This window comes from Butyrivibrio sp. ob235, from assembly GCF_900109475.1.
In the GTDB taxonomy this organism is placed as follows: domain Bacteria; phylum Bacillota; class Clostridia; order Lachnospirales; family Lachnospiraceae; genus Butyrivibrio.
In genome coordinates this window covers 403,700-461,370 of the sequence record NZ_FOBE01000001.1, presented here as the reverse complement: position 1 = coordinate 461,370, position 57,671 = coordinate 403,700, and the positions used below count along the sequence as shown (strand labels likewise).

General features: G+C 41.1%; 50 protein-coding genes and 1 tRNA gene (2 of these 51 running past the window's edge). 49 read left to right on the top strand and 2 right to left on the bottom strand.

Features of this window, described 5'->3' with window-relative positions; translation table 11 throughout:
• The 21 genes from rpsB to BMW61_RS01850 form a co-directional block, all read left to right on the top strand.
• Positions 1-170 carry the end of a 30S ribosomal protein S2 gene (gene rpsB / locus BMW61_RS01950; RefSeq protein WP_022760137.1) on the top strand. 577 nt of this gene lie to the left of the window's left edge, so the window shows 170 of its 747 coding nt (coding positions 578-747); its start codon lies beyond the left edge, outside the window; it ends in the stop codon at positions 168-170.
• A gap of 58 nt (positions 171-228) precedes the next feature.
• The gene (gene tsf, locus BMW61_RS01945) at positions 229-1,179 is read left to right on the top strand and encodes a translation elongation factor Ts (protein ID WP_091819533.1); all 951 of its coding nucleotides are present in this window, start codon (positions 229-231) and stop codon (positions 1,177-1,179) included.
• A gap of 102 nt (positions 1,180-1,281) precedes the next feature.
• Entirely contained in the window at positions 1,282-2,034 is a 753-nt protein-coding gene (locus BMW61_RS01940; protein ID WP_049946024.1) for a septum site-determining protein MinC, read from the top strand.
• Positions 2,035-2,053: 19 nt separating this feature from the next.
• A complete protein-coding gene (gene minD / locus BMW61_RS01935; protein WP_022760134.1) occupies positions 2,054-2,842 on the top strand; it encodes a septum site-determining protein MinD in 789 nt (262 codons plus the stop codon).
• Between the two features lie 14 nt (positions 2,843-2,856).
• Entirely contained in the window at positions 2,857-3,144 is a 288-nt protein-coding gene (gene minE, locus BMW61_RS01930) for a cell division topological specificity factor MinE (RefSeq protein ID WP_022760133.1), read from the top strand.
• 158 nt (positions 3,145-3,302) lie between these two features.
• Positions 3,303-3,740, top strand: a complete 438-nt coding sequence (locus BMW61_RS01925; RefSeq protein WP_026497409.1) for a MarR family winged helix-turn-helix transcriptional regulator — start codon at positions 3,303-3,305, stop codon at positions 3,738-3,740.
• A 142-nt stretch (positions 3,741-3,882) separates the two neighbouring features.
• The gene (locus BMW61_RS01920) at positions 3,883-5,820 is read left to right on the top strand and encodes an NADH-quinone oxidoreductase subunit 5 family protein (protein WP_022760131.1); all 1,938 of its coding nucleotides are present in this window, start codon (positions 3,883-3,885) and stop codon (positions 5,818-5,820) included.
• On the top strand, positions 5,820-6,686 hold the full coding sequence (locus BMW61_RS01915; protein ID WP_022760130.1) for a respiratory chain complex I subunit 1 family protein: 867 nt from the start codon (positions 5,820-5,822) through the stop codon (positions 6,684-6,686). The genes BMW61_RS01920 and BMW61_RS01915 overlap by 1 nt, the downstream gene beginning before the upstream one ends.
• An 11-nt stretch (positions 6,687-6,697) precedes the next feature.
• On the top strand, positions 6,698-7,387 hold the full coding sequence (locus tag BMW61_RS22775; protein ID WP_044958366.1) for an NADH-quinone oxidoreductase subunit B family protein: 690 nt from the start codon (positions 6,698-6,700) through the stop codon (positions 7,385-7,387).
• A complete protein-coding gene (locus tag BMW61_RS01905; protein ID WP_026497412.1) occupies positions 7,387-7,719 on the top strand; it encodes an NADH-quinone oxidoreductase subunit C in 333 nt (110 codons plus the stop codon). Before BMW61_RS22775 ends, BMW61_RS01905 begins: the two co-directional genes overlap by 1 nt.
• A 51-nt stretch (positions 7,720-7,770) precedes the next feature.
• Positions 7,771-8,856 carry a hydrogenase large subunit gene (locus tag BMW61_RS01900; protein ID WP_022760127.1) on the top strand — a complete coding sequence of 362 codons (1,086 nt, stop codon included), beginning with the start codon at positions 7,771-7,773 and terminating at the stop codon, positions 8,854-8,856.
• Between the two features lie 28 nt (positions 8,857-8,884).
• Positions 8,885-9,397 (top strand): 4Fe-4S dicluster domain-containing protein, encoded by a 513-nt coding sequence (locus BMW61_RS01895; RefSeq protein ID WP_242876577.1) that lies wholly within the window; start codon positions 8,885-8,887, stop codon positions 9,395-9,397.
• 2 nt (positions 9,398-9,399) lie between these two features.
• Positions 9,400-11,730 carry a carbamoyltransferase HypF gene (gene hypF, locus BMW61_RS01890; protein ID WP_091819531.1) on the top strand — a complete coding sequence of 777 codons (2,331 nt, stop codon included), beginning with the start codon at positions 9,400-9,402 and terminating at the stop codon, positions 11,728-11,730.
• Positions 11,731-11,757: 27 nt separating this feature from the next.
• The gene (locus BMW61_RS01885) at positions 11,758-11,976 is read left to right on the top strand and encodes a HypC/HybG/HupF family hydrogenase formation chaperone (protein ID WP_022760124.1); all 219 of its coding nucleotides are present in this window, start codon (positions 11,758-11,760) and stop codon (positions 11,974-11,976) included.
• Between the two features lie 3 nt (positions 11,977-11,979).
• Positions 11,980-13,026 carry a hydrogenase formation protein HypD gene (gene hypD / locus BMW61_RS01880; RefSeq protein ID WP_091819530.1) on the top strand — a complete coding sequence of 349 codons (1,047 nt, stop codon included), beginning with the start codon at positions 11,980-11,982 and terminating at the stop codon, positions 13,024-13,026.
• Between the two features lie 13 nt (positions 13,027-13,039).
• Positions 13,040-14,035, top strand: coding sequence for a hydrogenase expression/formation protein HypE (hypE, locus tag BMW61_RS01875; RefSeq protein ID WP_022760122.1), 996 nt, complete (start codon positions 13,040-13,042; stop codon positions 14,033-14,035).
• A gap of 102 nt (positions 14,036-14,137) precedes the next feature.
• Positions 14,138-14,974 carry an adaptor protein MecA gene (locus BMW61_RS01870; RefSeq protein WP_091819529.1) on the top strand — a complete coding sequence of 279 codons (837 nt, stop codon included), beginning with the start codon at positions 14,138-14,140 and terminating at the stop codon, positions 14,972-14,974.
• Between the two features lie 120 nt (positions 14,975-15,094).
• Positions 15,095-15,808, top strand: coding sequence for a pseudouridine synthase (locus BMW61_RS01865; protein WP_091819527.1), 714 nt, complete (start codon positions 15,095-15,097; stop codon positions 15,806-15,808).
• Positions 15,809-15,848: 40 nt separating this feature from the next.
• Positions 15,849-17,873: an NAD-dependent DNA ligase LigA gene (gene ligA / locus BMW61_RS01860; protein WP_091819526.1), complete on the top strand. Its 2,025-nt coding sequence runs from the start codon at positions 15,849-15,851 to the stop codon at positions 17,871-17,873.
• Between the two features lie 32 nt (positions 17,874-17,905).
• Complete coding sequence (gene metA, locus BMW61_RS01855) at positions 17,906-18,874, top strand: homoserine O-acetyltransferase MetA (protein WP_091819525.1); 969 nt, start codon at positions 17,906-17,908, stop codon at positions 18,872-18,874.
• A 134-nt stretch (positions 18,875-19,008) separates the two neighbouring features.
• Positions 19,009-19,485: a hypothetical protein gene (locus BMW61_RS01850; RefSeq protein WP_022760117.1), complete on the top strand. Its 477-nt coding sequence runs from the start codon at positions 19,009-19,011 to the stop codon at positions 19,483-19,485.
• Positions 19,486-19,538: 53 nt separating this feature from the next.
• On the opposite strand, the gene BMW61_RS01845 is transcribed toward BMW61_RS01850, so the two are convergent.
• Positions 19,539-23,810: a 2-hydroxyacyl-CoA dehydratase gene (locus BMW61_RS01845; RefSeq protein ID WP_091819523.1), complete on the bottom strand. Its 4,272-nt coding sequence runs from the start codon at positions 23,808-23,810 to the stop codon at positions 19,539-19,541.
• Between the two features lie 242 nt (positions 23,811-24,052).
• On the opposite strand from BMW61_RS01845, the gene BMW61_RS01840 reads away from it, so the two are divergent.
• The 12 genes from BMW61_RS01840 (at position 24,053) to BMW61_RS01785 (ending at position 38,595) form a co-directional block, all read left to right on the top strand.
• Positions 24,053-24,940, top strand: coding sequence for a hypothetical protein (locus tag BMW61_RS01840; RefSeq protein ID WP_091819522.1), 888 nt, complete (start codon positions 24,053-24,055; stop codon positions 24,938-24,940).
• A gap of 12 nt (positions 24,941-24,952) precedes the next feature.
• Positions 24,953-25,717 (top strand): RNA polymerase sigma factor region1.1 domain-containing protein, encoded by a 765-nt coding sequence (locus BMW61_RS01835; protein WP_022760114.1) that lies wholly within the window; start codon positions 24,953-24,955, stop codon positions 25,715-25,717.
• A gap of 90 nt (positions 25,718-25,807) precedes the next feature.
• The gene (locus tag BMW61_RS01830) at positions 25,808-26,218 is read left to right on the top strand and encodes a hypothetical protein (protein ID WP_022760113.1); all 411 of its coding nucleotides are present in this window, start codon (positions 25,808-25,810) and stop codon (positions 26,216-26,218) included.
• Between the two features lie 201 nt (positions 26,219-26,419).
• On the top strand, positions 26,420-27,490 hold the full coding sequence (gene recA / locus BMW61_RS01825) for a recombinase RecA (RefSeq protein WP_022760112.1): 1,071 nt from the start codon (positions 26,420-26,422) through the stop codon (positions 27,488-27,490).
• A 5-nt stretch (positions 27,491-27,495) separates the two neighbouring features.
• Positions 27,496-28,119, top strand: coding sequence for a regulatory protein RecX (locus BMW61_RS01820; RefSeq protein WP_091819521.1), 624 nt, complete (start codon positions 27,496-27,498; stop codon positions 28,117-28,119).
• A 102-nt stretch (positions 28,120-28,221) separates the two neighbouring features.
• Complete coding sequence (gene rny, locus BMW61_RS01815; RefSeq protein WP_022760110.1) at positions 28,222-29,781, top strand: ribonuclease Y; 1,560 nt, start codon at positions 28,222-28,224, stop codon at positions 29,779-29,781.
• 128 nt (positions 29,782-29,909) lie between these two features.
• A complete protein-coding gene (locus BMW61_RS01810; protein ID WP_022760109.1) occupies positions 29,910-30,290 on the top strand; it encodes a metal-dependent transcriptional regulator in 381 nt (126 codons plus the stop codon).
• Positions 30,274-31,782 carry an RsmF rRNA methyltransferase first C-terminal domain-containing protein gene (locus BMW61_RS01805; protein WP_091819520.1) on the top strand — a complete coding sequence of 503 codons (1,509 nt, stop codon included), beginning with the start codon at positions 30,274-30,276 and terminating at the stop codon, positions 31,780-31,782. The genes BMW61_RS01810 and BMW61_RS01805 overlap by 17 nt, the downstream gene beginning before the upstream one ends.
• The gene (locus BMW61_RS01800) at positions 31,779-33,515 is read left to right on the top strand and encodes an ABC transporter ATP-binding protein (RefSeq protein ID WP_091819518.1); all 1,737 of its coding nucleotides are present in this window, start codon (positions 31,779-31,781) and stop codon (positions 33,513-33,515) included. Before BMW61_RS01805 ends, BMW61_RS01800 begins: the two co-directional genes overlap by 4 nt.
• Positions 33,508-35,235, top strand: a complete 1,728-nt coding sequence (locus tag BMW61_RS01795) for an ABC transporter ATP-binding protein (RefSeq protein ID WP_091819517.1) — start codon at positions 33,508-33,510, stop codon at positions 35,233-35,235. The genes BMW61_RS01800 and BMW61_RS01795 overlap by 8 nt, the downstream gene beginning before the upstream one ends.
• 98 nt (positions 35,236-35,333) lie before the next feature.
• Positions 35,334-36,983: a putative manganese-dependent inorganic diphosphatase gene (locus tag BMW61_RS01790; RefSeq protein ID WP_091819516.1), complete on the top strand. Its 1,650-nt coding sequence runs from the start codon at positions 35,334-35,336 to the stop codon at positions 36,981-36,983.
• An 82-nt stretch (positions 36,984-37,065) separates the two neighbouring features.
• Positions 37,066-38,595, top strand: coding sequence for an Ig-like domain-containing protein (locus BMW61_RS01785; protein ID WP_091819514.1), 1,530 nt, complete (start codon positions 37,066-37,068; stop codon positions 38,593-38,595).
• Positions 38,596-38,694: 99 nt separating this feature from the next.
• Here BMW61_RS01785 and BMW61_RS01780 read toward each other — a convergent pair whose 3' ends face one another.
• Entirely contained in the window at positions 38,695-38,895 is a 201-nt protein-coding gene (locus BMW61_RS01780) for a hypothetical protein (RefSeq protein WP_022760103.1), read from the bottom strand.
• A gap of 242 nt (positions 38,896-39,137) precedes the next feature.
• On the opposite strand from BMW61_RS01780, the gene BMW61_RS01775 reads away from it, so the two are divergent.
• The 16 genes from BMW61_RS01775 to BMW61_RS01700 all read left to right on the top strand — a co-directional run.
• The gene (locus tag BMW61_RS01775) at positions 39,138-39,911 is read left to right on the top strand and encodes an alpha/beta hydrolase family protein (protein ID WP_022760102.1); all 774 of its coding nucleotides are present in this window, start codon (positions 39,138-39,140) and stop codon (positions 39,909-39,911) included.
• Positions 39,908-40,186, top strand: coding sequence for a hypothetical protein (locus BMW61_RS01770; protein ID WP_022760101.1), 279 nt, complete (start codon positions 39,908-39,910; stop codon positions 40,184-40,186). The genes BMW61_RS01775 and BMW61_RS01770 overlap by 4 nt, the downstream gene beginning before the upstream one ends.
• A gap of 87 nt (positions 40,187-40,273) precedes the next feature.
• Positions 40,274-40,356 (top strand) — tRNA-Leu (locus BMW61_RS01765).
• 231 nt (positions 40,357-40,587) lie between these two features.
• A complete protein-coding gene (locus BMW61_RS01760) occupies positions 40,588-43,080 on the top strand; it encodes a glycoside hydrolase family 2 protein (RefSeq protein WP_091819513.1) in 2,493 nt (830 codons plus the stop codon).
• The gene (locus BMW61_RS01755) at positions 43,073-44,557 is read left to right on the top strand and encodes a DUF6937 domain-containing protein (protein ID WP_091819511.1); all 1,485 of its coding nucleotides are present in this window, start codon (positions 43,073-43,075) and stop codon (positions 44,555-44,557) included. The genes BMW61_RS01760 and BMW61_RS01755 overlap by 8 nt, the downstream gene beginning before the upstream one ends.
• 24 nt (positions 44,558-44,581) lie before the next feature.
• Positions 44,582-46,009 (top strand): glycoside-pentoside-hexuronide (GPH):cation symporter, encoded by a 1,428-nt coding sequence (locus BMW61_RS01750; RefSeq protein ID WP_091819510.1) that lies wholly within the window; start codon positions 44,582-44,584, stop codon positions 46,007-46,009.
• A gap of 248 nt (positions 46,010-46,257) precedes the next feature.
• Complete coding sequence (locus BMW61_RS01745; RefSeq protein WP_022760097.1) at positions 46,258-46,584, top strand: zf-HC2 domain-containing protein; 327 nt, start codon at positions 46,258-46,260, stop codon at positions 46,582-46,584.
• A 61-nt stretch (positions 46,585-46,645) separates the two neighbouring features.
• Entirely contained in the window at positions 46,646-49,375 is a 2,730-nt protein-coding gene (gene polA, locus BMW61_RS01740; protein ID WP_091819508.1) for a DNA polymerase I, read from the top strand.
• 1 nt (position 49,376) lies between these two features.
• A complete protein-coding gene (gene coaE, locus BMW61_RS01735) occupies positions 49,377-49,970 on the top strand; it encodes a dephospho-CoA kinase (RefSeq protein WP_022760095.1) in 594 nt (197 codons plus the stop codon).
• On the top strand, positions 49,970-52,138 hold the full coding sequence (locus tag BMW61_RS01730; RefSeq protein WP_242876574.1) for a cell division protein FtsA: 2,169 nt from the start codon (positions 49,970-49,972) through the stop codon (positions 52,136-52,138). Before coaE ends, BMW61_RS01730 begins: the two co-directional genes overlap by 1 nt.
• Positions 52,139-52,212: 74 nt before the next feature.
• Complete coding sequence (locus BMW61_RS01725; RefSeq protein WP_091819507.1) at positions 52,213-53,010, top strand: MBL fold metallo-hydrolase; 798 nt, start codon at positions 52,213-52,215, stop codon at positions 53,008-53,010.
• A 24-nt stretch (positions 53,011-53,034) separates the two neighbouring features.
• Complete coding sequence (locus BMW61_RS01720; protein ID WP_022760092.1) at positions 53,035-53,307, top strand: ACT domain-containing protein; 273 nt, start codon at positions 53,035-53,037, stop codon at positions 53,305-53,307.
• 12 nt (positions 53,308-53,319) lie between these two features.
• The gene (locus BMW61_RS01715; protein WP_026497437.1) at positions 53,320-54,684 is read left to right on the top strand and encodes a PFL family protein; all 1,365 of its coding nucleotides are present in this window, start codon (positions 53,320-53,322) and stop codon (positions 54,682-54,684) included.
• 3 nt (positions 54,685-54,687) lie between these two features.
• A complete protein-coding gene (locus BMW61_RS01710) occupies positions 54,688-55,722 on the top strand; it encodes a carbohydrate ABC transporter permease (protein WP_022760090.1) in 1,035 nt (344 codons plus the stop codon).
• 1 nt (position 55,723) lies between these two features.
• Positions 55,724-56,677 carry a carbohydrate ABC transporter permease gene (locus BMW61_RS01705; protein WP_022760089.1) on the top strand — a complete coding sequence of 318 codons (954 nt, stop codon included), beginning with the start codon at positions 55,724-55,726 and terminating at the stop codon, positions 56,675-56,677.
• A gap of 86 nt (positions 56,678-56,763) precedes the next feature.
• A protein-coding gene (locus BMW61_RS01700; protein ID WP_091819505.1) for an HlyD family efflux transporter periplasmic adaptor subunit crosses the window boundary here: on the top strand, positions 56,764-57,671 show its 5' portion. Its footprint extends 760 nt past the window's final position; 908 of the gene's 1,668 nt are visible here — the first part of the coding sequence; its start codon is at positions 56,764-56,766; its stop codon lies beyond the right edge, outside the window.

Here is a 57,671-nt window from a genome sequence, read left to right as displayed (position 1 = left end):
CTGATGAGCTTGATTTCATCATTCCCGGAAATGATGATGCTATCCGTGCAGTAAAGCTTCTTGTTGGTAAGATGGCTGACGCTGTTATCGAGGCTAACCAGGGTGCAGAGAACCTTACATCTGAGGAGCAGGTTGCAGACGAAGAGGCTGCAGAGGCTACTGAGGAGTAATCCTTATTCAGAATATTATTTGAAAAATATAATTTAAATATCGTGGAGGATAATACACATGGCTATCACAGCAGCAATGGTTAAAGAGTTACGTGAGTCTACCGGCGCAGGTATGATGGAGTGCAAGAAGGCTCTTACTGAGACAAACGGAGACATGGACGCAGCAGTTGAGTTCCTTAGAAAGAACGGTCAGGCTAAGGCTGAGAAGAAGGCTAGCAGAATCGCAGCTGAGGGCCTTACAAGAATCGCAGTTAAGGATGATAAGACTGCAGCAGTTGTAGAGGTTAATTCAGAGACAGATTTCGTTGCTAAGAACGAGCAGTTCCAGACTTTTGTTGAGGCAGTTGCAAAGCAGGCTGTTGAGTCTGATGCTAAGGATATGGATAGCTTCATGGCTGAGAAGTGGAATGTTGATACTTCTAAGACAGTTAAGGAAGCACTTATCGATATCACAGCAGTTATCTCTGAGAAGCTCAGCATTCGTCGTTTCGAGAAGGTTACTGCAGAGAACGGTATTGTAGTACCTTATGTTCACGGTGGCGGAAGAATTTCTGTTCTTGTTGAGGCAGATACAGATGTTGTTAACGATAACATCAAGGATGCTATCAAGAACATTGCAATGCAGATTGCAGCACTTTATCCTAAGTATGTTGATATGAACGATGTTTCTGAAGAGTTCAGAAACCATGAGAAGGAGATTCTTCTTGCTCAGGCTACTAAGGAGAATGAAGAACTTCCTGAAGGAAAGAGAAAGCCTCAGCAGATCATCGAGAAGATGCTCGAGGGCCGTCTCCAGAAAGAGCTTAAGGAGATCTGCCTTAACCAGCAGGTTTACGTAAAGGCTGAAGATGGTAAGCAGACTGTTGCTCAGTATGTTGCTCAGGTTGCTAAGGAGAATGGCGCAAACCTTTCTATCAAGCGTTTTGTTCGTTTTGAGACCGGTGAAGGCATCGAGAAGAGAGAAGAGAACTTCGCAGAAGAGGTTGCTAAGCAGGCAGGAATGCAGTAATATTCCTATCAAGTATTAGATTTGATTGCCCTTGCCGTTATATAACGGCAGGGGCGTTTTTATTGAATAATATCGAAAAAGTTTGTTTGGGAGGAGTTATAGATGGGGGCAGTTAATCTTAAAGGTACGGGAAAAGGAATTATCCTTGAACTGGATCCCAAGGAGTCATTTGAGATTCTTGTTAAAGAGATTGCTGACAAGTTCCGTGAATCAAAATCCTTTCTGGGAAAAGCCTCTATGGGGATGATAATAAGAGGCAGGACTCTTTGTGACAAAGAAGAGAATGAAATTCTTGATACTATTTCCAATAATTGCGATATAGATGTGTGCTGTGTTATCAGAGATGATCCGGACACCGACAGAATTTTTGCAAGCTATGTAAAACAACCTGTAATTGTACAACAGGAAGAGGATAGTAAACCGGATGAAGAACAGTTAGGGATTGATCCGGATATTATAAAAAAACAGGCAGATATACATACGGGTAATCTGAGATCCGGCCAGGACCTTTCTTTTGTCAAAAGTGTAGTAATTCTGGGGGATGTTAAACCCGGAGCATCAGTAAGTTCGGAGGGCAATATTTTTGTTATGGGGGCTCTTAGAGGCAGTGCACATGCAGGAAGCACAGGCGATGAGAGTGCTTTTATAATGGCGTTGGAGCTTGATCCACTGCAGGTCAGAATTGCCGATAAGATTGCTATTTCTCCGGATTCAGATGAGGGCCCCAGGCTGAAAATGAAAAGTTTTATGAAAGGTCAGACTGACAAAAAAACCGAGGTGGCATATATTTTAAACGGACATATTGTAAAAGATGTTTACGGCGCAGCATTTTTGAGAGATAATCGTTTTATATAAATTTTCTATGGAGGGTTGTATGGGAGAAGTAATAGTCGTAACTTCCGGCAAAGGCGGTGTTGGAAAAACAACAACTACTGCAAATATTGGTACAGCGCTTGCAAAGCTTAACAAGAAGGTTGTGCTGATTGATACCGATATTGGGCTAAGAAACCTTGACGTTGTCATGGGTCTTGAAAATCGAATCGTGTATAATCTTGTCGATGTTGTTGAGGGGAGTTGTAAGGTGAAGCAGGCGATGATAAGAGATAAGAGATTTGATACTCTATTTCTTTTGCCGGCGGCACAAACCAAGGATAAGACCAGCGTGACACCTGATCAGATGAAGATGCTTTGTGAGGAACTGAAGCAGGAATTTGATTATGTTATTATGGATTGTCCTGCCGGTATAGAGCAGGGCTTTAAGAATGCTATAGCAGGTGCAGAAAGAGCTATTGTTGTTACTACTCCTGAGGTTTCTGCTGTACGAGATGCAGATAGAATAATTGGTCTTCTGGAAGCTAATGAGATAGGACAGACTCAGCTTGTTGTCAATAGAATAAGACCGGAGATGGTTAGAAGAGGCGATATGATGAGCGCCGATGACGTTGTGGATATTCTTGCTATTGATCTTCTTGGTGTCGTACCGGACGATGAGAATATAGTTATTGCAACCAATAACGGAGAACCGCTTGCAGGTGACAGTACACTTGCGGGACAGGCATATATGAATATATGCCGAAGGATACTTGGTGATTCTGTTCCGTTCCTTGATCTTGATGAGAGAAAGGGATTGTTCGCAGCTATAGCCAGCGTTTTCCATAGGTGATAGGGGGATATGTCATGAATCTGACAGATGTTTTTAAGAAAAAAACTTCCGGTCAGGCAGCCAGGGATCGCCTTAAACTTGTTCTGGTTTCTGACAGGCAGAACTGTTCACCTGAAATAATGGATCGAATTAAAAATGATATAATCGAAGTGCTTTCAAAATATGTTGAAGTGGATAAAGAAGGCCTTGATATTAAGTTTACACAGATGGATACAGAAGGGACAGGCGATGAAAAGAAATGTGTTCCTGCCCTATATGCGAATATACCGATTAAGAATATTAAGCATCAGGTGAAAGAATAAAAATATGAGGATGCGGTCAGCATCCTTTTATTTTGGAATCAATCATTTAAATTTTGATTATATTTTTATTAAAAATATTGATTTTGACTGACAATGTGCTATTATAAGATAGCAGTATAATTGCTCGCAATTTAATTTGTTGTTATTTGGAGGGAAAAATGAGTAAAGAAAACTTTGATCAATTAAAGCTTGAGAATCAGCTTTGTTTTCCGCTTTATGCTTGTTCTAAGGAGATAATAAGAGCTTATAAGCCTTATCTGGATGAACTGGATCTGACATATACTCAGTACATCACGATGATGGTACTGTGGGATAAAAAGGAGATGAATGTAAAGAGCCTTGGGGAATGCTTATACCTTGACTCCGGTACTCTTACGCCTGTTTTGAAGAAACTTGAGAGTAAAGGATATATAAAAAGGACCAGATCCAAGACAGATGAGCGTAATCTTCTAGTATCTATTACACCTGAAGGAGAGTCGATAAAGAATCAGGCTAAAGATATCCCTGGAAAAATAGGAAACTGCGTAAAGCTTTCCGAAAATGATGCTAAAGAACTTTACAGATTGCTATATTTGATCATTTCGAAAGTTCGCTAAAATTTTTATAAATTATTTGTTTTTTTTATAACAATTTTTTATGAAAAACTTAGTGTTTTGTGGTAGTATATTTAAGGCAACTTTTGCGGTCTTTTGCAAGGGATTTGCATAATATTATTATCCTGAAAGGGGTGGAGAATCTTTGACTATTTCAATTCTAAAAGCAGTAAGTTTCCTGATTCTTTTTCCATTTGTAATTGCAGTTCTTATGTTCTGCATTAAGAATTCATCACTACTGCGCAATTTTGTTGCAATTGTAGGAGGATTCAGTGTTATGGCTACCGCTATAATGGTAGGCATAAGGGTTCTTTCCATGAAGGGAACTACTCGCAATACATATCTGACTGCGACTGCTCCACATGATCATATTATCATGGGAGGAGAGCTTCTTCTCATGGCAATAGTTGTTTTCCTGAGTATAAAGTATAAGAAGTATTATGCTATACTTTTGTCCATGGTGGGTACAATTCCGGTACTTGCGATGGATTTATCAGGTTATGCGGTAGAGGGAGCGCCTCACTTAAGAGTGGATTTCCTCTCAGCAGTTATGATACTTATTGTTGGTATTGTGGGTATCCTGATCTGTATCTACGCAGTTGGTTATATGAAGGACTATCATAACCACCATACTGAGGTAGAGGACAGATCCAATTATTTCCTGGCACTTTTGTTTGTTTTCGTAGGTGCCATGTTCGGGCTCATTGTGTCCGATAATCTCGGATGGATCTATTTCTTCTGGGAAATCACAAGTGTTTGTTCATTCCTTCTCATCGGCTATACAAGAACCGAGGAAGCTGTAAACAACAGCTTCAGAGCACTTTGGATGAACCTTCTTGGCGGATGCGGATTTGGAGCGGCTCTTCTTGTCTGCAATCTTGTTCTTGGTATTTCAAACTTAAGTCAGCTTACAGCACTTGTTCCGAGACAGAATATGTTTGTAATGGTGCCTGTAACACTTATTGCATTTGCTGCTCTTACAAAGAGTGCACAGTTCCCGTTCTCAAGATGGCTCCTTGGAGCGATGGTTGCGCCTACTCCCAGTAGTGCACTTCTTCACTCAGCTACCATGGTTAAGATTGGTGTATATATGCTCATCAGACTTTCACCCATGCTTAACGGAACCTTCACAGGTGTAATGATCACTGTTATCGGTGGATTCACATTCTTTGCAGCATCACTTCTTGCTATCACAGTAAGTGATGGTAAAAAGGTACTTGCTTATTCAACAATTTCAAACCTCGGACTTATCACAGCCTGTGCTGGTACAGGTACTACAGAGGGTGTATGGGCAGCTACAATGCTTATTCTTTTCCACGCTGTATCAAAGTCACTTCTGTTCCAGACAGTCGGTGATATCGAGAACTGCATGCACAGCCGTGACATTGAGGATATGCATGGTCTTATTATCAAGCTTCCTAAGCTTGCATTCATAATGATCATCGGAATTTGCGGAATGTTTATGGCTCCTTTCGGAATGCTAGTTTCAAAGTGGGCTGCTCTTAAATCATTCGTTGATTCAAACTCTGTATGGCTTGTTCTTTTCCTTGTATTTGGTTCAGGTTCAACATTGTTCTATTGGGCTAAGTGGCTTGGAAAGATTTGTACTGTTATTCATCAGTCTTATGAGCTCGAGGATATTACTCCCAAGAGTGAGATGATTTCACTTGTACCGCTTACTATGATGATCATTATCATGTGCTTCGCTTTCCCGAAGATGTCTGACATCATGGTTCAGCCCGTACTTAATGAGGCATTCCACAAAAATATTCCAAATGTTATCGGTGGTTCCGATGTCATCATAATGATGATCATGGTAGCCATGATATTTGCTATTCCTATAGGAAGCAGAATACTTGCCATTGGTAAGAAGAGTAAGATGACTATGTCCTATGTTGCCGGTGTTAATGCCGGTGATGACCGTAATTATATTGACTCTTTCGGAAAGGCAAGACCTCTGTATATGTCAAACTGGTATATGACAGAATACTTCGGAGAGGATAAGCTTCTTGTTCCCAGTATTGTGATTTCTGCAATAATCGTAATCGTAATGCTGATTATAGTTTGCGGAGGTGCTTTCTGATGATTATGACAGTGATTAAGGTTGTTCTTTATATTTTACTCGCACCCATCCTGGGTGGACTCATGGAAGGTGTTGACCGTGTCGTATCAGCCAGAATGCAGAGAAGACAGGGGCCTCCGCTTTTCCAGCCGTTTTATGATGTTTATAAGCTTCTTGCAAAGCAGACCACTGTTGTTAACAGTATTCAGGTTCTCTTTGTGATTGCTTATACAATATTTACTATTTTTACAGGTGCACTTTTCTTTGGTGGCGGTGATATGCTGCTGGTATTCTTCGCTCTGTCAATGTCAGAGGTTATGATGGTTCTTGCTGCATATTCAACAAACGGTCCTTACAGTGCGCTTGGAGCAAACCGTGAGCTTTTGCAGATGATGTGTTATGAGCCCATGATTCTTTTGGTTGCCATTGGTTTTTATGAAGCAAACGGAAGCTTTATGGTAAATGATCTTATTCATGCTGCAAACCCTGCAATCATTAAGATTCCCGGAATGCTCATCGGATTTTTGTTTATACTTACAATCAAGTTTAGAAAATCTCCTTTTGACATGAGTACCTCTCATCACGCACACCAGGAGATGGTTAAGGGTCTTACCTCTGATATTTCAGGTACGAACCTTGCTTTCTATGAGATAGCGGAATGGTATGATGAAGTCCTTATGATGGGTATCGTTGCAATGTTCTTTATTTACAACAATCCTATCAGTATCGTTTGGGCTGTTATTGCATGCATAATATTCTATCTCATGGAGACACTGATAGATAACATATTCCCCCGTGTTAAATACATGGCGATGCTTATTTCCAGCTGGGTAGTAATTCTTGTAACAGCCGGAACAAACTTGCTTATCTTAAGTGTAATTAAGTAAAAGGAGAAACTATGAAAATTTCAAAATCACCCTGGGTGTTACATTATGATGGATCCAGTTGCAACGGATGTGATATTGAGGTTCTTGCAACGATGACTCCACTTTATGACGTTGAAAGATTCGGAATTATAAATACAGGAAATCCCAAGCATGCTGATATTCTGCTTCTTACAGGCGGTATAAATGCTCAGACAGCACCCGTTGTAAGACAGCTTTATAACCAGATGCCGGATCCCAAGGTAGTTATTGCCTGCGGAATTTGTTCCTGTGACGGTGGTATCTTCAAGGAGTGCTATAACATTCTCGGAGGTTCCGATAAGGTAGTTCCTGTTGATGTATATGTTCCCGGATGTGCAGTAAGACCTGAGGCACTTATTGATGGTGTGGTCAAGGCACTTGCAATCCTTGAGGAAAAGAGAGTTAAGGTTAAGGAATCAATGAAGCAGGGTTACTGCACAGTTGATTACAGTAAGATTGCAGTTCGTATGAAGGCTGAGGATTATGATCCGGCTACGCAGTATGATGCAGTTTTGACAGAAGAGGCATTAAGAGAGCAGGCAGAGGCCAAGATGGCACAGACAGCTAAGCCTGCACCTAAGCCGGCAGCGCCCGCTGCTGCAGCTCCTGCGAAGGCAGCTGCACCCGCAGCACCTGCAACTGAAACGGCTGCGCCTAAAAAGGATGAAGGAGGAAACGCCTGATGAATACAGAATTTAAGATTGTTAAGGCGGAGGAAGTCATCGACGAGGCGCAGAAGCTGAAGTTTGATGGTTACCATCTTATGCAGCAGTGTGCGACAAAGACCGCTGAAGGCTATGAACTTGTATACAGCTTTGGCAAGGCACTTGAGGTATTACAGGTCAAGATAATCCTTGAGAATGATCAGCCCATAAACAGTATCAGTCATGTTTTTCCCTGTGCTTTTCTTTATGAAAACGAGATGCATGACCTGTTCGGAATAGATATTCAGATGATCAGTCTTGACTACAAGGGTAATTTCTATAGAACAGCTATAGAAACTCCATTTAAGTAACTTCCTTGTGATTAGTTTGTATTAATAACGTAAATAGAAAGAGGAGATTCTATGTCAACTAGAAGTGTAATTCCTTTCGGACCTCAGCATCCTGTATTGCCGGAGCCCATACATCTTGATCTGGTACTTGAGGATGAGAAGGTTGTCCAGGCTATTCCTTCCATTGGTTTCATCCATCGTGGTCTGGAAAAGCTTGTAGATAAAAAAGATTTTCATGAAATGGTATATGTAGCAGAGCGTATCTGCGGTATCTGCTCACTTGGTCATGGACTTGGCTATTGTGATGCTGTCGAGCACATTATGGACCTTGAAGTGCCTGACAGAGCGAAGTTCCTTAGAACAATGCTTTCAGAGCTTAGCAGAATGCATTCACATATGCTTTGGCTTGGACTTCTTGCAGATGCATTTGGTTTTGAGTCATTATACATGGAGTGCTGGAGAATCCGTGAAGAGATTCTTGATATGTTTGAGATGGCAACCGGTGGTCGAGTTATCTTCTCCATAATGAAGATTGGCGGACTTCGCCGCGACATTCCGGACGATATGCTCAAGGATTTCAGACAGAGACTTGATAGTATTGAAGAAGGCCTTAAGATGGTTAGCAAGCCTTTCTTCGATGATGTTGCTGTTAAGAACAGACTTGTAGGTGTTGGTATCCTTACTCCCGAGAAGGCAGATCTTCTTGGTACAGCAGGTCCTTTCCTTCGTGCAAGTGGTATTGCAAGAGATATCAGATCAACAGGCTATTGCGCATATGATAAGATTGAGTTTGAGCCTATCATCAGCACAGATTGCGATTCTTATGCTCGTACAGAAGTGCGTATCAAAGAGCTCTATCAGTCAATTGATATTATGAGACAGTGTATCGATAAGATGCCTGCAGGTGAGGTTGATTTACAGGTTAAACCTAATCAATTGCCTAACGGTGAGTACATGGCAAGAATTGAGCAGCCAAGAGGTGAAGCTCTTTACTATGTAAAAGCGAACGGTACAAAGTTTATCGATCGTATGAGAGTTAGAACTCCCACATTTGCTAATATTCCTGCACTTGTTGATATTCTGGCAGGATGTGATTTCGCAGATGTTCCGATTCTCGTACTTACCATTGATCCTTGTATCAGTTGTACAGAACGCTAACGCTTATTTAGAAAGAAGGTAGAGAGATTTGAGTCTAATAAATTTTAACGGTACAGTATTAAAAAATCTGTTCTCAAAACCTGCGACTCGTAAATATCCTTTCGAGCCAAAGGTATATCCTGAGCGTACTCGCGGTCATGTACAAAACGACATGGACGTATGCGTACTTTGCGGTCTTTGTTCCATAAAGTGTCCGACACATGCGATAACTGTTGATAAAACTGAGAAGACCTGGTCAATCAGACCTATGAGTTGTATTCAGTGCAGATGCTGTGTTGATAACTGTCCTAAGAAATGTCTTTCTATGGACACTCACTTTACAGAGCCCGGAACCGAAAAGGTTACCAAGACCTTTAAGCAGTCAGAAAAGGCTATTGCAGCTCAGGAAGCACTTATGAAGGCAGCCAAGGAACGTGCGGCAGCCGCAGCGGCAGCAAAGGCAGCTGCAGCAGGAAACGCAGCACCTGCAGCAAATGCAGCATCCGCAGCTAATGCAGCTCCTAAGCCCCAGGCACCTGCAGCAGAGAAAAAGGACGAATAAAAATGAAAGCACTTATCCGTGTTACAGGGGCTGTCCAAGGCGTTGGTTACAGACCGTTTGTAGCAGAGCTTGCAAATAAATATGAGCTCAGAGGAGAAGTGAAGAATCTTGGTGGTATAGTGGAAATAACTGCTGAGGGTGATGGTGATAAGATTAGCTCATTTACAGATGAACTTAAGACTAATTCGCCCTCGGGAAGTATTGTTTTGCGAGTATCACTCGATTATTCTAAATGTAACGAACCGGAAGGTCAAAGTGACCATTCCGGTTTTCGTATTGTAGAGAGCAGCGGAGAATTTGATAAAAATTATTTGCCTGTATTTCCACCGGACATAGGTATATGTCCGACATGTATGAAGGAACTTCTTGATAAAAAAGACAGAAGGTATCGGTATCCGCTCATAAGTTGTGCTTCCTGCGGACCAAGATTCAGTATATTAAAAGAACTTCCCTATGACAGAGAGACGACCACAATGGACGTCTTTTCAATGTGCCCGGTTTGTGAAAAGGAATACAGAAGTGGGAGAAGAAGACATGCCCAGACAATATCCTGTCATGACTGCGGTCCTCAAATCGTTTTCAGGAGCGGAAGTGATGGTGATTTCTTCGAAAAAGAAGATGCTTTGTCACAGGCGATACGGGTTATTAGAGATGGCGGAATTATAGGGATAAAAGGAATAGGCGGATATCAACTTGCCGCAAGTCCATATAATTACGATACGGTAAAAAGACTGCGTCTGCTTAAGGGAAGAGAACAAAAGCCATTTGCAGTTATGTTTGATTCAGTTCGGAAAATAGAGCAGTTCTGTTTTGTTTCGGAACTTGAAAAGAAGTATTTGGAATCTTCGGCAAGACCTATAGTTCTTTTGGATAAAAAAGAGGATCCTTTTGCGGAAAATGTATGTGGAGATTCAAGGCAGATAGGTGGATTTTTACCTTCATCAGGGGTTCACAGATTACTTACTCTTGAACTTTCCGAACTTATCGTGACAAGTGGCAATATTTCTGGGGAACCGATGATAACAGATGATACGGTTTTTGCTGATAAATTCGGGGATAGCATTGACGGGATACTCTATTATAAGCGTGATATTCTGAGACCGCTTGATGATTCAGTTTTACAGATTTATCGAACAGAAGACGACTATGAATGTCCAAGGTTTATAAGGCGCGCCAGAGGATATGTGCCGCTCCCGATGTTTTTGGAAAAGCCGCTTAAGGAAAAAATACTGTATGAGGCTTATGGAGCGGATCTTAAGAATTCCTTTGCTATAGGCTTTGGGGATAGAATTATCCAGAGTCAGTTTTTGGGAGATATGGAAGACTATAGTGTACTAAAGCTTCAAAGATATGAACTGGCGGAATTCGAGAAGTTTTTTAGAACTGACAATTTAAGTACTGAAAAGAAAATTGTCATTTCAGATATGCATCCGGGATATCATTCATCTGCTCTTGCAGATGAGGCTGGTGGGGAACGTCTGAAGATTCAGCATCATCACGCTCATATTGGTTCTGTTATGGCGGAAAATGCACTTACAGAGTGCATTGGTGTAGCATTTGATGGTACAGGCTACGGAACTGATAATACTATTTGGGGCAGCGAATTTCTTATCTGCAGGAGCGGAGATTTTGAGAGGGCAGGACATTTTAAGAGTGTGAAAATTGCAGGTAGTGATGAGGCTATGAAAAATGCGGAAATATCTGCATTTTGCTATCTGTATGATTCAGGTATAGATATACCTGACCATATTCAGAATGAGTCGGAAAAAGGATTACTGAAGGCAGCGCTTCAAAATAATATAAATGTACACAAAAGCTCAGGAATGGGGCGGCTGTTTGATGCTGTAAGCTGTATTCTCGGGGTATGTAATTACAATTCCTATGAGGGTGAGTGTGCTATAAAGCTTCAGAATAAGGCTGAGGATTATTTGAAATCCCGGAAATCCGATGAGATTGTCAAAGACCTTTCGATTTCAGATCTGATCAGGATTAATTATGATAATGAAGAATACATTCCTGATATGCAAAAGCTCCTTGGGTATCTGACTGATAATGCCAATAGAAAGGATATCGGCATGCTCGCTTATGCCTTTCACAATGTGATAGCGCAAATAACTTTAAGAGTATGTCTGAAACTCAGAGAAAGGACAGGACTTAACAGCATATGCCTTTCTGGCGGAGTTTTTACCAATAGGGTTCTTTTGTCATTATGTGAAAGATTACTTGTAAATGATGGTTTTGTGGTATACTATAACCGCGTTTTTCCTACAAATGATCAGGGAATAAGCGCAGGTCAGATATATCTGGCAGACTTAAAGGAAAAATCAAATTAGTATTTATGATATTTGAAAGGAATAATTATGTGCGTAGCAATACCCGGTCGTATTACGCAGCTTAACGGAACAAAGGCAACTGTGGATTTTTCGGGCAACACGGTTGAGGCAGAGGCAGGACTTGTAAAGGTGAAAATCGGAGACAGAGTTCTGGTACATGCAGGCTGCATAATTCAGACAATGAGCGATGAAGAAGCAGATGAGATAGAAGAACTTTTCCGGGAAATAGAGGATATTCAGATTTAATTTATGAATAAATTAGAGCTTATAAAGGAAAAACTAAAAAATTATGACGGCGAAGAGCTCCGTTTTATGGAAGTTTGCGGAACTCACACTGCGGCTATTTCTGAAAATGGTATACCGGGGATGATATCGCCCAAAATCCATCTGATATCAGGTCCCGGATGTCCGGTATGTGTTACTGTCACAGCAGTAATTGACAGGCTTACAGAGCTGGCACTCACTGACAATACTACAGTGCTTACTTTTGGGGATCTTTTAAGGGTAAAAGGCTCAAAGATGAGCCTTGCCGATGCAAGGGCAAACGGTGGCAGCGTCGAGATGCTCTATTCTCCGATGGATGCTGTGAAAATGGCAAAGAATAACCCTGACAGGAATTATGTTTTTGCAGCTATCGGGTTTGAGACTACAACCCCCGTTTACGCTATGGTATTAAAAGAGATTATCTCGCAGGATGTTCATAATTTAAAGCTCCTGACATCCCTTAAGACTATGCCCCAGGTGATAAGATGGGTTTGCAAAAATACTGATAATATAGACGGATTTCTTGCGCCCGGACATGTAAGTGTAATTACAGGTTCGGACCTGTTTAAAGAACTTTCAGAGGAGACAGGGCTTCCGTTTGTTGTTGCAGGTTTTGACGGCAAGGGACTCTTGGCTGCTGTATATGCTCTTTGCGGAATGAAGGGCGAAAGCGGAATAAAGAATGTATATAAGAGTGCTGTCACGGAAAAAGGAAATGAGGAAGCAAGAAAAGCAGTCAGCGAATTTTTTGAACCCTGTGACGCTTCATGGCGCGGAATGGGAATGATTCCCGGATCCGGTATGAGACTGAAAAAGGAATATAGCGAGTATGATGCCGGAAGCTATGGTCTTGATGAGGATCATATGCCGCCGGGATGCAGCTGTGCACGGGTACTGACCGGGGAAATATCTCCCGATGAATGCCCTTTATTTGGTAATAAATGTACGCCCGAGGATGCTCATGGTGCATGCATGGTCTCCACGGAGGGAAGTTGTTACAATTATTATATTTCAGGCAGAAAGAAGAGATAAGGAATAAATATAGATGAAAGTTACAATGGCACATGGAAGCGGCGGTGCTTCAACAACTGAACTGATAGAAAACATATTTGCCAAACATTTTAAGAATGAATATCTTGATCAGATGGAGGATTCCGCAGTTGTTCCCGGAAGCGGGAGACTGGCGGTTACTACAGACAGTTTTGTTGTAACCCCGTATTTCTTCCCGGGCGGAGACATCGGAAGACTATCCGTATGCGGCACCGTTAATGATTTGCTTATGAGCGGTGCTGTTCCCAAGTATCTTACCTGTGGATGTATCCTTGAGGAAGGAATGGATCTGGATGATCTTGATAAGATAATCGAATCCATGGCAGCTACAGCGAAAGAAGCAGGTGTCACCATAATAACAGGCGATACAAAAGTTGTGGAAAAGCGAGGAGATTTTGGCGGAATAATGATAAATACATCAGGCGTCGGTTTTATGCCCGAGGGTGTTTCACTTTCACCTTCAGGACTTAAAGAGGGCGATGTGATCATAGTATCCGGTAATCTCGGTGACCACCATGCAGCAATTCTATCGGGCAGAATGAATATAAAAAATAATATTAAGTCCGATAATGCGCCTCTTTCCGAGATGTGCCGCTCACTTATAGATGAGAATGTAAAAGTACATGCCATGAGAGATGTGACAAGAGGTGGTCTCGGTACTGTTTTACATGAGTTTTCGAAGGCTTCAGATTGTGAGATAAATATATATCAGGATAAGCTTCCTGTAAGCGGAGAAGTAAGGGATTTTTGTAAAATGCTCGGACTTGACCCGGTTTATATGGGAAACGAAGGGAAGATGATCTGCGTGGTTTCAGGTGACGACGCGGATAAGGCACTTTCTATCATAAAGTCATCAAAATATGGTGAAAATGCAACTATTATCGGAGAGGTCAAAAAAGCCGATAATTCAGGTGTAATACTTCATACATCAATCGGAGGAACAAGACTTATCGGACCACTGTATGGTGAGGGACTTCCGAGAATATGCTGATAGAACATAAAGCGTAAATTGCTTTGTAATTTGAATATACTGTGATATAATGCACTATATGTTGTGATTTGAAAGTGGCTTTTGACATATTTGGAGTTTAATATGAAATTTACAAGAGTTAATAAGGACACTGTTAACTGCATAATTACAGAAGATGATATGGACGAGCAGGGACTTCGTCTCGAGGATCTTTTTGATAAGAGCCAGGAGGCTATGGATTTCTTACACGAAGTTATGGAGAAAGCAGCTGCTGAGGTTGATTACAAGCCCCAGGGAGCTTTTACACCCATGCAGATAACCGTCCTTCCGGACCATTCAATATCGCTTACTCTTTCCGAGAATACGGAGGGAGCTTTTGCGGATATGCTTAAGAATTTAACTGAAAAAGCAGGACTGAGATTTCCTAAGAATTTCCTGGAGGAACTCGGTGATGTTCCGGAGGAAGACAGAATTCCCAAATTGAGTGAATATCTTCAGAGTCTTAAGGATTTCACCAATTCAGTTAAGAATATGGTAGAGAAGACTTCATCTGATATGAATGATAAAGAGGATGACAGTATACCGGTAAAGAGAGGATCTGTACGACAGACCAGAATAGAAAACAGAGACGAAAAAAGGGTATCTGAAGAACTTGAGAAGATCGGCTTTAAGACTTTTGTCTTTTCAATTAAGGATTTGAGGACAGCTATTTTACTAAGTAAGCAGATTCCCGATGATGTTGTCATGGGCAGTATATTGTACAGAAATCCTTCCGATAATATGTTTTATATGGTATTTGACCGAAAGGATGAAAATGCAAAAACATTTGCTGCAGTTTTCTCTGTGTGCTACGAGTTCGGCAAATTTGTAACCACGAAGGACAGTATAATCTGTCATATGGATGAGAACTTTGATACTGTTCTTAACGGGGATGCAATAGAGAGACTCCGCAGTTTATAACTTTCGAAGAAGGACCACTGCATTTATAAATGAGTTTTACCAAAAGGGACGACTTCCGATGAAGGACGTTCCTTTTTTATACTATGAAAACCACGAATATATTCTAAGAACAAAGAAAATATGGAAGAGATTAGATTAAATAAATATATTGCCATGTGCGGCGTATGTTCACGGCGGGATGCTGACAAGCTCATAGAGGAAGGAAGAATAACCGTCAATGGTAAGCCGGCTCAGTGCGGGATGAAGGTTAGCGATGAGGATGAGATTCTCTGCGACGGTGTTTTGATATCCCGATTTGGTGATAAAATTGTTATTGCGTATAATAAGCCTGTGGGCGTAGTTTGCACTGAAAAGGATGAACATGCAGAGAGAACAATAATTGAGGATCTCGGTTTTGACAGACGTGTGACCTACGCAGGCCGCCTGGACAAGGATTCTGAGGGGCTTATGATCCTTACGAATGATGGGGATCTTATTCAGGCAATGATGAAATCCCGCAACGGCCACGAGAAGGAATATGTCGTTGAAGTTGATAAATCCATTACGGAAAAGTTCCTAACTGATATGGAAAAAGGAGTTTATCTTAAGGAACTTGATAAAACGACAAGACCCTGTAAGGTGAAAAAAATATCTGAGAGTTGTTTTAGAATAATACTTACTCAGGGGCTGAACAGGCAGATAAGACGAATGTGCGACGCTTTTGGATATTATGTTGTCAGGCTGAAGAGAGTGCGCATACTGAATATTGAGCTGGGTGAGCTTGGGCATTCAGAGCATCGCATGATTGAGGGCGATGAACTCAAAATGCTCTATGAGCTTGCCCGGAAGAATTAGTATGAAAAAGGCAAAATAAGTTGTTTATGGGGAGTTTTTTATGGCAGATAATGATACACAATTAAAATATAAGGAGCTTTCGGAAAAAATCCGCTATCATATGGACCGGTATTACAATCAGGATGCTCCTGAGATTTCTGATTATGAGTATGATCAGTTGATGCTGGAACTTAAAAAAATGGAGAAAGAGCATCCGGAGCTCATAACCAAGGAGTCTCCGAGCCAGATTATCGGAGGCACAGCAAAGAGAGAAGCCGGAGTGAAGGTAACTCACAATGTTCCTATGCTTTCAATTGAAGACGTATTTGACAAGGCAGATGTTACTTCCTGGGTGAATAAAGTTCATGAAAAGCATCCGGATGCGCAGTTTTCTGTAGAACAGAAGATAGACGGTCTTTCGATGACTCTCAGGTATGAGGCGGATACAGATAAGCCCGGTTTTATGAAGCTTGTGATGGCTGAGACCAGAGGGGATGGAAGAATTGGGGAAGATGTTACAATAAATGCTCTTGTGATTCCTGATGTACAGAAGGAAATAAGGTACAGTGCAAGTTATCTGGAGCTTCGCGGTGAAGTATATATGTCACACGAGGACTTTGACAGATTCAATGAACAGCAGGAGAAGCTCGGCAAAAAGCTTGCAGCTAATCCGAGAAATCTAGCGGCGGGAACGCTTAGGCAGCTTGACAGTGCGGTTACAAAGGAACGCGGCCTTCGAATGTTTGTGTTTAATGTTCAGGATGGTCCTGCAGAGCTTTTGGAAAGCCACTGCAAAGCACTTGATACTTTGGAGGAGCTCGGTATTCCTGTTGTACGACACAGACTCTGCAATAGTTCCGAGGATGTTATTGATGCGATAGATGCCATCGGTGACGAGCGATTTGACCTTACTTTTGATCTCGACGGAGCTGTAGTGAAGGTTGATCATACAGCCTGGAGAGACGATTTTCCGGCAGGCAGCAAATACTCAAGCGGACATATTGCATACAAGTACCCGCCTGAAGAAAAAGTTGTTGTAATGGATGAAATCATTGTAGATGTAGGCAGAACTGGTAAGCTTACGTTTACAGGAAGTTTTCATGATAAAGAGACCGGAAAACCCGCAAGACTTTGCGGAACCTCAGTTTCAAGAGCAACACTGCACAACCAGGATTACATCAGGGATATGAAAATAGGTATAGGAGGAGCATATAAACTCTTCAAATCAGGTGAGATCATACCTAAATTAAATGGTTGTGTGGAAGAACCTGCAGAGATATTCAAAGCTCCTGAAATATGTCCTGTATGCGGGCATAAGCTAGTACAGGAAGAGGATACAGCAGACATAAGGTGCGTTAATCCCACATGCCCTGCTCAGGTTACGAGAACTATAGCCTATTTTACATCAAGAGATGCCATGAACATCATGGGACTTGGTGATACGCTCATAGAAGCCCTGACAAAAGACGGATATCTGAAAAGTTATGCCGATATATATGACCTTTACAAGTACCGTGATGAGATGGTTGAAAAGGGAATAATCGGTAAGGAAAAGAATACAGATAAACTCCTATCTGAGATAGAAAAGTCAAAAGAAAATGACCCGGTAATGCTTCTGACAGGACTTGCCATAAGAAATGTCGGGAAAGCTACAGCCAGAGAAATCATGAAACATGTATCGGATCTTACTGATCTTTTCAAAATTACTGTGGATGGATTTTTGTCTATGCCTGATATTGGAGAGACGACGGCAAATGATTTGTACGAGTTCTTCCACAGCAAGGATAATGAAGAATTGATACTCAGGATGAAAGATGCCGGGGTAAATATGGCTGTTAAAATTGATGAGGACGCCTCGGATAAACTAAGCGGTATGACAATTGTTGTTACCGGAACACTGCCCAGTCTTGGGAGAAAAGAAGCAGAAGAGCTTATTACGAAGAACGGTGGAAAAGCTGCCGGAAGTGTTTCGAAGAAGACTACTATGGTTCTTGCGGGTGAAGCTGCGGGCAGTAAACTGACCAAGGCACAGGAACTGGGTATTAAAGTTATAAACGAAGAAGAATTTCTTGAATTAATAAAATAATATACCTTTTATAAGGTGATGGAGGTTATGGTATGCCGATCAAAATTATGAATGATCTCCCGGTACGTGAGATCCTGGAAAAAGAAAATATCTTTGTGGTGGATGAAAATCGCGCCATGCATCAGGATATTCGTTCTTTGAATATTTGTATTCTGAATCTGATGCCATTAAAGGAGGATACAGAGCTTCAGCTCCTTAGATCTTTATCTAATACACCTTTACAGATAGATGTTTCTTTTATGAGAGTTAGCAGTCACAAGTCGCTTAATACATCGCCAAACCATCTTAACAGATTCTATCATACCTTTGATGAGCTTCAGGATAATACCTATGACGGACTTATTATAACAGGAGCTCCGGTTGAGCAGATGGAATTCGAAGAGGTCGATTATTGGGAGGAACTCTGCAGAATTTTCGAGTGGTCAAAAACAAACGTGACTTCTACTTTTCATATCTGCTGGGGGGCACAGGCCGGACTCTATTACCATTACGGAATAAAGAAACGCCCGTTGCAGGAAAAACTTTTTGGTTTATTTGAGCACAGGGTGGAGAACAGAAAAGTTCCGCTTGTAAGGGGATTTGATGATGTATTTCTTATGCCCCATTCAAGACATACGGAATCACCCTCATCAGAGATACATGCATGCAAAGACCTTGTAGTTCTCGCGGAATCAACTGTTGCAGGCGTATTTCTTTGCATGAGCAGAGACGGCAAAAACATTTTTGTTATGGGGCATGCAGAATATGACAGACTGACTCTTCACAACGAATACATTAGAGATTTAAGCAAGGATCTTCCTATACATATTCCTGAAAACTATTATCCGGAAGACAATCCTGATAATACACCAAAGTTAACCTGGCGTTCTCACTGTAATAATCTGTATTCCAATTGGCTTGATTATTATGTATATCAGGCAACTCCATATAGATGGGGCCAGATCCTTGATGACGAGAAAAAAACAAAAGCAACCTCTGCCCTTACGACTGAAACTATCTGAAATGTTTTTTTATAAACATAAAAGTTTTATGAAATATGGGGTACTATGCCCGCAAACGATAAAAAATAAGCTAAAATATAATATATCGATGATGTTTAGCTTGCGGATTTTTATCTGCGGAAAAGGGGTAACCTATGGGTTTAGATCTTGAAGAGGAAGAGAAGGAAGTAAAGACTACAACTAAGACCAGAACCAAGAGAACCAAAGAACTTTTGGAAGAGAATGCCAAGCGGATGGAAGAACTTAAGACTGAGCATGCCAATATGGAGAGAGAAATTGAGGATCTCGATAAAGAAGCAGCAGCTCTCGGAAACAAGGATGCCTTGAATTTAAAGATTACGCATGAGAAATTTGGTAAAGGCACAATTGTTAAACAGGATGGCAAGTATATAGAGGTTGAGTTTTCGGATGTAGTCAAAAAGTTTGTACTTCCGGGGGCAATAGCCGATGGATACCTTAAGATCGATGATGAAAATCTGCTTGATTATTTCAAGAAGAGAAATGATGTTCATAATCGTTCACTTAAAGCGCATCTGGCTTTAAGATCTAATGAGTTTGCTATGGAACGACTTCAGGACGACATTGATAAACTTAATGAAAAGGCAAAGTAAGTAAACAAATACAGCCGGTGCAAATGCACCGGCTGATTTTTATTTCTCATACTTTATGAAATTGCTTTTGCCTCTTCAAGCTTTTCTTCTTCATGAGCCTTGGTGTGAGCCGTAGAGAGCATGAGCTTGATTCTGTTAAGCTGATTTACTTCACTTGCACCCGGGTCATAATCAATTGCTACGATATTACATCCGGGATAGAGTTTTCTCATCTGCTTAATTACGCCCTTACCAACAACATGGTTCGGAAGACAACCAAAAGGCTGTGTGCAGACAATATTGGAGGCACCTTCCTTGATGAGTTCAACCATCTCGCCTGTAAGGAACCAGCCTTCACCTGTCTGGTTACCGATTGAAACAATAGGCTTTGCATATTCAACAAGCTTATAAATGCTTGTAGGAGCATCAAAGTGAATACTCTTTTCAAATGCTTTGGAAGCTCCGCCGCGAAGCTTTTCCAGAGCCCATATACCTGCTTTACAAAAGGCCTTGGTCTTAGCGCTTGTTCCAAACTGATCAGCTTTGTAAACCTGATTGTAGAAGCAGTAGAGCATGAAGTCTAAAAGATCCGGAACAACAGCTTCGGCGCCTTCTGATTCAAGAAGCTCTACAAGGTGATTGTTAGCAGCGGGAGCAAATTTTACAAGAATCTCTCCTACAACACCGACTCTTGGTTTAATGGCATCGGTAATTGGAATCTTATCAAAATCTTCAACTATTTCCCTGCACATACGCTGGAATTTGAAGAAGCTTAGATGCTTTGCAGAAACAAATTCTATACACTTTTTCTTCCACTTATCATGAAGGGCATTAACCGAACCTTCAGTAACTTCGTAGGGACGCATACGGTATACGCATCTCATGAAGATATCACCGAAAACTGCCGCATAAGCAGCTCTTTCAAGCATCTCAAAATTGAGATGGAAGCCCGGGTTCGCCTCAAGCTTACTTAAGTTGGCGGAGATAACGGGGACTTGTTCCATACCGGCTTTTCTCAAAGCCCTTCTTATGAAACCAACATAGTTGGTAGCACGACATCCACCGCCTGTCTGGCTCATGAGCACGGCAGTTCTATCAAGATCATATTTTCCTGAGTGAAGCTCATCCATGATCTGACCGACAACCCAGAGCGAAGGGTAGCAGGCATCATTGTTAACATACTTAAGACCCATATCTATAGCATGCTTATTATCATTCTGCATTACAACAATGTTGTAACCGCATGCGGAAAGAGCCGGCTCAATGATGTCAAAATGTATAGGAGACATCTGAGGAACGAGAATGGTGTAATTTGCTCTCATTTCCTCCGTAAAGAGCTTTCTGTTAATTGCGGTTGAACCTATTGTGCGTTCTTTGTTTTCTTTCTGTGCGCGCACACGTATAGCTGCAAGCAATGAACGAACACGAATTCTTGCGCTGCCAAGATTATTAACTTCATCAATTTTAAGACAGGTATAAATCTTATCTGAACCAGATAATATATCATTTACCTGATCTGTGGTTACTGCGTCCAGACCGCAACCAAAAGAGTTAAGCTGAATAAGATCAAGATCATCTCTTGTGCGTACAAAACTTGCTGCGGCATACAGACGTGAGTGATACATCCACTGGTCTGATACAATAAGGGGGCGTTCAGGTGTCCCGAGGTGAGATACTGAATCCTCTGTAAGAACCGCAACACCGTAGGAACAAATCATATCCGGAATACCATGATTGATCTCGGGATCTACATGATAGGGGCGACCCGCTACAACAATACCGTGGCGATTGTTGTCCTTCATCCAACGAAGAGTCTCTTCGCCTTTCTTTCGGATATCATCCCTTGCCTTTTCCATCTCAGCCCAGCCTTCGCTTGCCGCTGCAATTATCTCATTGGCAGGAAGCTCTGAAAATTCCTTAACAAGAGCATCGGTGGCAGTCTTAAGGCTTGCAAAGGACATGAAAGGATTTCTGAGTTTTACTTTTCCGTCTGTAATTGCCTCTACGTTATTCTTTATATTCTCTGAATAAGAAGTAACAATAGGGCAGTTGTAGTGGTTAGTTGCTCCATCTACCTCATCGCGCTCATAGAACAGACCGGGATAGAAGATAAAATCAACGTTATTTCTGATGAGCCACTCTATGTGACCATGAGAAATCTTCGCCGGATAACACTCAGATTCGCTGGGAATTGATTCAATGCCAAGCTCATAAATCTGGTGAGTGGATCTGGGCGAGAGAACGACGCGATATCCGAGCTTTGTGAAAAATGTAAACCAGAAAGGATAGTTCTCATAATAATTCAGAACTCTGGGAATACCAACTGTTCCGCGCTTAGCCTCAAGTTCATTAAGAGGCTTGTAATCAAATATTCTCTTGTACTTATATTCAAAAAGATTAGGAATGCCGGCAGCATTTTTTACTTTGCCGATACCGCGTTCGCAGCGATTACCTGAAATGTGCTGACGTCCACCCGTAAATTTATTAATTGTAAGACGACAATGATTGGTGCAGCCCTGACAGGTAGTCATGCTTGTTGAATATTCGAGCTTGTTAATCTGATCGATTGTAAGCATGGTTGTCTTAGAGCTGTTCTTTTCATGGAATCGATTTCTGGCGATAAGAGCGGCACCAAAAGCACCCATAATACCCGCAATATCAGGACGGGTAACCTGAGCTCCGGAAATTTTTTCAAAAGCTTTAAGAACAGCATCATTGTAGAAGGTACCACCCTGAACAACTATGTGATCACCGAGTTCCTTTGCATCTGATACCTTTATAACCTTAAAGAGTGCGTTTTTAATAACCGAATAAGCAAGTCCTGCAGAAATGTCAGCAACAGAAGCGCCTTCCTTCTGAGCCTGCTTAACTCGTGAGTTCATGAAAACAGTGCAGCGAGTACCAAGATCAATGGGAGCATCAGCAAACAGAGCGATTTTTGCAAAATCCTGAACACTGTAATTAAGAGATTTTGCAAAAGTCTCTATAAAGCTTCCGCAACCGGAAGAGCATGCTTCATTAAGCTGAACACTGTCGACAGTCTCGTTTTTTATATGAATACACTTCATATCCTGACCGCCGATATCCAGGATACAGTCAACTTCAGGATCAAAGAATGCTGCTGCATTATAATGTGCAATAGTCTCTACTTCGCCATCATCGAGCATAAGTGCGGACTTAAGCAAAGCTTCACCGTAACCGGTGGAGCAGGAACGAGCTATATTAACGCCTTCGGGCATAAGCTTATAGATTTCCTGAATAGAGCTGATAGCTGTTTTAAGAGGACTTCCGTTATTGCTTGAATAGAATGAATAAAGAAGATCGCCGTCCTCAGATACGAGGGCACATTTTGTAGTGGTGCTTCCCGCATCGATTCCGAGGAATGCGTTTCCTTTATAGGTGTCAAGCTTTGCGGTTTTTACTCGGTAATTATTCTGTCGATCAAGGAATTCCTTATACTCATCTTCAGACTCAAAGAGTGGCTCAAGTCTTGAGACCTCTGCAGCCATTGTTATTTTATGTGAGAGTTTCCCAACCATATCAACCATTGAGTAATGGCAGTCTTCCTGTGCATTCATGGCTGAACCGATCGCGGCAAATAGATGAGAATTATCAGTATCGATAATATGCTCATCATCAAGCTTAAGTGTGCGGATAAAAGCGACTTTGAGCTCTGAAAGGAAATGAAGAGGTCCGCCGAGAAATGCGATATGTCCTCTGATAGGCTTGCCGCAGGCAAGACCACTTATAGTCTGGTTTACAACAGCCTGGAAAATAGAAGCTGCAAGGTCTTCCTTAGTTGCGCCTTCATTGATAAGAGGCTGTATATCTGATTTTGCGAAAACACCGCAGCGAGCCGCAATGGTATAGAGAGACTGATAATTTTTGGCATAACAATTAAGACCGGATGCATCTGTCTGCAAAAGCGATGCCATCTGATCGATAAATGAACCTGTACCGCCTGCGCAGATACCGTTCATTCGCTGCTCAACATTACCGTCTTCAAAGTAGATGATCTTTGCATCCTCGCCGCCAAGCTCAATAGCTACGTCAGTCTTGGGAGCAAGAGCCTTAAGTGCTGTGGATACGGAGATAACTTCCTGGACAAAAGGTACTTCCAGATGGCTGGCAAGAGTAAGACCGCCGGATCCTGTAATGACAGGGTGAAGGGTAACATTACCGCTTATTTTTGCAGCATCCTGAAGAAGTGATAAGAGTGTCTCCTGAATGTTTGCAAAATGTCTCTTATAATCTGAAAAGACGATGTTTCTGTCTGAGTCCATAAGAGCAATCTTGACGGTGGTAGAACCAATGTCAATGCCAAGTGTGTAGTCCTTTGAAATCATAAATAAAAACCTCTGAAACCTAAAAAACCTAAAAACAAATCTGTTACTACTTATATTTATATCGCAAAAATAAAATGCGCATTACGCTACATTATAATCGAAGAAAGTTTAAAAATCAATTATTCAAATATCGGTGCAAAAGGGCATAAAATGTGATAAACTCAATAAGAATGTGTAAAAACATATAATAAAATTTTGCAAAGAAAGCTATTTTTTGTGATAGTTTTCATCATAGGAGTTATATGAGTAATTTTGAAAAGAAATTCGGGAAATATGCGATAAAGAATCTGACACTGGTTCTTATTATATGTTATATAATCGGCTACATTTTGAGATTTGCTCCAATTGGAACAGGCATATTAAATATGCTTACTCTTAATCCACATTTGATTCTGCGTGGCCAGATATGGAGAATTGTAACCTGGATACTTATTCCACCTACGGAGAGTAATCTTTTCTTTGTACTTATCATGCTGTATTTTTATTATTCAATAGGAACGACCATGGAGAGAGTATGGGGAGAGTATAAATATAATCTCTATATTTTTACCGGTTTGCTTTTAATGATCATAGCTGCTTTTTTAAGCTATGCGTTTGTTCTGTTTGAATTAAAAATGGGAATGAATACACCTTATATGACAGGAGATGTCGGATTTGAGATGCAGTTGGCTGCGTTTTCATTTAGTACATATTATATTAATATGTCTATACTGCTTGCTTTTGCCGCAACTTTTCCTGATAACGTTGTACTTTTCATGTTCATTATTCCGCTTAAGATGAAGTGGCTTGGAATAGTATATGGTGGCTGGCTTGCCTTTGAAGCTATTTCCGCATTTGTGAATGGTAATATTTATCTGTTCTTTGCTATTACGGCCTCACTTTTAACCTTTGCCATTTTCTGGTTCTCAGGCGGACGCCTCATGCATCTTCGGCCGAAAGAAGTCAAGAGAAGAAACGATTTCAAACGTTCTGTAAAGATAACGCCGCCGGGAATTACGAAACATAAATGTGCTGTTTGCGGCAAAACAGAAAGTGATGATCCCACCATGGAATTCAGATTTTGTTCCAAATGTAACGGCAATTATGAGTATTGTCAGGAACATCTTTTTACTCATACACATGTGAAATAACAGGAGATTTATATGTCTAATCTTGATAATAAGGAAAAGGAATTCGCCCAGGTCCTTGCAGATATTACGAAGCATGCAAGAAGGCAGGGCGGAACGGTTACTGAGGACGAGATAAGGGATGCATTTGAAAACCTTGAACTTAGCGATGCCCAGTACGAACTTATATATGATTATTTAAAAAAGCACAATATAGGTATTGGAGAGACTATCGATTCAAGTGAGTACCTCAGTGAGGAAGAATCGGGATATCTTTCTGAGTATCTTGAAGAATTATCCATGATTGAAACTGTTTCTGACGGTGAAAAGGAAGCAATTATTATTTCCGCCATGGCGGGAGAAACAGATGCGCAGAAGAAACTGGCGGAGATAAGCCTTTCCATGGTTGCCGATGTTGCAAAGCTGTATGCAGAGCAGGGAGTACTTATTGAGGATCTTATAGGTGAGGGCAACATTGCTCTTATGAAGGCGGTTGGAGATCTCTCCAATCTGGAAGATCATAAAGAATGTGATGCATTTCTGGCTCAGATGGTTATGGATGCCATGGAGAATCTTATAGAGGATGATGCTGCAGAAACAGCCAGAGCACAAAAAGCTGTTAAGCTTGTTCAGGAGGTTGCGGATAAGGCTAAGGAGCTGGCCGATGAACTCAGAAGAAGCTGTACTGTAGATGAGCTTGCTGAAGAGACCGGCTGGGACAGAGCAAAAATACTTGAAGCAATCAAAGCGTGCGGCAATCAGATAGAAGATATAGATTATAAACCTGAAAAGAAGGAATGATTTCCCTTCAATCGGATTTGTTTTGAGAATAAGGGTGATTTATCGTACACCAAAAATGATAGTATTAGGTAGAACAAAGGGGACAGGTACTTGTACAACATTGTAAACGAGGATGATTTTAAATATACCATGCAGGATGTTTCAAAATATTACTTTGGAGCAAGGCTGAGTTATACAGAAATCCTCGCGGATGAGATGGCACCGTTTAAGTTTAAGACTATCGTGGAGCGGTACATAGTTAAGGATATGGATCCGGCCACAACCCTTGAGAGTCACCTTTATTACCTGGCAGAGGAGGATTTTCAGTTTCGGGTTTTCAAACAACTCAAGGCTAAGGTAAGAGTTAGCCAGTTAAGAAAAGGATCCTCTGATCACTATCAGGAAAAAGTGTATACGATGAACCAGCTTGCAGCAATTACTCCTTCGGAAAAAGAAAAAGCAGGTATGATAGTAAGGGAACTTATTGTTTCCAAACTGGCTCTCTTTGCATTTTCTGTGTGATTCGAATGCACAGATTTTGGGGTTGACTTTTCTTCCAGGTGTGTGTAATATACAAAAGTCTTAATTATGGCGTGTCGCCAATTTTTTCCATTTTTTATTTGTTTTACGGGTAAACTTTCGAGTTTTTCATGTTGACACATACGAACATTTGTTTTATTATCATTACAGAACGCTTGTTCTGGAGAAAAGGAGAAGAACAGTATGGAAAGAGAAGATAAGCAGAGAGCATTAGAGGCAGCACTCGGACAGATTGAGAAGCAGTTTGGTAAAGGCGCCGTTATGAAATTAGGTGATCCTTCGGCTCAGATGAATGTTGAGACCACTCCGACGGGCTCACTCAGTCTTGATATAGCACTTGGTCTCGGAGGTATTCCGAAGGGACGCATTGTTGAGATTTATGGACCTGAGTCCAGTGGTAAGACAACGGTCACACTCCACATGATTGCAGAGGTTCAGAAGAGAGGCGGTATCGCCGGATTCATTGATGCGGAGCATGCGCTTGATCCTGTATATGCCAAGAATATCGGTGTTGATGTGGATAATTTATATATTTCACAGCCGGATTCCGGCGAACAGGCCCTTGAGATTTGTGAGACAATGGTTCGCTCAGGAGCTATTGACATTGTTGTAGTCGACTCTGTTGCTGCGTTGGTGCCTAAAGCAGAAATAGATGGCGATATGGGCGATTCCCATGTCGGACTTCAGGCCAGACTCATGTCACAGGCGCTTCGTAAACTTACAGCGGTTATCAGCAAGTCCAATTGCTCGGTTATCTTTATAAATCAGCTTCGAGAGAAGGTTGGTGTTATGTTTGGCAATCCGGAGACTACAACCGGCGGACGTGCTCTCAAATTCTATTCTTCTGTAAGAATGGATGTAAGAAGAATTGAGACCTTGAAGCAGAGCGGAGAGTCTATTGGAAACCGTACAAGAGTGAAAATTGTTAAGAATAAGATTGCACCTCCGTTTAAAGAGGCTGAATTCGACATCATGTATGGCAAAGGAATTTCTTATACTGGTGATGTACTTGATCTTGCAGCCGCTTGTGACATTGTGAATAAGAGTGGCGCGTGGTACCAGTACGGAAGTGACAAGATCGGCCAGGGACGTGAGAATGCTAAGACTTATCTTGCTGAACATCCTGAAGTACTTGAAGAAATTGCTGCAAAAGTAAGGAGTCATTACGGACTTGAGGGCGGCGAAGAAGCCAAGGAAGAGGAGCCGGCTCCCACAGGAAAAAAGTCTAAGGCTTCCAAATCAGAAGAGGCATAAGCAACATGACTGTAACGGATATAGTAGCGTTTGACAATAAAAGATCTAAAGTATTTATAGATGACGAATTCGCTTTTATCCTGTACAGAGGCGAGATAAGAAGTTATGGAATTAAAACAGGCGAAGAGATTTCTTCGCCTGTTTTTAATGAGATAACAGAGACGGTTATTCCTAAAAGAGCAAAGCTACGAGCTATGAATTTGCTTCAAAAACGTGATTATACAGAACGCAAGCTGCGGGATAAGCTTAGGGAAGGAATGTATGCCGAATCTGTTATTGATGAGACTATAGATTATCTTAAATCCTACAGATACATTGATGACGAGAGATATGCCGGGGATTACATCAGATATCAGATAAATCTTCGGAGTAAAAACAGAATAAAACAGGATCTGATACAAAAAGGAATATCTGCTGACATAATCGAGAAAATGGTGTCCGAGGCTTATTCAGAGGAAAATGATGATCCCGAGCTTGATCTATGCATTTCTCTTTTACGAAAGAAACACTTTGATAACGAAAATGCCTCCTATGAGGAAAGGCAGAAAATGATGGCATTTTTATACCGAAAAGGCTTTGGCGGCGACACCATACAAAGAGCGTTATCACTTGACACGGGCATAAACTGAGCGTAAACTTAATATGTTGTTATATTGTATGAAATAATGAATTTTTTAATCATTTTATACAAAATATCGTACAATGAAAATTAAATAAGGAGGTGCTCCTGTATGCTTGCAATTATTTTTGTAGCAGTAGCAGCAACTCTTGTCATTTCGGTACTGGTAACCGCTTTGGTCATGACATTCCGTCAAAAGAAAATTGACGCTGAGAATGAGAGCAAGATCGGAACCGCAGAGGAAAGGGCAAGAAAAATCATCGACGACGCTGTAAGAGCTGCCGATGAATCGAAGCGCGAAAAACTCCTGGAAGTAAAAGAAGAATCACTTAAGGCCAGAAATGACCTTGAAAAGGAAGTGAGGGATAGGAGAGCAGAGGTTCAGCGTTCAGAAAGAAGAGTTCAGCAGAAAGAAGAGAACGTCGAAAAGAGATCAGAAGCAATTGAGAAGAAAGAGGCCAGTTTAAATGCACGTGAAGATGCATTGAACAAGAAAACGCAAGAGGTTGCGAAGCTTGATGAGCAGAGAAGACAGGAACTTGAGAAAATCTCAGGCTTAACCTCCGAGCAGGCAAAAGAGTATCTTTTAAAGATTGTTGAAGATGACGTAAAACATGAATCCGCAGTCATGATTAAAAACATGGAAGCGGAGGCTAAGGAAGAGGCAGATAAGCGCGCTAAGGAAATTGTGGTAAATGCAATTCAGAGATGCGCAGCAGATCATGTTTCGGAGACAACCATTTCGGTTGTTCAGCTTCCTAACGATGAGATGAAGGGACGTATTATCGGCCGAGAGGGAAGAAATATCAGAACTCTCGAAACCATGACAGGTGTTGATCTTATTATTGATGATACACCTGAGGCTGTTGTTATCTCGGGATTTGATCCTATCAGAAGAGAGGTAGCCAGAATCGCTCTTGAAAAACTGATTGTGGATGGCCGAATCCATCCTGCAAGAATTGAAGAGATGGTTGAAAAGGCACAGAAGGAAGTTGCCAATAAGATTAAAGAAGAAGGTGAGAATGCCGCTCTTGAAGCAGGTGTTCATGGATTGCATCCTGAAATCATCAAACTTCTTGGTCGCATGCGTTTCCGTACAAGTTATGGTCAGAACGCATTAAAGCATTCTGTTGAAGTATCACAGCTTTGCGGACTTATGGCTTCAGAATTGGAGCTGGATGTTCGTCTTGCTAAGAGAGCCGGTCTCCTTCATGATATCGGTAAGGCCGTTGATCATGAAATGGAAGGCTCACATATTTCACTTGGTGTTGATATTTGTAAGAAGTACAAAGAATCTGCAACCGTCATCAATGCAGTAGAGGCACATCACGGAGATGTTGAGCCTCAGTCACTTATAGCTGTTATAGTACAGGCTGCTGATACCATTTCAGCTGCAAGACCCGGAGCTCGTAGAGAGACTCTGGAGACTTATACCAGCAGATTAAAAGAACTCGAGGAGATCACAGGAAGCTTTAAGGGCGTTGATCACTCATTTGCTATTCAGGCCGGAAGAGAAGTCAGAGTAATGGTTGTTCCCGAGCAGATAAGTGACTCCGATATGGTATTAATGGCAAGAGACATTGCTAAGAAGATTGAGAACGAGATGGAATATCCCGGACAGATCAAGGTTAATATCATTCGTGAGAGTAGGGCAACTGATTTTGCTAAATAATTTTAGACTGAAATGATAATGACCGATGTGGAAAACACATCGGTCATTTTTATTTTGTAAAGTTTGATAGTGCTAACGGTTTATACTATACTAATAAAGATACAAAAACATATCTTAAGGAGGCTTATATGCAAGAGTCAGGTGAAGACTATATCGAAACAATTTATCTCTTGAAAAAGAGAAATGGCTATGTTCGTTCAATAGATGTTGCCAATGAACTTGGCTTTTCAAGACCCAGCGTTTCGAGGGCTGTTGGAATCTTAAAGGAAAACGGATTCATTACCGTGGCAAACGATGGTGAGCTTGAGCTTACACAGGAAGGCTTGAAAAAGGCCAAAAGTGTTTATGACAGACATACAAATCTTACAAAATTTCTCATGCTGACTGCAAAAGTATCTCCGGAAGTAGCAGAAAATGATGCGTGCAGAATTGAGCACATCATTAGTCCGGAAACCTTTAAGGGAATTAAGAAATATATAAAAGAGCATAAAGATGAGTTTGAGCAATGATTTTGAAAAAAGGATAAAGGCCATTCTCGGCGATGAATTTGAACAGTTTGAGGAAGCCCTTGAAAGAGAGCCCGTAAGGGCAATAAGGTTAAATCCGATACGACTTGGGGATACGAGTGCCAACAAAGCCTCGATAATTCTTGGTAAAACCTCAGCCAATCTTGAGGATGAAATCTTATGGGAACCTACAGGCTATAGTTTTAATTCCGGAACTCCGGGTAAACATCCTTATCATGAAGCAGGGGTTTACTATATCCAGGAACCCAGTGCAATGTCGCCGGTGAGTTTTCTGGATCCTCAGCCTGGTGAAAAGGTGCTCGACCTTTGTGCTGCTCCGGGAGGAAAAAGTACTCAGATTGCATGTCGGATGAAGGGTAAGGGTATACTTGTAGCAAATGAGATTGACAGGAAAAGAGCACAGATATTATCACTGAATGTTGAGAGGCTCGGAATTAGAAATGCTCTTGTCACGAACATGAAGCCGGAAATCCTTTCTGAAATTTTTGAAGGGTATTTTGACAGAATACTTGTTGATGCACCCTGCTCCGGTGAAGGTATGTTCAGAAAAAATGATGAAGCGATTGATAACTGGAGCGAGGATAATGTTGAGCTTTGTGCGAAGAGACAGACAGATATACTAAGATCTGCGGTTAAAATGCTTGCACCGGGCGGCCGACTTGTTTATTCTACATGTACCTTTGCACCTGAAGAAGATGAACTTCAGGCCGGTATTTTGATTCAGGATGGATTAAAGCCTGTAAGCATAGAATTATATGACGGCATGGTTCCCGGAGATATCGCTAATATTCAAAAAGTCAGAGATATTGTCGGAACTTTTGATTTTGATGAATATATATCTTTTCAGAAGCAGATTTCTTCGGAGATTAACGAGGCAGTAAAAAAATGTACGGCAAGACTGTGGCCTCATAAGCTTAAGGGAGAAGGTCATTTTCTTGCAGTTTTTGAAAAAGAAGGGGATATTAGCCTTAATCATGGGAATTATGGTATTAACGGAAGTATAAAACCCGTGAAAGAAACAGATATAAAACCCTTCATGCAATTTGCTGATGAAAATATAAAAGAAATAGATATTACTAAGGATCAAAAAGGATTTGTACATATACAAGGCTGTATAAGTGGTAATCCTTTTCTTTTTGGTGACCAGTTATATTTGGCGCCGGAAGGGATGCCCGGAATCAGAGGGCTTACTGTTTTGAGACCGGGGTTACACCTGGGAACTATAAAAAAAGACCGGTTTGAACCATCTCATGCGTTGGCACTTGCAATAACGACTGAGGCTGTACGGTATTCGTATGAACTTCATGATACTTCAAAAGCAATGCAGTTTATAGGAGGCATGAGCTTCAGAGAACCGGGGCTTTCAAATGGCTGGTATCTTATCACATTTGATGGCTACAGCCTGGGATGGTCAAAGTATGCGGGGGGCTCATTAAAGAACCACTATCCGAAAGGACTAAGAATTTATACATGAAAAAGTTACTGAAATATCTTAAGAAATATTCATTGGAAGCCGCCCTGGGTCCGCTTTTCAAATTGCTTGAGGCCAGTTTTGAGCTTATCGTGCCTCTTGTTGTTGCAGCCATAATTGATAAGGGTATCAGAAACAGCGACAGCTCGTATGTATTAAAAATGAGCCTGGTCCTCATACTTCTTGCAGTAGTAGGGTATATCAGTTCTGTAACGGCGCAGTTTTTTGCAGCTAAGGCAGCTTCTTATTTTGCTGCTGCGGTTAAGAAAGATCTTTTTAAGAATATCCAGGGGCTATCTTACGAACAGATTGACAGCCTTGGTACCAATACTTTGATAACCAGGATGACAAGTGATATAAACCAGGTTCAGCAAGGCGTTAATCTTACCCTTAGACTGCTTCTTCGTTCACCTTTTGTTGTCTTTGGTGCAATGGTTATGGCTTTTACTATTGATTTTAACCAGGCACTTATTTTCCTTGTTACGATAATTGTTCTGTCTATAGTTGTTTTCGGAATTATGCTTTGGGGAATTCCAAGATATAAAAAGGTTCAGGAACTTCTGGATAATGTTCTTGGCCTCACAAGAGAAAATCTTTCGGGAGTCCGTGTGATAAGAGCTTTCGGACTTGAAAAAAATGAAACGGGCAACTTTAGAGCTAAAAATGAAGGGCTCACTAAGCTTCAGGAGTTTGTTGGCAGGGTTTCTGCACTGATGAACCCTATAACATATGTGATTCTTAATATTGCAATAATAATTCTTCTTAAGACGGGGGCGGATAAGGTTTATACCGGAATTCTTACCACCGGAGCAGTAGTGGCGCTTTATAATTATATGTCTCAGATTCTGGTAGAGCTTGTTAAGCTGGCAAATCTGATCATTCAGGTTACGAGATCGTTTGCCTGCGGAAACAGAATTCAGACCATGCTTGAAGAAACAGGGTCAATGACAGGTGGAAGCGTTGATGCAAAAAGTGTATCAATGAAGGATGATATTGTAATAAGTTTTGAGAATGTATCATTGTGCTACAAAGGTGACAGCGAAGATTCACTTTCGGAAGTGACTTTTTCCGCAAAGAAGGGCGAATCGATCGGAATTATTGGTGGTACCGGTTCGGGAAAAACTACGCTTGTTAATCTTATTCCGAGATTTTATGATGCCACAGGCGGAAGCGTTAAATTCAAAGGAAGAGATGTCAGGGATTATACACTTGAATCCCTGAGAGATGTGATTGGTGTTGTTCCTCAGAAGGCAGTTCTTTTCAAAGGAACTATAAGAGATAATCTCAGATGGGGCAATGCAAATGCGAGTGATGAAGAGATTTGGGATGCGGTTCATACTGCGCAGGCAGCCGAAGTTGTGAAAGAAAAGAAGGGGCAGCTTTCAGCTGAAATAACACAAAGCGGCAGGAATCTCTCGGGAGGTCAGAGGCAAAGGCTCACGATAGCGAGAGCTCTTGTCAAAAAGCCCGAAGTTCTGATACTTGATGACAGCTCATCAGCTCTCGATAATATGACTGATAAAAATCTTAGAAATGCTATTTTAAAGCTTTCATATAAGCCGGTAACATTTATAGTTTCGCAGAGAGCGGCATCAATAAGATTCTGTGACAAAATAATAGTTCTCGATGACGGACATGTCGATGGAATCGGAACGCATGAAGAACTCCTTATGAACAGTGCGACTTACAGAGAAATTTTTGAGTCACAGTTTGGAAAGGAGGCCGTAAATGCGTGAACTTAAACGTGTTTTGAAATATGCCTCCGCATATAAATTATTGATATTTTTATCAATCAGTTTTGCTGTTATATCAGCCGTACTAACGCTATATGCGCCTATAATTGCAGGGCAGGTTGTGGACTGTATCGTTGGCAAAGGGGATGTGAACTTTGAACTTATAAGGTCGCTCCTTATGAGGATGGGAATTGTTATTGGTATTACTGCACTTTGCCAGTGGTTTATGTATGGCGTTAATAACAGAATTACATTTAGCGTTATCAGAGATGTAAGAAATGACGCCTTTGATAAGCTTCAGATATTGCCCTTTGAATATCTGGATAGTCATCCACAGGGAGAAGTGGTTAGTAAGGTTATTTCAGATGTTGACCAGTTTGCAGATGGTCTTCTTATGGGTTTCACACAGCTTTTTACAGGCATTGTTACCATTGTTGGTACGTTGGTTTTCATGTTCTATCTTCAGTGGAAGATAGCTGCTATGGTAGTAATTCTTACGCCTATATCACTTCTTGTTGCGAGATTTATAGCAACAAGATCCTACTCACTTTTCAAGGAGCAGTCTAAAGCAAGAGCTGAGCAGACGGCGCTCATTGATGAGATGATAGGCAATCTGAAGGTTGTAAAAGCCTTTGGACACGAAGATGAAAATCAGGAGACTTTTGATGAGATTAATGAACGACTCGCAAAGACCAGCTTAAAGGCCACATTTTTCTCATCCCTTACAAATCCCAGCACCAGAGTTGTTAATAATACTGTTTATGCTTTTGTGGCACTCTTTGGAGCTTTCGAATGTATAAATGGAATAATGAGTGTTGGATCGCTTACAATTTTTTTGAGTTATGCTACGCAGTATACTAAACCTTTTAATGAGATATCAGGTGTTGTAACAGAACTTCAGAATGCGCTTGCCTGTGCAAGGCGAGTATTTGATCTTATTGATGAAAAGCCGCAGATCCCGGATGCTGTTCCTTGCGATGAACTCGGCATTGCAAAAGGCAATATTGAAATTAAAGATGTGGAGTTTTCGTACGATAAGGACAGAGAATTGATCAAAAACCTCACACTTTCCGTAAAAGAAGGTCAGAGAGTAGCTATAGTAGGTCCGACTGGAAGCGGAAAAACAACTATTATCAATCTTCTGATGAGATTCTATGATGTAGATAAGGGTGCTATAAGTGTCGAGGAATGCGACATAAGAAACTTAAGAAGAGCGCAGCTTCGCGAAAATTATGGAATGGTACTTCAGGAGACCTGGCTTAGAAGCGGGACTATAAAGGATAATATTACTCTTGGCAGAACAGGCTTTACTGAGGCTGAGGTTATAGAAGCGGCGAAAAAGTCACATGCTCACAGCTTCATTAAAAAATTACCGGATGGATATGACACCGTGATAAGTGAGGATGGAGGAATGCTTTCTCAGGGACAGAAGCAGCTCTTGTGTATTACAAGAATTATGCTGAGTGTACCTCCGATGCTCATTCTGGATGAAGCAACAAGCTCTATTGATACACGCACGGAGATGAGAATTCAGCGAGCATTCCAGAAAATGATGGTGGGTAGAACTAGTTTTATCGTTGCTCACAGATTGTCTACTATCAAGGAAGCTGACAGGATACTTGTAATGAAAGACGGACATATTATAGAGCAGGGAGATCATAACTCGCTTCTTAAAGCCAACGGTTTTTACTCAGATCTATACAGAAGCCAGTTTGAACAGTGAAAAAATTAAATATTTTTTACATAAAATGAGTTAAAATAATAGGCAAAAGATTGCCACTATAAAAAGAGGATTTTTATACATAGATTCAGGAGAAGTTTATGAAGAAGAGACCGGTATACGTTATTGGACATAAAAACCCGGATACAGACTCTGTCTGTGCAGCAATATGCTATGCGAATCTTAAGAACAAGATTGCAGGTGAAGAAGTCTGCGAACCTAGACGATGCGGGCATCTTAATGAGGAGACACAGTTTGTGCTGGGGCGTTTTGGTATAACTGCGCCGAAGTATACAAAGGATGTGCGTACACAGGTTTGCGACATGGAGATAAGAGACCTCCATGCTGATGATGATCATATTTCCTTAAAACGCGCTTGGGAGAGAATGAAGGATGAGAATGTAGTTACTCTTTGCATTACTCAGAATGGAAAACTGACAGGTCTTATTACTACAAATGACATTATGGAGACCTGTATGGATGTTCATGATGCGACAATTCTTTCCGAAACAAAGACCTATTATGGAAATATAGTTGATACGCTTGATGGCAATATGCTTGTGGGGGATATGTCAGAGCAGATTACATCAGGTAAAGTTCTGATTGCGACAGCTTCTCCGGAAATCATGGAGGAGGTAATTGATCCCGGAGATATAGTTATATGCGGTAACCGCTATGAAACGCAGCTTGTTGCTATAGAGAATCAGGCAGCCTGTATAGTTGTCTGCATAGATGCCAAGGTCACCAATACAATACAGAAGCTTGCGGAGGAACGCGGCTGTAGGATTATCACAACTCCTTATGATACCTTTACCGTAGCAAGACTTATCAATGAGAGCGCGCCTGTTGGCTCCATCATGAAAAGAGAACAACTTGTTTCTTTTCATACCAATGATTTTATTGAAGATATTCAGCAGACCATGGCACAGGTTCGCCACAGATATTTCCCGGTTTTAGATGAAGATGAGAACTTTGTGGGAATGATTTCACGCCGTAATTTGCTGGGAGCGATGAGAAAACAGCTAATTCTTGTTGATCATAATGAAAAGAGTCAGACTGTTGATGGAGCTGAGAGTGCAGAAATTCTTGAGATAATCGATCACCACAGACTCGGATCATCGATAGAGACTGCAAATCCGGTATTTTTCAGAAATCAGCCCCTTGGTTCGTCGTGTACAATAATCTATTCGATGTATAAAGAATCTGGGATTGAGGTTGATAAAATCACGGCGGCACTTATGCTGTCGGCCATTATCTCGGATACACTCATGTACAGATCACCTACCTGTACAGAGATAGATAAGCGCGCAGGTGAAGAGCTTGCTGCTATTGCGGAGATAAATGTTGAGGATTTTGCAAGGGAGATGTTCCGTGCAGGATCCAATATGGGAAGCAAGACTCCAAAACAGATTGTTCATCAGGACTTCAAAAAGTTTACAGTTGAAGATAAAACAATCGGTATTGGTCAGGTCAATTCTATGAGCGCAGAAGAGCTTGCAGAGATCAAGGAGAGAGTACTTCCTGAGCTCAAGGATATTATGGTGAGCGACGGACTTGATATGATTTTCTTTATGATGACCAATATAATAAGCGAATCTTCGATTGTGGCTTTTGAAGGGAACAAGGCGGAGAGTATCATTGATGCAGGTTTCCATGTGACAGCAGGCAGCGACCATATAGCGCTGTTAAAAGGTGTTGTATCAAGGAAAAAGCAGCTTTTGCCCACAATAGTTGAAGCTTTGCAACAATAAAAAAATCATCAATAAATGTAAAGATACTAAAAATGTGTTATAATACCCTCAGTAACATTTTTTCGTTATTGAGGGTTATTTAATGAAATATTTTTTTACGAGGGAAAAGATCAGGTTCATCGCTATCGCTCTGATAGCCTTTCTTTTTGTGAGTTCTTCGGAGAATTATTCCATTATTTCCAAAGCAGAGGATAATAACAGATATTTAAAAACTACAGAGGCAATCTACAGGGTTAATCCTTTATATGCCGGGATTATTTCTGAGGATGAGCTTTATCACGGCCCTGAACTTCGGGTTACCGAGGAGGCTGTTCTTAATGCGGAAAAGAGTTCTTCTGTAGCTGAGGCAGCTGCTGTCTTGCGAGAAGGATTAAAACGTAAGGATAGGAATATCTATGTGTACTTCACATTCCCGGGTACGGATTATGATGCTTCTTCGCTTATAACTATGGAGAATAATGCTTTCAATATTGCAATGCAGCATACAGGCAAGGGTAATGAAGGGGATTATCTCAAATGGGGCTATAGCGGCATGGGAATGCAGATAGCCTATGATAAGAAGGATGGCAAAACAAGCGGAACTTTCACTTTTTATATGACTTATTATACTTCTGCAGCGCAGGAACAATCTGTGAATGCAAAAGTAAGCCAGATTTCATCCGCATTGTCGCTCTCATCAAAGGGAGAATATGACAAAATTCTGGCGGTGTATGAATATGTATGCGACAACGTAAAATATGAGTATGGTAATTCTCAGTTAAAATATACCTGCTATGCGGCTGCGATAAATAAAAGTGCTGTTTGTCAGGGATATGCGCTTCTTGTTTACAGACTTTTAAATGATGCGGGGGTAAGCTGCAGGCTTATTGCCGGGAATACAAGTTCCGGAGGGCATGGCTGGAATATTGTTAGAGTTGGAGATTATTACTATAACATTGATGCAACCTGGGATGCGGGAAAAGACAAGGAAAAATATGCGTACTTTATGAAATGTGACAGTGAATTTGATGATCACAAAAGATGGTCGCAGTATGCGGATTCGTCATTTTATCAGCTTCATCCCATGAGTTCTACAAGCTATAATACGGGAACTGTAGGTTCCTATGTATCTGTAAAGACGCTGTCACTTAGTAAGGATAAACTTACTTTGAAGGCCGGAGAAAGTAGTCAGCTCAAGGTGACGGTTAAGCCTGCCAGAGCAGAGTCACTTCTTACATGGAAGAGCAATAACAAAAATGTGGCTTCAGTAGATTCAAACGGCAAGGTGAATGCTGTAGCAGCAGGAACCTGTACTGTAACGGTTTCTTCTCCGGATGGCAAAAAGGATATCTGTTATGTTACGGTTACTGAGGAAAACTCAGAAATAAAGTCATTAAAGCTGAATAAGAAAAAGCTAAAGCTGAAAAAGGGAAAGAAATTCCAACTGACTGTAAAAACTAACCCGGTTTCAGCTAAGGATACTACGCAGCTTGTATGGAAGTGCAGCAACAAAAAAGTCGCCAAGATAACAAAAAAAGGTGTTGTGAAGGCAAAAGGAAAAGGTACTTGTATCGTCACAGTATCTACAAAGGATGGGAAAAAGAAAGCAACCTGTAAGGTTACTGTAAAATAAACATAGGACATATATAATATTGAAATATGAACGACAAAAACGGACATTTTCTCAAAAATGTCCGTTTTTGTTCTTATGGAATAGGGTTATACTATCGTATCAGCTGACAAAAAACTTGTCAGCAATAGTCTCCATATAAATGTCACGCTGATCTTCAGGCACATCATATTCATCCATTGCCTTGGATACAGACCAGTGATTAATGCCTATGGAACGAAGCATATGTCTGATAAGTGTATAATCGATAACGTTGTCGTTGGTCATATCAATATCAAATTCTTTTGTTAAAATGGCTGACATAAAGAACCCCCAAAAATAGTAAAATCCAACATATACATACATATAGTTGAAATAATTCCCCTTCAACTACTATATATTGTATTACATATTTGAATTAATTCAATAGATTTCTTTCGAAAATTTGAAGATTATTTTTATGTTTTTTTAACCGTTTATAGATGCCCCAAAACTTGTTAATTGTATGAAATTTTGATAAAATAGTTATCGGAAAAATGTGGTTCTGTATTATATGTGAGGCAGCTATGCAAAAGACATATATAGTGGAGAGAGACGGGTATCACATTTCTGGGGAACTATATTTGCCTGATGATGCTAAGGGAAGATATCCCATAGTGATCATGGCGCACGGCTTCGGGGGAAGCCGGGAAGGAACAAGGCCTTATGCGGAACTTCTTGTAAGGGAAGGGATAGGGTGTTATATCTTTGACTTCTGCGGCGGTGGTCTATCGTCCAGGAGCGACGGTAAAATGACTGATATGTCTGTGCTCACAGAAAGCAAAGACATAGAAGCTGTGGTTGAAAATATTAGAAAAGCACCTTTTGCAGACAGGAAGAATATATTTCTTATGGGAGAAAGTCAGGGAGGCGTAGCTTCAACTATTGCAGCTTCCAAAACACCTAAAGAAATCAGGGCTATGGTGCTTCTATATCCTGCATATATTCTTTTTGACGATGCTAAAAACAGATATCCAAAGAAAGAGATGATTGAGGAAACAACAACTGTTTTCGGTCTTCCGGTAGGGCGCAGATACTACGAGGATGCATTTTCTCTTGATATACATGACTGTATGGGCAAATATGACAGGAATGTACTTATTTTGCATGGCAATATCGATCAGGTTGTTCCGATTTCATACAGTCTTGATGCAAGAAGGAATTTTCCTGCAGCCAAAATCATACAGATAACCGATGCCGGTCATGGATTTTATGGAAAAGAGGTTGTGAAAGCCGGCAAAGAAATGATATCATTTATTCAGGAGAACATGGATGAGCCATGTAAAGGGGGATTATTATGAGTTGCTTGTTTGATAAAAAAATACAGGATATCGATATTGATGAACTTAAAAAGAGCGCAGAAAAGGTTCTTTCTTTTACAGGAACCAAGGCTAAGAGTGCTTGCGCATATGCGCAGGATCGTTTCGATGATCTTGATGATGATAAGAAGAACCTGCTTATAATCGGACTTTCCGTATTCGTAGGAGTGCTTGTTATAGCAGGCATATTCTACTTCCTTGGGAAAAAGGCAGGAAGAAAAGAAACCGCTTTCGAGTATGAAGAATGGGATAGTTGACGGCTCTTTTGATAATATGTCCATTTGGTGCTTGAATATCCATTTTTGATATGTTAACATAGGTGAGTCGCAGATTTTTGCACATAGGCCGGCGTGTCGGAATGGCAGACGATGCAGACTCAAAATCTGTTGTCCTCACGGGCGTGTGGGTTCAAGTCCCACCGCCGGCACTATTATTATGACATTCAGGCAGTATATGTTTGGATGTCTTTTTCTTTTGCTAATTCAGATTATTATTCCCCTTACATATATATTTTTGGAATATAGTATTATTGCACAAAATGCGGAAACGAAATTTGCACATTTCGTTTCTTGTTTCTCCACGCGTGGAGTGTTACTATAAACATGTGGAAACGTAAATGTATGCAATTCGTTTCCAGACACAATTGAGGATAAGCCTGATGAGAAAAGTAATCTATTTAAACAATGACTGGAAATTTAAGAGCGAATTTGATGAGAGTATGATCAGCTCCGATTTCAGGGATACCGGATTTCAAAATATAAGAATCCCACATACAGTTGCAGAGACATCATTCAATTATTTTGATGATGCTGTTTATCAGATGGTGAGCTGTTACCGCAAGACTTTCAGGGCAGACCATAATTGGAAGGGTAAGAGAGTTGCAATTCATTTTGAAGGTGCGGCGCATGAAGCTACGGTATATTTTAACGGTGTACTTCTTGGGACACATTCCTGCGGCTATACTGCCTTCGAGTTTGATATATCCGAGCATATTCGTTATGACGAACCAAACACAATTGTTGTGAAGCTTGACAGTAGAGAATCTCTGAATGTTCCGCCCTTCGGGTTTGTGGTGGATTATATGACTTATGGAGGTATTTACAGAGATGTATTTATCGAAATAACCGATAAGACCTATATTTCCAGAGCGTTTGTATATACAGAAGTTCCTGAGGTTATGAACGTTTCGCTTAAGGAGAAGGATGTTACACCAAGATCTGTCGGAGCTTTCCTACGTGCGAGATTTAGAATCAAGGGATCACTTACCGGTTGCGTTGTAACCGAGTCACTAAAAAGAATTTCAGGTGAACTTCCCAAGGACGCAAATGATGAATATGCAGAGGAAACTGAGCTAAACAGGATAGCTGCAAAAAATAAGATGACCTTTGATTATCATACACTTCCTGTTGTCTTGTGGGATGTGAAAAATCCCGCACTTTATAAATATATCATTAGAATATACAGAGATGATCAGCTCATTGATGAGAAATATATAACGTTTGGATTCAGGAACGCTTCTTTTAAGGCAGACGGCTTTTATCTAAACGGAAGAAAATTCAAACTGCGCGGCTTGAACAGACATCAGTCCTATCCGTATGTTGGATATGCAATGCCTGCCTCGATGCAGATAGAGGATGCGAGAATAATAAAAGAAGACTTATGTCTTAACTGCGTAAGAACTTCCCACTACCCGCAGTCTCAGGATTTTATGGATGCCTGTGACAGAATGGGAATACTTGTATTTACCGAGATACCCGGATGGCAGCATATAGGTGATGAGGATTGGAAAAAACAGGCTCTTGAGAATGAAAGAGAAATGATTTTCCAGTACAGGAATCATCCTTCGATTTTTATTTGGGGTGTCCGAATTAATGAATCTGCAGATGATGATGATTTTTACTTAAAAACAAATCATATCGCTCATGAGCTTGATTCTTCGAGAGCCACCGGAGGAGTAAGAGCGGCTACAAAAATGCATCTTCTTGAGGATGTATATACATTAAATGACTTTTCACATAACGGGAAAACGCCTGGTTGCATTAAAAAGAGACTGGCAACACCGGATATGTCTTCGGCGTACATGGTAACAGAGTATAACGGACATATGTATCCGACAAAAGCTTTCGATCCTGAAGATACAAGAGTCGAGCATGCGATGAGACATATAAGAGTCATGGATGCTATAGCAGGTGAGAGGGACATAGCCGGAGGCATTGGCTGGTGCATGTTTGACTACAACACCCACAAGGATTTCGGTTCGGGCGACAGAATCTGTTATCACGGCGTGATGGACATGTTCAGGAATCCCAAGCTTGCTGCTTACGGATATGCAATGCAGGGAAATGACAAGACAGTACTGGAACTGTCATCTGCTATGGATATCGGAGAGCATCCCGAGTGCATTCGCGGTGATATATGGCTCTTTACAAATGCGGATTCCGTAAAAATGTATAAGAACGATGTTTTTATAAAAGAGTATTATCCAGGTTCGTCACCTTATAGAAATATTGAACATGGTCCAATACTTGTGGACGACTTTATTGGTGATGAGTTTGCGGAAAATGAAAAGTTCTCAAAATACTTTGCAGGAAAAGTTAAGCATGCACTAAACCAGGCTGCACGCCACGGCATGGGGAGTCTATCTCTTGGCGATAAGATTACCGGTCTTGAGATGATGCTTTTCCATAGGATGTCTGTTAAGGACATAGTTGATATGTACCAGAAATACATCGGTGACTGGGGCGGCGAGGCAACATCGTTTAAATTTGAGGCTATTAAGAATGGCGAGGTTGCAGCAACAATCGTAAAAGAGACGGTAAAGGGGATAAGCATTGAAACTGTGGTTAGTAACACTGAGCTTATGGAAGGCAGATCCTACGATGTGGCATCGGTGAGGATAAGAGTTGTTGACCAGAATGGAAATGTTTTACCGTTTTTTGCCGAACCCTGCAAGCTTAAGACAGAAGGTGCAATTGAGATTATCGGACCCAGAACGGTGCCGCTCAGAGGCGGAATGGCCGGGACCTATATTAAATCCAAGAGGCGCCAGGGTTCTACAGGTAAGCTGATAATAAGTCTTCGTGCGAGCGGAGAGAAAATAAAGAAAGAAATAAGTTTTACAATTAGTGAAAGGATAAATGGTAATGTCTGAGAAATCCAAGATAATTTTCGGAAACGAAATGCCTGAAAAAGTATACAGGAAGGCAATGAAAACAAAAGAAAAGAACAAGAAAAAATTCGGAGATGACTCCAAAGCAAATTACCCTGTCAAAATAACAGAGAATAAATACATAGGAGAGAGTCTCGGAGTGAAAAATATCGAGGTGCTGCCTGAAAATGCTGATGTTTCCGGGACACTGCCTTTCGACGAGGAAAAAGGACTTATAGTTGGAAATATCAGAATGGGCTTTGGACATTACAGAATCAGCATGGCAATGGCTTCATGTGCTAAGTATATGGGATATACACCGTACTGGATGGATCTTAATTCCTATCCGCATACAACCTGCACGAAGCTGATAAGTGCTCAGAATGACTTGTATTCTCTTGGATCAAGACTTTCAAAGAATCCTATTTTCAACAAACTAGTGTGGGAGCCTGTAAACTATGAAGGCTTCAGAGCTCTTTCATATAATGCGGCTGATCAGGCAAATGCTGAGCTGATGGCACCTGTTTATAAAAATGTGCCAAAGGATATTCCAGTTATTGCAACACATGTATGGCCTGCTCAGGCTGCGATACATGCCGGTATGAAGTATGTAGTCAATGCGGTTCCCGATAACTGGCCGATGGCACTTCATTTTTCTGAAGGATCTATTCATACAATACAGTGCAGAAATGCATATATGGGTTACAGAATACTTAACGGTATGAACAAGAATAAGGTCTGCAAGGCAATGCCCGGAAAGGAACTTGTCTATACCGGACATTATATCGACCATGAACTTGTTTCAAATATTGAGAATGACTGCAAGGCAAGATGTGACAGAAGGAAAAACAAAAAGCCAATGAGATTCCTTCTTACAATTGGCGGAGCCGGAGCACAAAAAGAGATATTTGCTGCAATAATAAAGTATCTGCTTCCGAAGATAAAGAAGAATGAAGCTGCTTTATATGTAAATGTGGGTGATTACAGACAGGTCTGGGAGGATCTGAAAAAAGAGATTCCGGGGATGAGTTCCTTCATCCACGAGCATATCGGTGATTTTGCGGATACAGAAAAATTTGCGGCTGATGCGCTTGATCCTTCAAATGAAGTGACCGGTATTCACGGCTTCTGGCATGAGAACATTTTTGAAGCTGTTTACTGTACCAATCTCCTTATGAGAAGCTGCGATGTACTTGTTACAAAACCCAGTGAACTTGCATTTTATCCTGTTCCCAAGTTGTTTATAAAGAGAGTGGGAAAGCATGAGATGTGGGGAGCTATACATTCTGCCGAGGTGGGAGACGGAACACTTGAGTGTAGAGACATTCCGCATACAGTACAGATGCTGAGCCAGTTCCTGCATACATCGCTGCTCGATGATATGTGTAACAATATTGTTGAAAATAAAAAGGCAGGTCTCTATGACGGAGCTTACAAGGTTGTGGAGCTTGCCATGGGGATGAAAAATAACAACAAGTAATTTGATTTAAGAGGTTAAAAAGTAATGAGCGAACATAACAAATTGTCCGGAGCCGCAAAGGCGTCTTATGGTCTTGGAGCAGTCGGAAAAGACATGGTTTACATGCTTTCCGCTTCATACGTTTTGTATTACTTCCAGGATATTCTTGGGGTTAGTGCTGCCGCTATGGGTGTAATTCTTATGGTGGCAAGAGTTTTTGATGCATTTAATGATCCTATAATGGGAGCTATAGTTGCTAAGACGAAGACCAGATTCGGAAAATTCAGACCCTGGCTTCTTATCGGAACTATAACAAATGCCATAGTGCTATATCTGATGTTCTCAGCACCGCCGACTTTGTCGGGAAGCGGGCTTGTAGCCTATGCGGCTGTAACCTATATACTTTGGGGTGTTACCTATACGATGATGGATATTCCCTATTGGTCAATGATACCTGCTTTTACTGAGGGCGGAAAAGAAAGAGAGGGGCTTACAACACTCGCTCGTTCATGCGCAGGTGTTGGTTCCGCGATAATTACAATCATAACAGTAATGTCTGTTTCTGCTCTTGGCCATATCTTTGGAGGAGCGGACATCACCGATAGAGATGTAGAACGAATCGGTTTTTCATATTTTACAATTGTGATCGCTGCTTTGTTTGTGCTCTTTACTGTAATATGCTGTATCAATGTTAAGGAAAAATCCACAGTTGACATGAAAACAGCATCTATAGGAGAGATGTTCAGAGCACTTATTCAGAATGATCAGGCAATGACAGTAGTTGTAGCTATCGTAATCGTTAATTGCTCAATCTACATTACATCAAACCTTGTAATCTATTTCTTTAAATACGATTTCGGAACAGTAGGCTGGAGAGGTGCATACACACTGTTTTCAACCTTTGGCGGCGGAATTCAGATTCTGGCAATGATGCTTTTATATCCATTCCTAAGAAGATTCTTTACATCTATAAAGATTTACTTCATAAGCATGGGAATGGCTATTGCAGGATATATAATGCTTCTTGTACTTGCATCAACAAAAATGGATAACGTATATATCCTCTTTATTCCTGCGTTTTTCATCTTCTCTGCAAACGGAATGCTTGCGGTTATTACAACCGTATTCCTTGCAAACACTGTTGATTACGGTGAACTTAAGAACGGCCGCCGCGATGAATCTGTTATATTTTCCATGCAAACCTTTGTGGTAAAGCTTGCGTCCGGAGTATCGGCATTTATTGCTGCTCTTGCGCTCCAGATATTGCAGCTAAGCAATGACACTGCAGAAACCACAACAGACATAGACTATTCACAGGGAGTGGATATCATGCAGAAGATGGGGCTTCGCATGACAATGACAATCATTCCTGTTATCGGAATCCTTTTCGCGATCTTCTGGTTTAAGAAAAAGTACATCTTGACTGATGAGAAAATCGAAGAAATCTCCTCCGAAATCGCGGGGAGAAAGTAATAGCCAGGAAACGGAAATATAAAGAATATATGGAAAGAAAAGTGTATGGCACCAAAATCGATTATGCATAAGCAACGAGATTTTGGTGCCATATATTTTTCTGCACCATATGTGATTTATAGTTCCGTTTCCGTCATATAGGGAGTTTAACCGATTGTAATATTGACTGTTTTGGTGTATGCTAGATATTGTTTAGTAGTATGCTTTGCGATATTATGTTCATACAAGATATTGGGGTTGGCGATACTATGGATTGCAAAGAATTTCAGAGAATGATACCCGGCTTTTTAGCTGATGAATTGGATAATTATTCTCTTGAGTCATTTTTGAATCATATGGAATCCTGCAGAAGTTGTAAGGAAGAACTTACCATACAGTTTTTGATAGAAACAGGTATTCAGAGACTTGAGGATGGTAGTACTTTTAATCTTACGAAAGAACTGAAGTCCACTACGAATGATGCCTGGGTAAGACTTCGTATGCGTAAGAGATTATTGAAGACCGCATACTTTCTGCAGATTATGGTCGTTGCTGAAATTATAGCAGCGATTGCGCTTTCAATCGCGCTTCGCTGAGAATAAGGACAACGGATAGATTTTATTTGCTTAATATTATTTAGTTGGGGATATTTTTAAAATGGGGAAGAAATTATTACTGATAGACGGACACAGTATACTTAACAGAGCCTTCTACGGTCTTCCTGATCTTACTAATTCAGAAGGCCTGCATACAGGTGCAGTCTATGGATTTCTGAATATTCTTTTCAGACTGATTGATGAGGAACAGCCAGATTATCTGACTGTTGCTTTTGATGTCCACGAACCCACATTCAGACACAAAATATATGCCGAGTACAAGGGAACCAGAAAGCCAATGCCGGAAGAACTCAGACAGCAGGTGCCGCTGATGAAGGAAGTTCTTGACAGCATGAACATTTGCCGTATGGAGAAGGCAGGACTTGAGGCTGACGATATTCTCGGAACTATCGCTAAGAGAGGCGAGAGAGAAGGCATGGAAGTCAGACTTGTCTCCGGTGACAGGGATCTTTTGCAGGTTGCAACGGATCATATTTGCGTTCGTATTCCCAAGACAAAACAGGGCAAAACAGAAATCGAGAATTATTTTGCAGGTGATGTCGAGACTTTATATAAAGTAAATCCGGTTCAGTTTATAGAGCTTAAAGCCCTTATGGGAGATTCATCGGATAATATTCCCGGGGTTCCCAAGGTCGGTGAGAAGACTGCAATTGAGCTTATGACTACTTACGGATCTATTGAGAATATATATGCCAATCTTGACAATATATCAAAGAAGGCAATAAGAGAATCGCTTGCGGCTAACAGGGAGCTATGCGATTTGAGTAAGACTCTCGCAACAATCGATGTGAATGCCGAGTTTGATTACTCTTTCGAAAATGCCACAATCGACAACATTTTTAATCGCGAAGCTTATGAGCTTTTTAAAAGACTGAATTTCCGCAATCTCCTTACGAAGTTTGAGGGAGATGTTACAAAAACAGAGATTAAGATTGATTTTAAAGACATCAATACGAAGTCTGAAGCAGATGCAGTATTTAAAGGTGCTTTGTCTTATGCCGGATCAAGGAACGACCGGTTTATCGGAATAGGAATTTTATCCGATGATAGCCCGTCAGGAAAAAAGAGGGAAAAAATCGGACAGCTTTCACTTTTTGATGACGCATCAGAGTCAACTGATCTTATTGGTATCAGTGTTTGTTTTGAAGATGAAAAGACTTCTTATTTTGAACTTGAAAACGATATTACAGCCGCTTATGTTGGGGAGAAGCTCGAGGAACTTTCAGAGAAATGCAGACTTTCTTTCTTTGACATCAAGCATGCATATAAATATTTTAAACCCTACGAAGTTGACAACTACGAAAAGAAAAAAGAGGGCTCATTTGATATTCTTATAGGGGCTTATCTGAACAATCCCTTAAAGAACGACTACCTTCCGGAAGATATCGCTTCGGAATATCTGCAGATGACCATAAGATCCAAGACACAGATTTTCGGAAAAGGATCTCCGCTTGGAGCAGACAGAAATCTCAGAAAAGAGTACACGGGATATCTTGCGTATGTTTCCTATAAAGCGGCTCCTCTTATTCAGAAGAAGCTGGAAGACAGTGATATGCAGGATCTGATGAATGATGTTGAAATGCCTCTCAGCTATATTCTCTATGACATGGAAAAAGAAGGAATCCTTGTTAAACGAGAAGAGCTTAAGGTTTACGGAGAGCGCCTTACAGGCAGAATCGAGGAACTGGAAAAGGCTATACATAAGGAGGCAGGCCAGGAGTTTAATATCAATTCTCCCAAGCAGCTGGGGGAGATACTCTTTGAGAAGCTGGGATTGAAAGGCGGAAAGAAGACAAAAACAGGCTATTCCACTGCTGCTGACGTCCTGGAAAAGCTTGCGCCCGAGAATCCTATCATCAGGAATATTCTTGAGTACAGAGGCCTTACGAAGTTAAAGAGCACTTATGCGGATGGTCTTGCGACATATATTGATACAGACAATAGAATTCATACCAGTTTTAACCAGACAATAACTGCTACGGGAAGAATCAGTTCGACAGAACCGAATCTTCAGAATATCCCCATGAGGACTGAGCTCGGCAGAGCTATCAGGAAGGTTTTTGTTCCGAAGGAAGGATATGTTTTTGCCGATGCCGATTATTCACAGATAGAGCTTAGAATTCTGGCTCATATGTCCGGGGATCAAGGCCTTATAGATGCATATCACGAGGGTAGAGATATTCACAGGATTACGGCATCAAAAGTATTTGGAATTCCTTTCGATGAGGTTACTGATATCCAGAGAAGAAACGCAAAGGCTGTTAATTTTGGAATAGTATACGGAATAAGTGCTTTCGGACTTAGCGAAGATCTTAATATTTCCAGATCCGATGCAAAGAAGTACATGGAGGACTATCTTGCAACTTATCCTGGGGTTAAGAATTATCAGGACAGCGCGGTAGAGAGTGCCAAGGAAAAGGGCTATGCGGTGACTCTTTATAAAAGACGACGCCCGATGCCGGAGCTTAAGTCAGGCAATTTCATGCAGAGACAGTTCGGAGAGAGAGTTGCAATGAATGCTCCGATTCAGGGAACTGCTGCCGACATTATTAAGATTGCTATGATTCGTGTATGGAGAAGAATTCGAAAAGAACAGTTATTATCAAGAATGATTCTTCAGATACATGATGAACTTTTGATTGAGACCAAGAAGGAAGAAGAGAAAAAGATAAAGCTTATTCTTGAAGAGGAGATGACAAAAGCAGCTGATCTTCTTGTTCCGCTCGAGGCAGAGTGTCACACGGGTTCAGACTGGTTTGAGGCGAAGTAGAGTGAAAGTAATCGGAGTAACCGGAGGAGTAGGCGCCGGAAAAAGCACAGTGCTTAACTACATAGAGAAGAGTTGTAACTGTCGTATCATCTTTTCCGATAAAGTGGCTAATGATATTAAGCTTAAGGGACAGAGCTGCTATGAACCAATAGTTGATCTTCTTTCCGAGGATATACTCGGACCGGATGGAGAGATAGACAAGAAAAAGATGGCGGCGAAGATATTTGCCGATGATAGTCTCTTAAAGCAGGTTAATGATATTCTTCATCCTGCGGTAAATAATTATATTTTCGGTGAAATAGAAAAAGAAAAAGCGGAAGGAAAGCTTGACTATCTTTTCATAGAAGCTGCACTTCTTATTGAAAACGGCTATCACAAAATCGTGGATGAATTGTGGTACATTTACGCAGATGAGAGTGTCAGGAGAAAGCGCCTTAAAGAATCGCGCGGATACAGTGATGAGAAGATAGATGATATTATAAAGGGACAGCTTTCCGATGAAGAATTCCGTAAATATGCAAGTTTTGTAATAGATAACAGCAATGATGAGAACGACACTAAAAGACAAATTGATTTGAAGCTGGGGGAAAACTGATGGCTGAAATGGTTGAACAATCTGAGAAAAACGTAGTATTCGGTCTTGATATCGGTACCAGAAGTGTTGTCGGTACAGTCGGGTACATGGAGGATGAAATCTTCAATGTAATGGCGCAGTGTGTTGAGAAACATGAGACCAGAGCCATGCTCGATGGACAGATACATGATATCGGCAAGGTTGGCGCTACGATCAGGCACGTCAAGGAGAATCTTGAACAGCAGACACAGATACATCTGACAGATGTATGTATTGCTGCCGCAGGTCGTGTACTTCGTACAATTAAAACAAATTTTGAAGAAGAATTCACTGATAACAGAGAGCTTACTCAGGAGGAAATCTATAACCTTGAGTCAAAAGCTGTTGAGAAGGCCTATCAGGAATTCCTTGCGCAGAATCAGTCGGATATGAAATTTTATCTGGTTGGTTACTCTGTAATGCATTATTATCTTGATGATTATCAGATTGCCAATCTAGAAGGACATAATGCCGGAAGAGTAGCAATTGACCTTATTGCAACCTTCCTTCCGGATGATTGTGTTGACGGTCTTTATAAGGCTTGTGAGAGAGCAGACCTTAAGGTTGCAAATATGACTCTCGAGCCTATAGCTGCTATGATGGTTGCAATTCCGCCTCAGTTCAGAATGCTTAATCTGGCACTTGTTGATGTTGGTGCAGGAACCTCCGATATCTGTATAACGGATGATGGAACAATTACATCCTATGGAATGCTTCCAATTGCAGGTGATTCCATCACAGAGATTATTGCTCAGCACTGCCTGGTTGATTTCAATACCGCGGATCAGATTAAAATTGACGCAAGTCACATGGATCAGGTTAAATATGTTGATATCATGGGACTTGAGAAGACAATCTCGGCAAAGGAAATATCAAAAATGATTAAGCCTCTTGTTGAGAAGATGTCCAAGATGGTAACACAGCAGATTAAGCAGCTTAACGGCAATAAATCAGTAAGTGCGGTATTCGTTGTCGGAGGTGGCGGTTGTGTACCGGGGTACACCAAGGCTTTGGCAAAAGAGATGAAGATTCCGGAGGAGCGTGTTGCGCTTCGGGGCGAAGAAGTCATGAAGAGCATTCGATTCCTTAATGATGACAGCACCATTGAGAGAGATTCACTTATGGTTACACCTCTCGGTATCTGTATAAGCTTCTATGAGCAATCCAACAACTTTGTGTTTGTATCCTTTAACGGACAGCAGACTAAAATTTACGATAACGGTAAGCTTGCAATTGTTGATGCTGCGATGCAGGCAGATTTTCCTAACGAGGATCTGTTCCCTAAGCGCGGCGAAGAATTGAGATTTACCGTTAACGGCCAGGAGAGAATGGTGAGAGGTGAGCCCGGAGAGGCAGCTGTTATCACGCTTAACGGATCACCTGCAGATATTCATACCAAAATTCATGCAAATGATATTATCGAAGTTACAAGCTCGACAGTCGGTAAGGCAGGAAGCAGTGAAATCAATGATATTCCTGAGTTCAAGGGAACCTTCAATATTACTGTAGACGGAAAGAGTATTGACGTACCGAGAACCGCTGAGGTTAACGGAGAAGTTCAGACCGGCCTTTATGATATTAAGTCCGGGGACGAGATAAAGATTCTTGATTATGAGACTGCAGCTCAGATAGCGGAGCTTCTGGATATTGACCTCACAGAGGATATGGTTATCACTGTCAACAATGAGGTTGCAAAAGGAGATACTCCTGTTTACGAGAACTTTAAGGTTGAGTTTAAGAGCGGCGCTGATGCTATCATGGAATACTATGCTAATTTCCCTGATGCCGATGAAGTTGCCATCGAACAGGAAAATGAGGAGTCATCCTACGAAGCCGATGCGGATCTTGATCTGGAGGAGAATGAAGATGGCAGCGTAAGTATCTCCGGCGGAAGTACAACTACTTCTTCTGTAAGGAGTGCAGCACCCACCAGACGCGTGGTTACACATGATCTTCATGTAATAGTTAACAATGAGCCTATTGTGCTTCACGGAAAATCGGATTATATTTTTGTAGATATATTTGATGTTATTGATTTTGACCTCAGTAAACCTAACGGCAGATCGATAGTAACCACACTAAATGGCGGTACTCCCGATTATATGCAGGCGATACATGAAGGCGACAGAATTGAAGTCTATTGGAAATAGATAACACAATCTTAATATGATAGACACATTTTCGTCACAGTTTATACTTAATATGGAAACGGAGATTGCATTAGATGAGACTTGCAAGCCTCTCAAGCGGTAGTAGCGGTAACAGTATTTATATAGGTTCCGATACTACAAACATCCTGATAGATACAGGATGCAGTAAGAAAAGAATAGAAGAAGGATTGGCCGGAATGGATTTATCCCTGGCCGATATAGATGCGATCTTTGTCACACATGAGCATTCAGATCATATTGCAGGACTTCATACTATTTTAAAAAAATATGATATTCCGGTATATGCAACCAGAGGAACTTTACAGGGAATCAGGACAAGTGATAAGAAGGGAGAAATGCTCTCTGCTGAGTTTCATGAAATCCGAGCAGATGAAAAGGTTCCGGTAAAGGATATTGTTGTAAATCCGATCACGATAATGCATGATGCGCTTGAACCTGTGGCGTACAGGATTTCCTGCGGCAAAAAGAAAATCGGAGTCGCGACGGATCTTGGATGTTACAATGATTATACGGTTGATAACCTGAGAGGCATGGATGCAATACTGATAGAAGCCAATCATGATGTGAGGATGCTTCAGACGGGGCCGTATCCGTATCAGTTAAAAAGGAGAATCCTTGGGGAAAAAGGACATTTGTCCAATGAGAAGAGCGGTGAACTTCTGTGCAGGATTTTGCACGACGGCCTTAAAGGAATTCTTCTCGGACATCTGAGTAAAGAGAACAATCTGCCCGAGCTTGCTTACGAGACGGTGAGGGTTGAGATAGAAATGGGTGAGAATCCATATCACGGAAATGATTTTCCAATAATGGTAGCAGCGAGAAATGAGCTTTCTCCTGTTATTGAAGTGTGAGAAAAGACAAGGGAGTAAAATATTATGAACAAAATCATTATTACTGTGGTCGGTAAGGATACTGTAGGTATTATTGCTAAGGTATGTACTTTTCTGGCTGAAAACAGTATCAACATTCTTGATATTTCACAGACAATAGTTTCCGGATATTTTAATATGATGATGATCGTTGATGTTAGTAAGAGTGAAGCAAGCTTCCAGGAAGTAAGCGACACCCTGGATAAGATCGGTGAGGACATCGGCGTTGTAATTAAATGCCAGAGAGAAGAAATTTTCGATTCAATGCACAGAATTTAAAAAGGAGCTTAAATGATTAACATTAATGAAGTCTCTGAGACTAACGAGATGATCGAAAAGGAAAATCTGGATGTCCGTACTATTACAATGGGTATCAGCCTTTTGGATTGCATCAGCTCAGACCTTGATACATTAAACAGAAATATATATGAGAAAATCTATGGATCCGCCAAGGATCTTGTTCAGACCGGAGAAGATATTGCCAAGGAGTTTGGTATTCCAATCGTAAATAAGAGAATTTCCGTTACTCCGATCGCGCTTATCGGTGCGGCTGCATGCAAGAGTACAGAGGATTTTGTGTCTATTGCAAAGACTCTTGATAAGGTTGCAAAGGATGTTGGAATAAACTTCCTCGGTGGTTACAGCGCGCTTGTAAGTAAGGGCATGACAGATGCCGACAGACTTCTTATAGAGTCTATACCGCAGGCACTTTCCCAGACAGATGTTGTATGTTCATCTGTAAATGTAGGTTCAACCAAAACAGGAATAAACATGGATGCCGTAAGACTTCTTGGCGACGTAATCGTTAAGACAGCCGAGGCTACTAAGGATAATGACAGTGCGGGGTGCACGAAGCTTGTTGTATTCTGCAATGCTCCTGATGACAATCCTTTCATGGCAGGTGCTTTTCATGGAGTTACAGAAGCCGACAGAATTATAAATGTCGGCGTAAGCGGGCCCGGAGTTGTTAAGACGGCACTGGAAAAGGTTCGCGGGGAGAATTTTGAAATTCTCTGTGAAACAATTAAAAAGACAGCATTTAAGGTTACGAGAGTAGGTCAGCTTGTAGCAAAGGAAGCTTCCGAAAGATTAGGAGTTCCCTTTGGAATTGTTGACCTTTCACTTGCGCCCACACCGGCTATCGGAGACAGTGTTGCTGATATTCTTCATGAGATTGGTGTTGAGCATGCGGGTGCACCCGGGACTACTGCAGCACTTGCGTTGTTAAATGACCAGGTTAAGAAGGGTGGAGCAATGGCATCCTCTTATGTAGGCGGTTTGTCAGGTGCATTTATTCCGGTTAGTGAAGACCAGGGTATGATAAATGCAGTTAATGCAGGAGCTTTATCACTTGAAAAGCTTGAGGCTATGACTTGTGTATGCTCTGTAGGTCTTGATATGATAGCAATTCCCGGAGATACAAAAAGTACAACCATTTCCGGAATTATTGCCGATGAGATGGCTATCGGCATGATAAACCAGAAGACTACAGCCGTAAGACTCATACCGGTTATCGGTAAGAAAGCAGGAGATACTGTGGACTTTGGCGGACTATTGGGATTTGGTCCTATCATGAGCGTCAACACATTTTCTTGTGATGAATTTGTTAACAGAGGAGGAAGGATTCCGGCTCCGATACATAGCTTTAAAAACTGATTTATGGATAAAATGAAAAAGATTCCCGAAAAGATATCGGGATCAGCTGAAAAATTTAATAGATTTCTCAGAAGAAATGCTGCAGGCCAGACTGATGAGCAAAATCGCGGATTAAAGAATAATATTGTGAACCGCGCTAAGAGAATAAAGCATCTTGCTAATAAAAAGAGCACTAGAAAGACTATTCGCGAGACTGCTGTTTCATGGGCATTTCTTTTACCGAGTCTCATGGGAGTTTTGACATTCTTTGTTATTCCTTTCTGTGTGGTTGTTTTTTATTCGGTTGTAAACAATCCTATTCAGAAAGAGTTTGTCGGCTTTTTCAATTTTGAAAGAGTGTTTGTTAATAATGCTTTCAGGCAGGCTGCATATAATACTTTTATGTTTTCGATAATAGCTGTGCCTCTTGCGGTGGCGCTTTCTCTGTTCCTGGCTGTTGTTATGGAATCGGGTATACCGTTTAAGAGTCAGTTCAGGAGCTTTTTCCTTAGCCCCATGATGGTTCCAATTGCTTCGATAGTACTTATTTGGCAGGTGTTGTTCCATTTTAACGGAATTATAAATGTCATAAGTATGAATTTCGGCGGACCAAAGATTGACTGGCTTAAATCAGACAAGGCGCAGATAGTTATTGTTGCACTGTTTTTATGGAAAAACCTCGGCTATAACATGATTCTGTTCATGGCAGCTCTTTCGAGTGTGCCCAAGGATCTGATTGAGGTGGCAAAGCTTGAGAGCGCAACTGACAGACAGATTTTCTGGACAATAAAGATGAGATATCTCTCATCCACTATACTGTTTGTTACCATTATGTCTCTTATTAATTCCTTTAAGGTATTCAGAGAGATATATCTAATGACCGGAGATTATCCTTATAAAACGCTGTATATGATGCAGCATTTTATGAATAATACATTTGCCTCAGTCGATTACCAGAAGCTTTCGGCTTCGGCCATTATCATGGCATTGGTAATTGTTGTTCTGATGCTTATCATGTTTAACACTGAAAACCGGTATGGAAAGGATATAGAAGGCTAGTATGGCAGGACTTAAATTGCCTACCGGTGAAGCGGCGTTTTACGAAAGAGCCATTCGGAAGGCAAGAAGAAAGAAAAAAATATATAAATACGGCACTATAGCAGGAACCATTATATGTGCGATTTTTGCGGCATTGTTCCTGTTGCCGACAATACTTACAATTACAAATTCCTTCATGAGTTCTTCTGAAATCAGTGCCAATTACGGTGCGGTTTTTCAGACGACGGATACCGGAGGAAAGGTATTTATATCAAAAACGGTTAACCTCAAGTTTATTCCGGATATAGTCACATTCAGTCAGTATTTCACTGTGCTGTTCAAATCACCGGAATATCTTGTTAAGTTTTGGAACAGTATGATCTATGTTGTTCCGATCCTTGTGATTCAGCTTCTTGTGGCGATGCTTGCATCCTACGGGTTTGCGAGATACAAGGGAAGGGTAAGGGAGATAATATTTTTCCTTTACATCATTATGATGCTTATGCCATATCAGGTTACACTGGTACCTAATTATCTGGTATCATCGGCTCTCGGAATACTTGATACGAGATGGGCCATATGGCTGCCCGGATTCTTTTCACCGTTTGCGGTTTATCTTCTTACGAAATTTATCAGGAGAATTCCGGCAGAGGTAATGGAGGCAGCATCAATTGACGGAGCCAGTGAGTGGCAGATATTTACCCAGATATGCGCCCCGCTTTGTAAGAGCGGACTTATATCAATCGCAATTCTGGTTTTTATAGATTATTGGAACATGGTTGAGCAGCCGCTTATTCTGCTCAGCAACGACGAGCTTCATCCGCTTTCGGTATTTTTGTCGAAAATCAATTCAGGCGAAATAAGCCTGGCATTTGCGGTAGCGGTTATTTATCTTGTGCCGCCGCTATTGATTTTCCTGTACGGCGAAGAGTACCTAATCGAAGGTATTTCGTACCAGGGCGGTTTAAAAGGATAGATTTTACAGCCAGTAACGGCGTTGCCTGCATAACTAGAGGAGGAGAGCAGGCGTGATTTAGTTTTAAGGGAAGAGGAATTAAAGGTATGTCTGAAGTTAGAAATGAGAGACCAAAGAAAAGCAGAAAGGATATTATCAAGGATATAACAATAGCCTTTCTGGCAATACTGTTATTGCTTACTTTTTTCTCAAACACGATTATGAATTTTTCACTTCCGGAGGTTGCTATTCAGCAGATTCAGGAAGGAACAATTTCACCGGTTATCAGAGGAACCGGTACTGTAGAAGCCAAGGACCCCTATTCGGTCAAGGTTTCACAGGAGCGCGTAATAAAGAGCGTTGCTGTTGAGGTTGGAGCCCAGGTAAAAAAGGGTGATGTAATTTATAACCTTGAAGATAAGGAATCCACAGAGCTTCAGGAAGCAAAAACAAAGCTGGAGGAGCTCTTACAGACTTATGAGACTTCACTTTTCTCAGGTGATCTCTCAGATGAGGCCATAAATCGTATCAGAGGCGGTCAGACTCTCACAATGGATCAGTTCCAGGCCAAGCTTAAGGCTGCAACTGACAGATACGATGCTGCTAAGCTTGCTGATGAGGAAGCCCAGGCAACAATTGATGCGCAGTCTCAGGCACAGTCATATACTGCGGCTCAGTATAATTATGATGAGGCAACGCCTCAGTACAGAGAAGCTGAGATTACAGCAAGAATCACTGAAATAGATACACAGCTTGCTGAAGAAGAAGCTGAAAAAGCCAGACTTGAGGCGTATCTTGATAAAACTGATTCACAAATTAAAAAGGCTAAATTAGGAACTCAGATTAAAGATTTAGAATCATTAAAGAAAATGTACTGGTATCATGACTCAGTTATTGATGCACTTAATCAAGAAAAGGATCAGCTCAATATTGAGCAGGCACATAGTACAAAAGATGTTTCGCAGATGACAACCCAGGCAGGGCAGGTTGACAGTGACTACCAGAGAAAGGCAGC

Bases quoted from the DNA above. Each gene is read 5' to 3' on its own strand.
- BMW61_RS01725 (WP_091819507.1), top strand. From the start codon at position 52,213: ATGAGACTTGCAAGCCTCTCAAGCGGTAGTAGCGGTAACAGTATTTAT.
- BMW61_RS01755 (WP_091819511.1), top strand. From the start codon at position 43,073: ATGTCTGAGAAATCCAAGATAATTTTCGGAAACGAAATGCCTGAAAAA.
- BMW61_RS01820 (WP_091819521.1), top strand. From the start codon at position 27,496: ATGACTGTAACGGATATAGTAGCGTTTGACAATAAAAGATCTAAAGTA.
- BMW61_RS01905 (WP_026497412.1), top strand. From the start codon at position 7,387: ATGAATACAGAATTTAAGATTGTTAAGGCGGAGGAAGTCATCGACGAG.
- BMW61_RS01785 (WP_091819514.1), top strand. From the start codon at position 37,066: ATGAAATATTTTTTTACGAGGGAAAAGATCAGGTTCATCGCTATCGCT.
- BMW61_RS01795 (WP_091819517.1), top strand. From the start codon at position 33,508: ATGCGTGAACTTAAACGTGTTTTGAAATATGCCTCCGCATATAAATTA.
- BMW61_RS01810 (WP_022760109.1), top strand. From the start codon at position 29,910: ATGCAAGAGTCAGGTGAAGACTATATCGAAACAATTTATCTCTTGAAA.
- BMW61_RS01885 (WP_022760124.1), top strand. From the start codon at position 11,758: ATGTGCGTAGCAATACCCGGTCGTATTACGCAGCTTAACGGAACAAAG.
- BMW61_RS01925 (WP_026497409.1), top strand. From the start codon at position 3,303: ATGAGTAAAGAAAACTTTGATCAATTAAAGCTTGAGAATCAGCTTTGT.
- hypF (WP_091819531.1), top strand. From the start codon at position 9,400: ATGAAAGCACTTATCCGTGTTACAGGGGCTGTCCAAGGCGTTGGTTAC.
- BMW61_RS01715 (WP_026497437.1), top strand. From the start codon at position 53,320: ATGATTAACATTAATGAAGTCTCTGAGACTAACGAGATGATCGAAAAG.
- BMW61_RS01865 (WP_091819527.1), top strand. From the start codon at position 15,095: ATGGAAGAGATTAGATTAAATAAATATATTGCCATGTGCGGCGTATGT.
- BMW61_RS01870 (WP_091819529.1), top strand. From the start codon at position 14,138: ATGAAATTTACAAGAGTTAATAAGGACACTGTTAACTGCATAATTACA.
- BMW61_RS01730 (WP_242876574.1), top strand. From the start codon at position 49,970: ATGGCTGAAATGGTTGAACAATCTGAGAAAAACGTAGTATTCGGTCTT.
- BMW61_RS01720 (WP_022760092.1), top strand. From the start codon at position 53,035: ATGAACAAAATCATTATTACTGTGGTCGGTAAGGATACTGTAGGTATT.
- BMW61_RS01770 (WP_022760101.1), top strand. From the start codon at position 39,908: ATGAGTTGCTTGTTTGATAAAAAAATACAGGATATCGATATTGATGAA.
- metA (WP_091819525.1), top strand. From the start codon at position 17,906: ATGCCGATCAAAATTATGAATGATCTCCCGGTACGTGAGATCCTGGAA.
- BMW61_RS22775 (WP_044958366.1), top strand. From the start codon at position 6,698: ATGAAAATTTCAAAATCACCCTGGGTGTTACATTATGATGGATCCAGT.
- BMW61_RS01745 (WP_022760097.1), top strand. From the start codon at position 46,258: ATGGATTGCAAAGAATTTCAGAGAATGATACCCGGCTTTTTAGCTGAT.
- BMW61_RS01840 (WP_091819522.1), top strand. From the start codon at position 24,053: ATGAGTAATTTTGAAAAGAAATTCGGGAAATATGCGATAAAGAATCTG.
- polA (WP_091819508.1), top strand. From the start codon at position 46,646: ATGGGGAAGAAATTATTACTGATAGACGGACACAGTATACTTAACAGA.
- BMW61_RS01915 (WP_022760130.1), top strand. From the start codon at position 5,820: ATGATTATGACAGTGATTAAGGTTGTTCTTTATATTTTACTCGCACCC.
- minD (WP_022760134.1), top strand. From the start codon at position 2,054: ATGGGAGAAGTAATAGTCGTAACTTCCGGCAAAGGCGGTGTTGGAAAA.
- rny (WP_022760110.1), top strand. From the start codon at position 28,222: ATGCTTGCAATTATTTTTGTAGCAGTAGCAGCAACTCTTGTCATTTCG.
- BMW61_RS01805 (WP_091819520.1), top strand. From the start codon at position 30,274: ATGAGTTTGAGCAATGATTTTGAAAAAAGGATAAAGGCCATTCTCGGC.
- BMW61_RS01845 (WP_091819523.1), bottom strand. From the start codon at position 23,810: ATGATTTCAAAGGACTACACACTTGGCATTGACATTGGTTCTACCACC.
- ligA (WP_091819526.1), top strand. From the start codon at position 15,849: ATGGCAGATAATGATACACAATTAAAATATAAGGAGCTTTCGGAAAAA.
- minE (WP_022760133.1), top strand. From the start codon at position 2,857: ATGAATCTGACAGATGTTTTTAAGAAAAAAACTTCCGGTCAGGCAGCC.
- BMW61_RS01850 (WP_022760117.1), top strand. From the start codon at position 19,009: ATGGGTTTAGATCTTGAAGAGGAAGAGAAGGAAGTAAAGACTACAACT.
- tsf (WP_091819533.1), top strand. From the start codon at position 229: ATGGCTATCACAGCAGCAATGGTTAAAGAGTTACGTGAGTCTACCGGC.
- BMW61_RS01800 (WP_091819518.1), top strand. From the start codon at position 31,779: ATGAAAAAGTTACTGAAATATCTTAAGAAATATTCATTGGAAGCCGCC.
- recA (WP_022760112.1), top strand. From the start codon at position 26,420: ATGGAAAGAGAAGATAAGCAGAGAGCATTAGAGGCAGCACTCGGACAG.
- BMW61_RS01760 (WP_091819513.1), top strand. From the start codon at position 40,588: ATGAGAAAAGTAATCTATTTAAACAATGACTGGAAATTTAAGAGCGAA.
- BMW61_RS01710 (WP_022760090.1), top strand. From the start codon at position 54,688: ATGGATAAAATGAAAAAGATTCCCGAAAAGATATCGGGATCAGCTGAA.
- BMW61_RS01705 (WP_022760089.1), top strand. From the start codon at position 55,724: ATGGCAGGACTTAAATTGCCTACCGGTGAAGCGGCGTTTTACGAAAGA.
- BMW61_RS01940 (WP_049946024.1), top strand. From the start codon at position 1,282: ATGGGGGCAGTTAATCTTAAAGGTACGGGAAAAGGAATTATCCTTGAA.
- hypD (WP_091819530.1), top strand. From the start codon at position 11,980: ATGAATAAATTAGAGCTTATAAAGGAAAAACTAAAAAATTATGACGGC.
- BMW61_RS01750 (WP_091819510.1), top strand. From the start codon at position 44,582: ATGAGCGAACATAACAAATTGTCCGGAGCCGCAAAGGCGTCTTATGGT.
- BMW61_RS01900 (WP_022760127.1), top strand. From the start codon at position 7,771: ATGTCAACTAGAAGTGTAATTCCTTTCGGACCTCAGCATCCTGTATTG.
- BMW61_RS01775 (WP_022760102.1), top strand. From the start codon at position 39,138: ATGCAAAAGACATATATAGTGGAGAGAGACGGGTATCACATTTCTGGG.
- hypE (WP_022760122.1), top strand. From the start codon at position 13,040: ATGAAAGTTACAATGGCACATGGAAGCGGCGGTGCTTCAACAACTGAA.
- BMW61_RS01835 (WP_022760114.1), top strand. From the start codon at position 24,953: ATGTCTAATCTTGATAATAAGGAAAAGGAATTCGCCCAGGTCCTTGCA.
- BMW61_RS01790 (WP_091819516.1), top strand. From the start codon at position 35,334: ATGAAGAAGAGACCGGTATACGTTATTGGACATAAAAACCCGGATACA.
- BMW61_RS01780 (WP_022760103.1), bottom strand. From the start codon at position 38,895: ATGTCAGCCATTTTAACAAAAGAATTTGATATTGATATGACCAACGAC.